Annotated in this window: 68 protein-coding genes, 2 tRNA genes and 2 rRNA genes; 9 read left to right on the top strand and 63 right to left on the bottom strand. The window is 43.1% G+C overall.

Going from position 1 to position 50409, the window contains the following annotated elements:
- Positions 1-45: 45 nt before the first annotated feature.
- The 47 genes from BMZ95_RS06290 to BMZ95_RS11170 all read right to left on the bottom strand — a co-directional run bounded on the left by BMZ95_RS06290 (position 46) and on the right by BMZ95_RS11170 (position 30999).
- A complete protein-coding gene (locus tag BMZ95_RS06290) occupies positions 46-246 on the bottom strand; it encodes a hypothetical protein (protein WP_014073217.1) in 201 nt (66 codons plus the stop codon).
- Between the two features lie 162 nt (positions 247-408).
- Positions 409-654: a phage holin gene (locus tag BMZ95_RS06295; RefSeq protein WP_046922206.1), complete on the bottom strand. Its 246-nt coding sequence runs from the start codon at positions 652-654 to the stop codon at positions 409-411.
- Between the two features lie 89 nt (positions 655-743).
- Positions 744-2729, bottom strand: a complete 1986-nt coding sequence (locus BMZ95_RS06300; protein WP_046922205.1) for a hypothetical protein — start codon at positions 2727-2729, stop codon at positions 744-746.
- Positions 2730-2750: 21 nt separating this feature from the next.
- Entirely contained in the window at positions 2751-2972 is a 222-nt protein-coding gene (locus BMZ95_RS06305) for a hypothetical protein (RefSeq protein WP_225354937.1), read from the bottom strand.
- Positions 2973-3123: 151 nt separating this feature from the next.
- On the bottom strand, positions 3124-3459 hold the full coding sequence (locus BMZ95_RS06310; protein ID WP_046922203.1) for a hypothetical protein: 336 nt from the start codon (positions 3457-3459) through the stop codon (positions 3124-3126).
- Positions 3460-3470: 11 nt separating this feature from the next.
- Positions 3471-5399 (bottom strand): phage tail spike protein, encoded by a 1929-nt coding sequence (locus tag BMZ95_RS06315; RefSeq protein WP_052750352.1) that lies wholly within the window; start codon positions 5397-5399, stop codon positions 3471-3473.
- Complete coding sequence (locus BMZ95_RS06320) at positions 5396-6115, bottom strand: hypothetical protein (protein WP_046922202.1); 720 nt, start codon at positions 6113-6115, stop codon at positions 5396-5398. Before BMZ95_RS06320 ends, BMZ95_RS06315 begins: the two co-directional genes overlap by 4 nt.
- Complete coding sequence (locus BMZ95_RS06325; RefSeq protein WP_052750351.1) at positions 6099-9968, bottom strand: phage tail tape measure protein; 3870 nt, start codon at positions 9966-9968, stop codon at positions 6099-6101. The genes BMZ95_RS06320 and BMZ95_RS06325 overlap by 17 nt, the downstream gene beginning before the upstream one ends.
- A 208-nt stretch (positions 9969-10176) precedes the next feature.
- Positions 10177-10383, bottom strand: coding sequence for a hypothetical protein (locus tag BMZ95_RS06330; protein WP_046922118.1), 207 nt, complete (start codon positions 10381-10383; stop codon positions 10177-10179).
- Between the two features lie 98 nt (positions 10384-10481).
- Positions 10482-11912: a phage tail tape measure protein gene (locus BMZ95_RS06335; protein ID WP_046922201.1), complete on the bottom strand. Its 1431-nt coding sequence runs from the start codon at positions 11910-11912 to the stop codon at positions 10482-10484.
- On the bottom strand, positions 11913-12113 hold the full coding sequence (locus tag BMZ95_RS06340) for a hypothetical protein (protein ID WP_046922200.1): 201 nt from the start codon (positions 12111-12113) through the stop codon (positions 11913-11915).
- Positions 12110-12478 (bottom strand): hypothetical protein, encoded by a 369-nt coding sequence (locus BMZ95_RS06345; protein ID WP_052750350.1) that lies wholly within the window; start codon positions 12476-12478, stop codon positions 12110-12112. Before BMZ95_RS06345 ends, BMZ95_RS06340 begins: the two co-directional genes overlap by 4 nt.
- A 55-nt stretch (positions 12479-12533) precedes the next feature.
- Positions 12534-13184 (bottom strand): major tail protein, encoded by a 651-nt coding sequence (locus BMZ95_RS06350; protein ID WP_046922199.1) that lies wholly within the window; start codon positions 13182-13184, stop codon positions 12534-12536.
- Positions 13185-13186: 2 nt separating this feature from the next.
- Positions 13187-13561, bottom strand: coding sequence for a DUF806 family protein (locus BMZ95_RS06355; protein WP_046922198.1), 375 nt, complete (start codon positions 13559-13561; stop codon positions 13187-13189).
- Positions 13558-14007 carry an HK97 gp10 family phage protein gene (locus BMZ95_RS06360; RefSeq protein WP_046922197.1) on the bottom strand — a complete coding sequence of 150 codons (450 nt, stop codon included), beginning with the start codon at positions 14005-14007 and terminating at the stop codon, positions 13558-13560. Before BMZ95_RS06360 ends, BMZ95_RS06355 begins: the two co-directional genes overlap by 4 nt.
- The gene (locus BMZ95_RS06365; RefSeq protein WP_143454971.1) at positions 14000-14350 is read right to left on the bottom strand and encodes a phage head closure protein; all 351 of its coding nucleotides are present in this window, start codon (positions 14348-14350) and stop codon (positions 14000-14002) included. Before BMZ95_RS06365 ends, BMZ95_RS06360 begins: the two co-directional genes overlap by 8 nt.
- On the bottom strand, positions 14316-14636 hold the full coding sequence (locus tag BMZ95_RS06370) for a head-tail connector protein (RefSeq protein WP_046922195.1): 321 nt from the start codon (positions 14634-14636) through the stop codon (positions 14316-14318). Before BMZ95_RS06370 ends, BMZ95_RS06365 begins: the two co-directional genes overlap by 35 nt.
- A gap of 12 nt (positions 14637-14648) precedes the next feature.
- The gene (locus BMZ95_RS06375; RefSeq protein WP_046922209.1) at positions 14649-15857 is read right to left on the bottom strand and encodes a phage major capsid protein; all 1209 of its coding nucleotides are present in this window, start codon (positions 15855-15857) and stop codon (positions 14649-14651) included.
- A 27-nt stretch (positions 15858-15884) separates the two neighbouring features.
- On the bottom strand, positions 15885-16589 hold the full coding sequence (locus BMZ95_RS06380; protein WP_046922194.1) for a head maturation protease, ClpP-related: 705 nt from the start codon (positions 16587-16589) through the stop codon (positions 15885-15887).
- Positions 16576-17706 carry a phage portal protein gene (locus BMZ95_RS06385; protein WP_046922193.1) on the bottom strand — a complete coding sequence of 377 codons (1131 nt, stop codon included), beginning with the start codon at positions 17704-17706 and terminating at the stop codon, positions 16576-16578. The genes BMZ95_RS06380 and BMZ95_RS06385 overlap by 14 nt, the downstream gene beginning before the upstream one ends.
- Positions 17707-17708: 2 nt before the next feature.
- Positions 17709-17912: a DUF1056 family protein gene (locus BMZ95_RS06390; RefSeq protein ID WP_075529647.1), complete on the bottom strand. Its 204-nt coding sequence runs from the start codon at positions 17910-17912 to the stop codon at positions 17709-17711.
- Positions 17899-19761, bottom strand: a complete 1863-nt coding sequence (locus BMZ95_RS06395; RefSeq protein WP_046922191.1) for a terminase large subunit — start codon at positions 19759-19761, stop codon at positions 17899-17901. The genes BMZ95_RS06390 and BMZ95_RS06395 overlap by 14 nt, the downstream gene beginning before the upstream one ends.
- 14 nt (positions 19762-19775) lie before the next feature.
- Entirely contained in the window at positions 19776-20225 is a 450-nt protein-coding gene (locus tag BMZ95_RS06400) for a phage terminase small subunit P27 family (RefSeq protein WP_046922190.1), read from the bottom strand.
- Positions 20226-20384: 159 nt separating this feature from the next.
- The gene (locus BMZ95_RS06405) at positions 20385-20873 is read right to left on the bottom strand and encodes an HNH endonuclease (protein ID WP_318529228.1); all 489 of its coding nucleotides are present in this window, start codon (positions 20871-20873) and stop codon (positions 20385-20387) included.
- Positions 20874-20907: 34 nt separating this feature from the next.
- On the bottom strand, positions 20908-21102 hold the full coding sequence (locus BMZ95_RS06410; RefSeq protein ID WP_143454972.1) for a hypothetical protein: 195 nt from the start codon (positions 21100-21102) through the stop codon (positions 20908-20910).
- A gap of 58 nt (positions 21103-21160) precedes the next feature.
- Positions 21161-21337, bottom strand: a complete 177-nt coding sequence (locus BMZ95_RS11150; protein ID WP_155400493.1) for a hypothetical protein — start codon at positions 21335-21337, stop codon at positions 21161-21163.
- Positions 21338-21342: 5 nt separating this feature from the next.
- Positions 21343-21669 carry a hypothetical protein gene (locus BMZ95_RS06415; protein ID WP_046922187.1) on the bottom strand — a complete coding sequence of 109 codons (327 nt, stop codon included), beginning with the start codon at positions 21667-21669 and terminating at the stop codon, positions 21343-21345.
- Entirely contained in the window at positions 21653-21838 is a 186-nt protein-coding gene (locus tag BMZ95_RS06420) for a hypothetical protein (protein ID WP_046922186.1), read from the bottom strand. Before BMZ95_RS06420 ends, BMZ95_RS06415 begins: the two co-directional genes overlap by 17 nt.
- Positions 21839-22096: 258 nt before the next feature.
- The gene (locus BMZ95_RS11155; protein ID WP_155400492.1) at positions 22097-22234 is read right to left on the bottom strand and encodes a hypothetical protein; all 138 of its coding nucleotides are present in this window, start codon (positions 22232-22234) and stop codon (positions 22097-22099) included.
- 133 nt (positions 22235-22367) lie between these two features.
- Positions 22368-22805: an ArpU family phage packaging/lysis transcriptional regulator gene (locus tag BMZ95_RS06425; protein WP_046922185.1), complete on the bottom strand. Its 438-nt coding sequence runs from the start codon at positions 22803-22805 to the stop codon at positions 22368-22370.
- A gap of 76 nt (positions 22806-22881) precedes the next feature.
- Positions 22882-23043: a hypothetical protein gene (locus BMZ95_RS11160; protein ID WP_155400491.1), complete on the bottom strand. Its 162-nt coding sequence runs from the start codon at positions 23041-23043 to the stop codon at positions 22882-22884.
- A gap of 21 nt (positions 23044-23064) precedes the next feature.
- Positions 23065-23553 carry a hypothetical protein gene (locus tag BMZ95_RS06430; RefSeq protein WP_046922184.1) on the bottom strand — a complete coding sequence of 163 codons (489 nt, stop codon included), beginning with the start codon at positions 23551-23553 and terminating at the stop codon, positions 23065-23067.
- The gene (locus BMZ95_RS06435; RefSeq protein WP_046922183.1) at positions 23550-24221 is read right to left on the bottom strand and encodes an N-6 DNA methylase; all 672 of its coding nucleotides are present in this window, start codon (positions 24219-24221) and stop codon (positions 23550-23552) included. Before BMZ95_RS06435 ends, BMZ95_RS06430 begins: the two co-directional genes overlap by 4 nt.
- An 8-nt stretch (positions 24222-24229) precedes the next feature.
- Positions 24230-25150 carry a site-specific integrase gene (locus tag BMZ95_RS06440; RefSeq protein WP_046922182.1) on the bottom strand — a complete coding sequence of 307 codons (921 nt, stop codon included), beginning with the start codon at positions 25148-25150 and terminating at the stop codon, positions 24230-24232.
- Positions 25151-25172: 22 nt separating this feature from the next.
- On the bottom strand, positions 25173-25706 hold the full coding sequence (locus BMZ95_RS06445) for a hypothetical protein (RefSeq protein ID WP_046922181.1): 534 nt from the start codon (positions 25704-25706) through the stop codon (positions 25173-25175).
- A gap of 99 nt (positions 25707-25805) precedes the next feature.
- Entirely contained in the window at positions 25806-26030 is a 225-nt protein-coding gene (locus BMZ95_RS06450) for a hypothetical protein (RefSeq protein WP_046922180.1), read from the bottom strand.
- Positions 26031-26361: 331 nt separating this feature from the next.
- Positions 26362-26595, bottom strand: coding sequence for a hypothetical protein (locus BMZ95_RS06455; RefSeq protein WP_003696595.1), 234 nt, complete (start codon positions 26593-26595; stop codon positions 26362-26364).
- Positions 26592-26795 (bottom strand): hypothetical protein, encoded by a 204-nt coding sequence (locus BMZ95_RS10865; RefSeq protein WP_003696597.1) that lies wholly within the window; start codon positions 26793-26795, stop codon positions 26592-26594. The genes BMZ95_RS06455 and BMZ95_RS10865 overlap by 4 nt, the downstream gene beginning before the upstream one ends.
- On the bottom strand, positions 26753-26893 hold the full coding sequence (locus tag BMZ95_RS11165) for a hypothetical protein (protein ID WP_155400490.1): 141 nt from the start codon (positions 26891-26893) through the stop codon (positions 26753-26755). Before BMZ95_RS11165 ends, BMZ95_RS10865 begins: the two co-directional genes overlap by 43 nt.
- Before the next feature lie 343 nt (positions 26894-27236).
- Positions 27237-27309, bottom strand: a tRNA-Ile gene (locus BMZ95_RS06460).
- A gap of 41 nt (positions 27310-27350) precedes the next feature.
- Positions 27351-27806, bottom strand: coding sequence for a DUF1064 domain-containing protein (locus BMZ95_RS06465; RefSeq protein ID WP_046922179.1), 456 nt, complete (start codon positions 27804-27806; stop codon positions 27351-27353).
- A 9-nt stretch (positions 27807-27815) separates the two neighbouring features.
- A complete protein-coding gene (locus tag BMZ95_RS06470) occupies positions 27816-28679 on the bottom strand; it encodes a DnaD domain protein (RefSeq protein ID WP_052750349.1) in 864 nt (287 codons plus the stop codon).
- A 72-nt stretch (positions 28680-28751) separates the two neighbouring features.
- Entirely contained in the window at positions 28752-29561 is an 810-nt protein-coding gene (locus BMZ95_RS06475; RefSeq protein ID WP_046922178.1) for a PD-(D/E)XK nuclease-like domain-containing protein, read from the bottom strand.
- Positions 29562-29564: 3 nt separating this feature from the next.
- The gene (bet, locus tag BMZ95_RS06480) at positions 29565-30338 is read right to left on the bottom strand and encodes a phage recombination protein Bet (protein WP_225354900.1); all 774 of its coding nucleotides are present in this window, start codon (positions 30336-30338) and stop codon (positions 29565-29567) included.
- A gap of 72 nt (positions 30339-30410) precedes the next feature.
- Positions 30411-30635: a hypothetical protein gene (locus BMZ95_RS06485; protein WP_046922177.1), complete on the bottom strand. Its 225-nt coding sequence runs from the start codon at positions 30633-30635 to the stop codon at positions 30411-30413.
- Positions 30636-30839 (bottom strand): hypothetical protein, encoded by a 204-nt coding sequence (locus tag BMZ95_RS06490; protein WP_046922176.1) that lies wholly within the window; start codon positions 30837-30839, stop codon positions 30636-30638. It lies immediately after the preceding gene.
- A 22-nt stretch (positions 30840-30861) separates the two neighbouring features.
- Positions 30862-30999, bottom strand: coding sequence for a hypothetical protein (locus BMZ95_RS11170; protein ID WP_155400489.1), 138 nt, complete (start codon positions 30997-30999; stop codon positions 30862-30864).
- A gap of 62 nt (positions 31000-31061) precedes the next feature.
- On the opposite strand from BMZ95_RS11170, the gene BMZ95_RS11270 reads away from it, so the two are divergent.
- Positions 31062-31223, top strand: coding sequence for a hypothetical protein (locus BMZ95_RS11270; RefSeq protein WP_164477213.1), 162 nt, complete (start codon positions 31062-31064; stop codon positions 31221-31223).
- A gap of 26 nt (positions 31224-31249) precedes the next feature.
- Here the strand turns inward: BMZ95_RS11270 and BMZ95_RS11175 are convergent, their stop codons facing one another.
- From BMZ95_RS11175 to BMZ95_RS11595, 6 genes are all read right to left on the bottom strand, one after another.
- Positions 31250-31414, bottom strand: coding sequence for a hypothetical protein (locus tag BMZ95_RS11175; protein WP_155400488.1), 165 nt, complete (start codon positions 31412-31414; stop codon positions 31250-31252).
- The gene (locus BMZ95_RS06495) at positions 31411-31737 is read right to left on the bottom strand and encodes a hypothetical protein (protein ID WP_143454973.1); all 327 of its coding nucleotides are present in this window, start codon (positions 31735-31737) and stop codon (positions 31411-31413) included. Before BMZ95_RS06495 ends, BMZ95_RS11175 begins: the two co-directional genes overlap by 4 nt.
- An 11-nt stretch (positions 31738-31748) precedes the next feature.
- On the bottom strand, positions 31749-32078 hold the full coding sequence (locus BMZ95_RS06500; protein WP_046922174.1) for a DUF771 domain-containing protein: 330 nt from the start codon (positions 32076-32078) through the stop codon (positions 31749-31751).
- The gene (locus tag BMZ95_RS06505) at positions 32066-32839 is read right to left on the bottom strand and encodes a phage antirepressor (protein ID WP_046922173.1); all 774 of its coding nucleotides are present in this window, start codon (positions 32837-32839) and stop codon (positions 32066-32068) included. The genes BMZ95_RS06500 and BMZ95_RS06505 overlap by 13 nt, the downstream gene beginning before the upstream one ends.
- A gap of 85 nt (positions 32840-32924) precedes the next feature.
- A complete protein-coding gene (locus BMZ95_RS06510; protein ID WP_046922172.1) occupies positions 32925-33152 on the bottom strand; it encodes a helix-turn-helix transcriptional regulator in 228 nt (75 codons plus the stop codon).
- A gap of 177 nt (positions 33153-33329) precedes the next feature.
- Positions 33330-33452 (bottom strand): hypothetical protein, encoded by a 123-nt coding sequence (locus BMZ95_RS11595; protein ID WP_263850152.1) that lies wholly within the window; start codon positions 33450-33452, stop codon positions 33330-33332.
- A 176-nt stretch (positions 33453-33628) separates the two neighbouring features.
- On the opposite strand from BMZ95_RS11595, the gene BMZ95_RS06515 reads away from it, so the two are divergent.
- The 7 genes from BMZ95_RS06515 (at position 33629) to BMZ95_RS06550 (ending at position 39880) form a co-directional block, all read left to right on the top strand.
- Positions 33629-33964 (top strand): helix-turn-helix domain-containing protein, encoded by a 336-nt coding sequence (locus tag BMZ95_RS06515; RefSeq protein WP_046922171.1) that lies wholly within the window; start codon positions 33629-33631, stop codon positions 33962-33964.
- 23 nt (positions 33965-33987) lie between these two features.
- Entirely contained in the window at positions 33988-34479 is a 492-nt protein-coding gene (locus BMZ95_RS06520; RefSeq protein WP_046922170.1) for a DUF6978 family protein, read from the top strand.
- 23 nt (positions 34480-34502) lie between these two features.
- On the top strand, positions 34503-35288 hold the full coding sequence (locus BMZ95_RS06525; RefSeq protein WP_046922169.1) for a DUF1828 domain-containing protein: 786 nt from the start codon (positions 34503-34505) through the stop codon (positions 35286-35288).
- A gap of 69 nt (positions 35289-35357) precedes the next feature.
- Complete coding sequence (locus BMZ95_RS06530) at positions 35358-35756, top strand: ImmA/IrrE family metallo-endopeptidase (protein ID WP_046922168.1); 399 nt, start codon at positions 35358-35360, stop codon at positions 35754-35756.
- Positions 35757-36102: 346 nt separating this feature from the next.
- Positions 36103-37776: an AAA family ATPase gene (locus BMZ95_RS06540; RefSeq protein ID WP_046922167.1), complete on the top strand. Its 1674-nt coding sequence runs from the start codon at positions 36103-36105 to the stop codon at positions 37774-37776.
- 36 nt (positions 37777-37812) lie between these two features.
- A complete protein-coding gene (locus BMZ95_RS06545; protein WP_046922166.1) occupies positions 37813-38685 on the top strand; it encodes a DNA adenine methylase in 873 nt (290 codons plus the stop codon).
- Between the two features lie 79 nt (positions 38686-38764).
- Complete coding sequence (locus BMZ95_RS06550) at positions 38765-39880, top strand: site-specific integrase (RefSeq protein WP_046922165.1); 1116 nt, start codon at positions 38765-38767, stop codon at positions 39878-39880.
- Positions 39881-40310: 430 nt separating this feature from the next.
- Here the strand turns inward: BMZ95_RS06550 and BMZ95_RS06555 are convergent, their stop codons facing one another.
- The 5 genes from BMZ95_RS06555 to BMZ95_RS06575 all read right to left on the bottom strand — a co-directional run bounded on the left by BMZ95_RS06555 (position 40311) and on the right by BMZ95_RS06575 (position 41951).
- Complete coding sequence (locus BMZ95_RS06555; RefSeq protein ID WP_046922164.1) at positions 40311-40538, bottom strand: crAss001_48 related protein; 228 nt, start codon at positions 40536-40538, stop codon at positions 40311-40313.
- A 32-nt stretch (positions 40539-40570) separates the two neighbouring features.
- Complete coding sequence (locus tag BMZ95_RS06560; protein ID WP_046922163.1) at positions 40571-40840, bottom strand: DUF6275 family protein; 270 nt, start codon at positions 40838-40840, stop codon at positions 40571-40573.
- 46 nt (positions 40841-40886) lie between these two features.
- On the bottom strand, positions 40887-41108 hold the full coding sequence (locus tag BMZ95_RS06565; RefSeq protein ID WP_022280858.1) for a PTS glucitol/sorbitol transporter subunit IIA family protein: 222 nt from the start codon (positions 41106-41108) through the stop codon (positions 40887-40889).
- Positions 41086-41586 carry a hypothetical protein gene (locus BMZ95_RS06570; protein WP_046922162.1) on the bottom strand — a complete coding sequence of 167 codons (501 nt, stop codon included), beginning with the start codon at positions 41584-41586 and terminating at the stop codon, positions 41086-41088. Before BMZ95_RS06570 ends, BMZ95_RS06565 begins: the two co-directional genes overlap by 23 nt.
- 152 nt (positions 41587-41738) lie before the next feature.
- Entirely contained in the window at positions 41739-41951 is a 213-nt protein-coding gene (locus BMZ95_RS06575; RefSeq protein ID WP_046922161.1) for a hypothetical protein, read from the bottom strand.
- A gap of 517 nt (positions 41952-42468) precedes the next feature.
- Here BMZ95_RS06575 and BMZ95_RS06580 point away from each other — a divergent pair.
- Positions 42469-42924: a sigma-70 RNA polymerase sigma factor region 4 domain-containing protein gene (locus tag BMZ95_RS06580; protein WP_039121108.1), complete on the top strand. Its 456-nt coding sequence runs from the start codon at positions 42469-42471 to the stop codon at positions 42922-42924.
- 345 nt (positions 42925-43269) lie between these two features.
- Here the strand turns inward: BMZ95_RS06580 and BMZ95_RS06585 are convergent, their stop codons facing one another.
- The 5 genes from BMZ95_RS06585 to rrf (BMZ95_RS06610) all read right to left on the bottom strand — a co-directional run bounded on the left by BMZ95_RS06585 (position 43270) and on the right by rrf (BMZ95_RS06610) (position 50361).
- Entirely contained in the window at positions 43270-44703 is a 1434-nt protein-coding gene (locus tag BMZ95_RS06585; protein WP_046922160.1) for a glutamate synthase subunit beta, read from the bottom strand.
- A gap of 17 nt (positions 44704-44720) precedes the next feature.
- Entirely contained in the window at positions 44721-49175 is a 4455-nt protein-coding gene (gene gltB, locus BMZ95_RS06590; RefSeq protein WP_056990428.1) for a glutamate synthase large subunit, read from the bottom strand.
- Between the two features lie 837 nt (positions 49176-50012).
- Positions 50013-50129 (bottom strand): 5S ribosomal RNA (gene rrf / locus BMZ95_RS06600).
- A 38-nt stretch (positions 50130-50167) separates the two neighbouring features.
- Positions 50168-50239, bottom strand: a tRNA-Gly gene (locus tag BMZ95_RS06605).
- Positions 50240-50244: 5 nt separating this feature from the next.
- Positions 50245-50361, bottom strand: a 5S ribosomal RNA gene (gene rrf, locus BMZ95_RS06610).
- Positions 50362-50409 lie beyond the last annotated feature (48 nt).

Genomic DNA, 50409 nt, shown 5'->3' on the forward strand with positions numbered 1-50409 from the left:
CCTTTGCGAAGATCGGTCTTACCGCAAATGAGATAGATTTTCATATTATTTATATTTGGAAACATTTTGATCACGATACCAAAGATAGTTGTTCAAATTTTTGAGAATCTCTCTCGAAGCTCCGTTGTAGATTCGGATTTCAACATCTTCCGTAATAATTTTCGCAGCCATTTCCCTGACCGGTCGATATGTTTCTTTAGGGCTTAGGTCAACAAGGTTGACTTCCACGACGTCATCCAATTTCATATTTAAACCTCCGATATACTTGATGTTTAAAGCATACCAAGACATCGGAGGTTTATGAAGAACGCTTATTTAACGACCGCTTACTCCTGACCTAATCGATTTGCCTGCACGTTCTGACCGCATAAAAAAAGCCCCGCAACTGCGAGACTTGCAACAACAACCTTATTGATTTTTACCATCAGAAGATTCGCCACCTTTCGGAACAGATACAACGCCAAGAATCGTTAGAATAGTCAGTACTGTATTGATACAGTCCTGTGCTGATGCAATTTTTCCCGTCAAATCCAGTCCCATAATCTGAGCCAGTTGCTGTACTAACAACAAAATCGCAGAAACGAGCGCAACCAACACCGTCTTGTTAAGCGTACCATCTGCGTTGTACAATGCTTTCTTAATTTTATCAACCATTTTTTGATTCCTCCTTAAGATTCTTAATTTCCAAATCGTGCTCCTGCAGTTGCTTCAAACAACATGGATGATAATCAGATAAATCCCTCTTAAGCGAACGTATACTCAAACTCACCAATAATTTCCTTTCCTTTAGTTACCTGTTCATTTTGCATAATATCGAAATATGTCTTTGTTCTTACAGGGTTTTCATTTATGAACACATTGAATTTGCCTTTGTACGTTGAATTTTCTTTACCGACAATATTATCGATGGTAATTGAACCCATTGTAAGGTTTAGCACGGCATGAACGTTCTTAGGACTGTCGTTGTTAATTGTTACGACCGGTGGTTCTGTGCAAATGTAATTATTCATGGAAGCACCGGTTAAAATGTTATTTCTGACAGCCATTAAACCACCATTCGTTGCACGTTCAACTGTAACTGGCGATGAAGAAACACATTTAAACATATTACAAATATGAATTTTATTTTTGGTTATTTCAATAGTAACATATCTATCGAAAACGTGTTCACGCGTTTTTTCGCTTCTACACTCATCAATCATAAAGATTGTTAATCTTGAGAATTTCTTTGCGAGCGAACTATTCAATTCAACAGGCACACCGTCAGCGTATACCTTTATCATAGTAGTAGTGGATGAGCCATGAACACCGCTCAAGAAATCAGCGTCTCCACTAATCTTTATCGGTCCAATAATATCTGTACCTGCCGGAACAACAATTTCACTTCCATAATAAATTTTTCCTATATTCCAATTATGCATATCAGCGCTCTCGGAATCTGAATAAAATAACTTCATATTGTATTTACCAAAATGAATGTCATAGTCAGTATCCGAATGGTACTTTATGGACAAGTCCTTTTTCAAATCAATAGACGACGATGCAGGAAGAATGGTGTACCTGTTTGAGTAGGAGTCTGTTGTAAAATCTGAAATTTCTCCCTCAAATACCTGTAAAAATGGCTGTTTCGTTAATGCTGTCATAATAATCAAATAGGTTGTATCAGCAAGTGTTGTAACAGTTTCATGCTTAACATAAACGTCACCTCGAGTATAATCAAATACAGGTGTCAATGGCTTTTCAACTATATCACTTGGAGTGCAGTATGTTCCATTATAAAAAGCACATTTGAAATATCGGTATCCAGTTGACTCAGCACCCTTATCTTCTATTAGGATAGAATACTTTGTATTTGGCTTTACTCGGATAATTGCCAAAGAATTACAATTTTCATTTATAGAAACGTGTTGTTCATTCCCGTCACCATGTAACTTATAGCCAGTTATATAGTTACCGTTAAACAAGTTTAAGGTAGTTAATTTGTACACATCATTGAAAGCATCATTGAAAGAAGTAATGAAAGCATCATTGAAAATATCATTGAAAGAAGTAGTGAAAGCATCATTGAAAGAAGTAATGAAAGCATCATTGAAAGCAGAATTAAGCAAAAAACCGTCCCACTCCGACCAAGAAGTTGGATTGGTATTTGATTTTGCAAATCTTATCCATGCTTTTTTGTTAGTTCCGTCTAATTTACTATACTCATAAACCATTTGAACAATTCTTGTTTGTATTGCCCCACTTGTCATAACAACAAGAATCCCATTTTCTTTCATGTTTGGAGCATTTTGGAAATTAGTATCTATTTCATAAATACCATTTTTTGTTATTAAATCACAGTTTGTTTCTTCTATCTTACCTTTTTGTATAACGACCTTATTAACTAAATCTTCCTTTAGTTCACTCAACTGTTCCCTGACAGCTTCACCTGCATTGGGATATTCTTTTCCATCAGCACCAATTCTGATGTCTTGAAGTTCTGCATCACCTGTGGTTGAACCTTCTTTCATCTTGGACAGATTGTTGATTCTTCCCCTTTCAACTGCAACTTCAGTCTTGTCTGCCTTGACATTTTCAAGGTTTTCAATTTTTTTCCTTGCAATGAGGTCAGTTGTTCCTGCTTTTCCATCTTCATAGCAATCATGAATGCTATCATGGATTGCTTTTCTGACATCTTTCCCCCATACAGCAGATTCAATTTTCTTCAAATTTTCATTAATGTTTGACATTATCACCACTCCTTTTCTGTTCTAACGATTCAGCGTTCTGTTTGCGTTGTACAATGCATTAGTATCCTCCTTAAGCGCATGGATTTCGGTTTCATGCTCAACCAATTTGAGATCATGACGTCTCAGGCTGTCATTAATCTTGTCGATTTCAACTTCTTGCTTGTGGAAATTGGAATTCAGCGTCTTTAAATTGTCGTTAAGCTCATTTAGCGACATTCTAAGCGGCGATAATACGTCTGACATGCCCTTTTTAAGCAGCTTGCTCAACGCAGTCGTAACAACCCCTATTAGGGTAGCTAAGCTGAGGATTTCTCCCCAGCTCAGTCCCCATAACCCATGAATCAAACTATCACCTCAATCTTATTATCCTACCCGTCCTCCGCATACATAGCAATTAAGCCGTTACCGTATCTTCTGGGAACATCTTGACATAGTCAGACTTGGCATTCAGGACATTCTCAAACTCCTGTGAGAGCTTGTTGGCCAAATTGTGCAGCGCTTGCTCCTCATTATTTGCATGATTCTTATAATTCTGTACAGTCTGCCGGTCATCATACACGTCAGCAGACGTCTGTTCTGCAAGCATGGCCAACGATTCTCTCACGTCAACACCATACATTTTTTGGCGCAACCACTTGGCCAACGTTTTATTTGCCTCAGACACCTTGGATTGGTCAATAGGACTATCCGTGAGCATGATATGCGTTGGATCTCTATAATCGACTGTCATTAAATCACTCCTTAAACAAAAATTTGATTGTAACTGTAGCTGCAGTCCAGGATGGCACCATTGTACTTGTCCGTGTATTGCCATGCATCAGCTATTGCCGGCTTGGACGACGCACCCCAGCTGGCGACCCACTTGTATTTGGCATGACTGTCGAATCTACTGCCGAACCATGAAGCACTGGAATAGTCACAGGTATTCGTATAGCCGGCATCGGTCAGCACCTTGTAAAAGGCATCCACCTCAGCAGTCAACGCGGCCTTATCCTTAGTAAGCGACCCATCTTCGACGTCACACGAAACCACTGCGCTGGTCGGTATTCCCTTAGCTTTTAGTTTGCTCAAGAACCACTGTGCTTCAGCTTGCGCATCAGAAACGGATACGGCCAAGAAATAGTGAAATGCACCGATAAACTTCATTTTAGCCGTAATTCCACGGCTCTTTTGCTCATCGAATAGCGGATTGAGATATGCACTGCCTGTGGCAGACCCTTCCGTCAGCTTGATCATCAGGCCTTTGACACCTGACTGATACAAGTTGTCATACCATGACTGAGCCTGACTGCCGTTGTTCGATGACAAATCAATAAATTTGCTACCAGACGTCCAAGCCGGGGTATTGCCACCGCTGTTTTCAAGCTGTTTGACTCGTTCAGACAGTTTGGCATAATCGCTTGACATCTTGTTGTAATTGTCGGACAATTGTTGATTCTGCTTGGACAGATCAGAAATTTCCTTGTTGATCTTTGATTGACGCATTATCAATCTGTTGATCAGCGCCTTCTGCGCGTCGGTTTCTGACCGTTTCTGCAATCGATACGTATCCAAATCAATCGGATTATCGCTCAGCGTTAACGTTGAATTTGCCACGTCCAACAAATCAAGCGACATAGCAACGATTCTCTCCGTTGCATAAAGTCCCTCTAGTTGATTTACAATGCTGACATAACTCCCGCATTCAATCATACCGATAGTTTCTTTCAGGAAAGACAAATCGATATAACCGGCTTGAATCTGATATTTAATCGCCTTTTGAGCATTAAGAAAAGCCCTGCCTTTTGCAAGCAGAGCCTGTGGCGTTGTTACGTCTTCCCAGGTTTCGGTCTTGACGTGTATGCCAAACTGATCTATCAGTGCCTCATCACGCAGATAGTCACTGCCGTTGTTGACGCTTGCGATTGTTAAGTGCGGACTTGAAACGTCGGTACTGCCGTCATTGTTCTGACGTTCCTGAGTTGCGCCGAGCGGCTTAAGAACAGTAACAATCTCACTTGGATCAACAGTCCGTGAACTTGACACCATGTTATGTGCAAGCTCGATCCTCTGCGAACAATCGGAGGAGATTTCCGGCTCGTAGTCAAGCATTAGCTTGCCGTCCGCATTCCTGATCCTCATTTCTCCACCCAAGCGACTGATGAGCTTGTCTTGTATATTATCATACGTATCTTTGGTGTCATCAGCATATCGATACACGTTATCCGTTGAATTTGTCACCGTGACCGTTCCGAGCGTTATCTGCTTGTAGGACTCGACCTGCTTATTGTGCTCGGTTATGAGAGACTGCAGAAAGTCCTTTGGCGTCGTGTTATGGAACTCCCTCCACGGTTGTACGCTGTCGTGCAGGAACCCTTCCAAGCCCTCACACGTAGCTTGCTTTCCAACCGTACCCGAACTATCCATGCTATCCGTATACGTTAAAACTCGCCCTTCGAAAAGAGTCATATTCTTGTCCGGACGAGTTATTTTTACAAAGCACGTATAGGGCTCAATTTCCGTATACAAAGCATGTGTCGGGTCAATCGTGAAGCTGAACGTGTCATAAGATGAAGTGCTTTTCGATAGCACCGCAGAAACAAGCCTGTAGTTTGGGAAGATGTCCGAGTTGAGCACCTTCTCTTCACCATTCCAACCGTTTCTGATCGTAATGCGAAATCCCTTTGTCATAGCCATTCCTCCGTCCAGTCGAACCTGACGTGACCGGTCCCCTCCAGATTGACCGTGTTCTCACCCGGCATCAGCTCCAGATAAGGGTTGACATTGTCTCCGGCTTTAAGCGCAAAGACATGGTCATTGACTGATGCGGACATGGCAGAAGAACAATTTATTGTAAGTTTGGCACAATTCTGCCCTGTATTTATCAACAGAATGCTTTCATGACCCTTGACGTCAGCCTCGATATTGGAGGCGGCGTCAAGATCGAAGCAGAACGTGTCCCATACATCGTCATAGCAATGCTTGAGACGATAAGCATAACATTGGAATACGATCGTCACCTTGCAAAAGTCCCATCCTTCTTCGATTGTCGGTGCCGTTTGTACTTCTGCGAGAAACGCATAACCCGGCATCGCATCGTCCTTGAGCATAATTTTGCCGGTAGGTTTCATCAGCCAGTTCATCAGCTCGGTTAGCTTTATATTCATCAATGATAAATTATTTTGACCATACGGCAAGCGGCAAGGGAATGTAACCGTCCGCTCATCATAGGTATTGAGTCCATAGAGATTGCTTAGGTCAATGTAGCCAGTGCGATATGGAAGTTGTAACTGATATTTACGTTTAGCGGGTAAAGTAACTGATTTATCGTTCAGAATTACCAATTCAAATTCACTTGAATGCCTGCCGTTAAATTCAAATCCGTACGGTCTAGATTCTTGTGTCAATCGACATCCCCCTTCCTAGCATCGTATCTCTCCTATTCCTTTCAACTGATCCGTACTGTTCATAGCTGCGGGCAAAACTGGAGCCGTCGACTCTCAACTGTTTGTTGGCAATGGCGTCAAGCTTCTGCCCGATATCTGCCAGTTGCCTGTCAGCATTGCCCGAACTGAGAATGCGCAGCACTTCAATCTGTTCTTCGCTGGCACCGAATATCTTAGCCAGCATGGTCAGCATTGCGCTCAAAGTCTGTTCAAGTCTGTTGTTTGACTTCTCAGACTCAACATCGGCTTTGGATACTCCCTGATGATTGTCGGTGCGGGCAAAATAGTCCAATGATTTCTGCATGAGCTGATATGCTCTTGACCGTTTGGACAAATCCAGCGGAATGACCATCTCCGGAAGGTTTTGCTCGGCCATCTCATACACCCCGTGAGTGGAGACCAGGCCACCGTTAGCATATCCATGTCCTTTTCCTAATGCAGAAAGACTTGCGCCATATCGCGTGCGGGCATAGTTCAGTCCGGCAAGCATGTTGTCATATCCATTCCAGATATCCTTGTGTCCGGCAAGAGCGTATGCATTGAACGTGCTTCTCTTTGTCTGCATGAGACCGAGTGCCGGACCCGAACCGTCTCCGTCAGGGTCTGCTCCGGGCTGTTTAGCATGCGGATTGCCGCCGGATTCCGTATTGATTTGTCTGAGCACCTTGCTTACCATGGCGCCGCTTGTGGAGAGCCCCAACTTAGCCAGCGCCTTCTTGACATAGGGTTCCCATCTCTTTACACCAGACCCGCTTGGATTTGTGCCACTGTCATCATAACTCTTCAGCAGCTTCTTGAAGGCCTGTGTTACCGGATTTATCAGTGACTTTTTGGCCATGTTCCTTGTCTGATCCATCAATGTTGTGTGAGTGAAACTGAACGCCTGAACACTTGGCCAGTGACTGAATCCTCTGGCAATCCATTTAACCGGTTTCTTCAAGACGTCAAGCACGCTGTCGGCAATGTCCAGTGCCTTGTCCTTAATGCTTCCGATAAAGCCGGACAGTGAGAACGTACCCGTGGCATAGCCCGGAAGAGTGCCGGAATAACTGCCGGCCATCACTCTTGCTGTGTCACGTGCATTCAGCACCTGTTCGCCTTGATTGAGCGGCGCAACTTCAGCTCCGTGTCTTCCGACGATTCTGGCGGACTTGCTCCAGGGCGTATAGACCAGCTCGGGACCGGCTTCTCCGACCAGGGCAAGGCCGGTACGTGCAACACCACCGTTGGCATAGGAACTGATTCTTGCCGCCGGTCTGTATGAGCCGACATTTCCCTTGTACGACCCACCGAATGCGTGTACAACAGATGACCATGCATCAGACAGGAACTTCAAAGTGTTGTGAACAGCGGCACCCCAGGCATTATATGATTTGATGCCGTTGTTGCCTTCAGCTACAATATTCTGACTTACAGACTTGTTCTGCTTTCTGGCTTCATCTACAACTTGATTGTGCTTGGCCTTGGCGCTTCCGACAATCTTGTTCTTTGCCTCATTGGCAACGCTGACAGTAGTGTCACGCTCCGATTTGGCATTGGCGATATCCTTGTTCATCATATCCTTGGTGTAGCCTGGAATGTCCTTGTTCATTCTCCTGTACTGTTCCACTTTGCCTTTATACGTCTGTTGAGCTTTAGAAATGGTTTCTTTCCGCGTTCTTTCTGCGTGATTAATAATCTTGTTAGCTTCGTTAGCTGATTTATTGATTAACTCCTTAGCTTCTTGATCACTAATTTTTCCTTTGTCTTTGCGTAGTTTATCGAGAATTTCCTTCTGCTGCCTGGAACTTGTACCCATTTCCTTAGCAATCGACTTAGACAATGACTGCAGCTTGCTCAATCGCTCCTTATTGTACTTTTCAGTAATTTTTTCCTTTTCATTGGCCGTATTCCTGGCAATTTCAGCCTGTTCCTTCTTCTCAGAACGGGCAAGCTTCTCCCGTTTTGCCTTGAACTGCTCCTGTACCTTTCTTACGGCTTCCTCACCAGTGTAAGTTCTGCCCTTTATCTGGACATAACCGGATTCTCTGACCCCTTTGATAGTTTCAGCTTCATCCTTTGCCAGTTTCTCGCGTTTCTTGTTATAGGTGTACGTAATCCTGTTTACGTTGCCCTGCCCGTTGGCAGTGGCCTTTTTAAGGTCTTCGTTATACTTGTTTGTTGCCTTTATAAGGATGTCATATGTCTTCTTCTGACTGGACTGTCGTTTCTTGTCGGCATCATCGATTCCCTTGATGTACTCTTCATACTGTTTTTTGCTGATCTGGTGCTGCTTGTACATCTGCTCAACTGCACGTTTTTCAGCATCCGCCCTTTTTTGCGACTGCCTTTCAGCAGTACGAGCGACAGAGGCATAGAAACCTTCAAGCGTAGCCTTAGCTTTGTTCAAACTCTTATCATCAGACTGAACCGACATCTTGATTACCGACAGGTCCGCCTTGTCCATTGACTTCCGGATATCATCAGATACGCTCTTCTGCGCTTTGGTAAGTGAGCTCTTTTCAACCTTGACCTTGCCCACCTTGACCGTGGTCCCGTCATACATAGTGACATAGCCGGTTTCAGCAAACTGTTTCTGCTGCTCCTTTGCAGCTTTCTTAACTGCATTGTTGAGTCCTTTGACGATTTTCTGCGCTATGGACGTGCTGCCAAGCATATTCCCTATGGAAGAGCCTAAAGCTGCCCCCATGGGCCCGCCAGTGGCAAAACCAACACCCGCTCCGATAGCAGTGCCAGCAGCATTTGCAGCAGCTTTTACTTTGGAAGATTCAGAGCCTGTCTTGATGGCTTCGGAGATATCATTTTCTACATTGAATAATGCAATGGCTGCACCGGCAATCCCAATTAATTTAGTCCCAAATCTCGAAACAAATCCAGCAAGCTTGGCGCTCCTTCCGGCAGCAGCAACACTCTTCGTTACACCTTTTTCCACCGCACCAGATGTTGCAATTCCTTCTTCGACTCCTTCAGCTATTTTCGTGCTTTGAACTGGTTTTGACATTTTTTTCTCAGCACCTGCTGCAGAACTTCCAACACCGACATAGGAATTACTTGCGAGCGTCTTCGCCTCGGCAAGAGATTGATACTCAAGCGTGAGCGCCTTTACTTCTGCCTGCTCTTCTGCAACCTTAGACCCGAATCCGCCAAAAACGGTGGCCAGTTCCTTCAGCTTGAGCGTGAAATTTATAATTTTGTCAGCAACCCATATCTTGCCTAGTATAGTGGCTACATCGAGAATTACATCACGATACTTGAGTGCAATTTCAGCAACAGTCAACAGTTTTCTAGCAACGGACCCCACACCATCAGCCATGACCTTGACATCTTTCTGAAAATCCTTCTGCCCGAATAACTCTCCTAATTCCTTGGTTGCCTCAGTCATGTACGGAAGCAATTCAGCACCGAATTTGATTTCAAGATCTTCCCATGCCTTCTTAAATTTTTCATTGTTGGCCTGAGCAGTTTCCGAGTTCTTTTCCGACAGTGTCTGTACGTACTTGCCCTTGTCTGCTGCTTCCTGTGTCCTTTGAGTAAGTTCACCTAACCTTTGAGAATTCTCGGCAAGAATCATTCCCGCCTGTTGTCCAGTTGTTCCGAACAGACTGTTGAAAACGGCGTTCTTTTGAGTCTTGTCCATTGACTCGGTGTGCTTCTGCAACACTCCCATTATGTCCGTCATGGATTTGAGATTTCCGTTAGCGTCAACCATCTCTTCCTTTTTAATTCCAAGATTGTCAAGCACTGAGTTCTTCTTGCCGATTGCCTTAACGGCAGACACCAGTGAGTTGATAACTTGGCGCAGACCTGTACCCATTTGTTACCGCAGAGGCTCTTTATCCCCTGCTTCTGCATGTTTCCATGCAGTTCAGACTATATCTTCATCCCTTGCGGGAGCTTTGCCTTCGTGGAAATTTCCGCATGAAAAAAGCGAGCCTTCAGAGACTCGCTTGATTTTTAGCTTACTTTTTCTAGTCGTTACACCTTCCCGACGTTTCTGACGGGCTTGGCTCGGGATCAACATGTCACTTGAATAACCCACCGATAAACGAAATTACGCCGGAGACAGCAAGAAAAATGAATATTAATGCAAATTCAGCAGCTCTTTTAAAAATATCATCAATCGACGGTAAATCGCATATGCCCCAAATAAAGCCTGCGACTGAACCAATTACGCAGGCGACTACAAGAGCCGCCATTGTCTTACCATCGCCCTTCTTCCACTTGTACATGCTATCACCTCCGTAAAAACGTTTATCTATTTGAGATTATTATATCATGATTTAGCCTTCCCCGAATTAACAAAGTTGTTTTTCAAAGCAATTTCTCGCTAAGCGGCCAGTTTTACCAAAGCCTTGTCTGCTTCCAAACCATTATTACTCAAAACACCCATGGCACTTGCCGTTTCAGACAAACTGAATCCCGCCTGATGAGCTGTAGCCGATACATAAGACATCCCGATGCCTAGAGACTGGAACGATGTTGACGTAACGTCAGCAGAATAGGCCAAGGTGTTGACGGCCTTCTTGGTCTGCACCGTCATCTCCTTTGTAGAACTTAGTTGTTTACCGTTCTTGTCAACGGTCATTCCAAATCCTTCAAGAGTCTGCGACGCAACTTCGACGACATCGGAGAAATCATCCCCCGAAGCAATGGAACCTTGAAGTTCGGTGTTCATTGCACCAATTGCCTGTTTGCTTGTATAGCCGCGCTTGACAAGTTCCAGATAAGCGTCAGCGATATCTTTTTGAGACTTCCCGTATTTCAGTGAGTATTTCTCTCCGTCAGACTGCATGATTGCAACTGCTTTGGTTGCCTCGACGACGCTTTCCCCGCCCGTCACCAGGTTGTTTTTGATAACATTATATTGGCTGTTAAGTTCAGATGCTTTTTCTGCACCTTTGCTTAGAGAACTTGCAACTGCGGCAAATGCGGTCGTTCCAACCATTGCTGCGGTTTTAATTTCGTCAAATGACCTTTTAACTGACTCTTTTAATCGAGTACAACCATCGCTAAACCGATTTAATGATTGTGGCCACATTTTTGTAACCTGTATCTGTTTTCTGATTTCAGCCTCATTCTGCCTGTAGCTAAGGCTAAGATCTTCTACTTTAGCTTTCTGATTCTGATATTCACGAGATGTTTCACCGGAAGCCCTTGCCGTTTCCTGAAGAAGCAGTTTTTCCTGTTTCAACTGAATTTCAAGTGATTTCCGAACGCTTTCCAACCCTTTCAGCTTTGCCCTGGCGGCTTCATTTGTCCGTCCCTCGGTTTCAAGAGCATGAGCATATGAGGTGGTAATGTCCGTCACTCTCGACGTTGCGTTGCGGGCTTCGTCAGTCCTCTTAGTCAGCGTTTCAAGATTTCGTATTGCCTGAAGGCGAAGCTGATTCTCCTGAGAACTAATCTGGCGTGCCTTTTCCTGCTGGGCAGTCAAACTGTTAATTGCCCTTTTGGCAGCATTGATCTGGTTTTCGTATCTAAGCCACGCCTTCTGACCTTTATCGGTGTCAGTATTAAGCCCCGACTGTTCTTTTCTTAAACGTTCAATAAGCACATTCTGTGCCTTAATCGCATTCTCGGCATCCGTAACCTTATTGGCATATGCTGCCATTACGCCCTCGCCTGCTCGAATCTCTTCAAAGTTGGTGCGCATTGCATTCTTCAGTGCATAAGCTTCCTGCTTGATTGTTTGTAACTTACGGCCAACACCGCGGTCATCAAGGTCGATTGAAAATGTATAACCTTCGATTTTAGGCATTTAGCTCCCCCCTTTCATCAAAGATCTTGCAAACTCGCCGGCATCAACCACACGCTCTTCACGTGGCCGTGAAACCAGTGCCGTCTGCATGTCAGAATAAGAAGAATTATAGTAATCTTCCGGTAAAACACCGTTTTCAGTAAGCAGCTGCTTAGCCATGTAGTCAATATCATCGCTTAGCTGCCTTAACTGAAGATTCATTCTTCTTCTTGCTTTTTTGGGTCTTCAGTCACCTCATCACCGTCATCATTGAGCGACCCCATGTCAATGCCCAGAAACTGACGTGCCATCTCACGAAATACATCGTACTGGTCGGAGAACGAAGCCTCATCAAGCTTCTTTCGCTCCGTTTTGCTGAGCTCCAGCATGTCTTCCAGAATGTCCGGAACCTTATCGACAATGAAGTTCATCAAGGAGATTGGATTTTCATCCAGCTCAAGTAAATTGTCATTCCATTCGGTAAAATTCCTGATAAACTTCTTCACGTTTGCGTTTGAGTCAATCAGTTTCCAGTTCTTTTCAGGGAAGCCGAGAACGGTGCCATCAATCTTTACTACCTTTGCCATTTATTAAACATCCTTTCTGTAATTCGTCTCACATCTCTCGTCTCTGTCTGATCAACTAGTGTGATTCTGGAACTTGCGGTTGCTGAGTATCATCTTTGATGAATGTCTGTGCAGAGCCGAAAACCTCGTCAAACATCTTCTTCATGCTGAAATCCTTTGCGCCTTCATAGTAAATCTTGTATGTCTTGTTGCCAAGCGCGGGAGAAGCAAGCGCAGTAAATGTCATCTGCTCAGTTTCTCTAGTCTGAGCCGTGTCAGTGTTGGACTGAACATTCTGCTGAGTTTCGTTGAAAACACCACGAGGAAAGGCGAAATAGATTGCCTTGTTTTCGATTTCGTCGTGAGACGCAACGATAAGAGCACTCTCTACGGTATCATCAGTATCGACATAACCGCCATTCGAAAGCTTGCGACCAAGCAGTGCCTGCTTGACCGCAACGTTAATCTGGTTGTATGTCAGTGCTACGGACGGTGCAGACGGTGGATTACTTACATCCACAAGAGCGTCATTGCCGTAAACCTTTGTAACCGTGCCCGAAAGACCCGTGATGTTGGCGGTCGTTGCACCAAGGTTACCGTTCTTCTTCGATGTATCAATTTCGTAGACGCCGGTTTCAGAAATTCCGCCCTTGTCCACGCCGACGATGACGTTCCCGTCTTCGCCCTTGATTCCTACATAAGTTGTATATAAACCTACTACAGCCATTTTCAGACCTCCATTTTAATGTTGAACTTAAGTGTGTTAGTAATGTTCCTGCTATCCAGGCTCAAGACATGTCCAGCATCGGAGTAACAGTACACTCCGTTGTCTCTAAGTACCTTCTTCAAGCTCTGTTCCAGTGCGTTCATGTCTTTTTCATAATCTTTAGGATAGTAGAAATCAATCTGTATCCGTTTATTAGCATATAGAATATTGTCGTTGCCATAATCATCACCCATTCCCGGTTCTTCTGTAATCAGCACAATCACATCGGAACCTGCAGAATCGTCTACGTAGAACGTGCAGATATCATCTGACTTAAGACCCGGAATTGAATCAATGTTATCAGCAAGAATTCCATAAACATATGCGGCAGGTGTCATTTGTCACTCACCTTCCTTGCAAAGGCATCTTCCAGAGATTGCCTGATAGCTTCCTGTATTCTGTCCTTTGAGGCAGCCTCGGCCTCCTCCCAGAAATGCTTACCCGGAACGTGTTTGTGACTGTATCCGTTGCGGTCAGTCGCTATCCAGCCATCATTCTGGAAACGTGCAATATATCCACGCTTGGACTCATCCGAGTAGCCGACGTCAACACGTCCACTCGGCTCTGTAATGACGAGCACCGCATCTTGAATATGGGGTGTCCCGTCATGGTATATCCTGTCAGAGCGAGGTGTCTTCGCCTTAAGTTCTGCGGCAAAGATGTCAGCACCGGCCTTATTGGCACGTTTTCTGTCCTCCAGTGTCAGCCCTTCGGCCAATCTGGTAAGCACTCCTTCAAATGACTCTTCGTGACCGATTGAGTTAACACCGTTTGAGTTACCCATTCTTATCCACCTTCTTCAGCGTAATCAAGTCAAATCCGACCGGCGGAATACCGTCATCTTCCTTGATGTTCACAATGTCATAAACTTCTCCTTTGATCTGTACCTTGAACTTGTCGCTCAAGATATGGTTGTGACGAACGAAGATGACCATCGCTATGCTTTGGTCAATGCCGTGGTATGCAATGCTATCGGCCATTGACAGGGAATACTCTCCGTACCATACGGAGAAGTCGGGAACAAACCCCTGAATCGGACGTCCTGTGTTGGGATTTTTCCTGTCGGTTGCTCCCATATGCCCAAATGCGGCCTTACCCCTCATCCGGCTTGTATTGAGATTCTTCAAGTGCCGCCACCTCCCCGCGCATCTGTCCTATAAGCGAATTCATAGTTGCGTTGATTGTAGTAACCGAGCCTGTAAATGCTGTCATGCGATACATATAGTACGTTGACGCAAGCGCAAGAACGGCCGTGTCAAACCGCCCGTTGTTATCGTAATAGCTTGCGTCATCGGCCCCAACAGCATTCATGATGAATGACGAAGCGGCATCAAGATAGCCGGTCAGCAGTTCATCATCAACAGTATCATCAACTCGCAGTGAATCCTTCAATGTCTCTAAGCTAACCGCCATCTAAATCACCTTCTAATTGCCTGCAGAAGCAGCAAAGTTGGCGCTTTGGTCAGCAATTGCCTTGAATGACCCCGGAACAAACGCTTCGGCATCAGTTGAGGCGACATCAAAGCGGTCAATGACACGAATCTTGGTCGTATCCGTTTCGAACGCTCCACCACCGATATTAGTTGTCATAAGAGACATAGCCTGACGGTCAAAGAGTGTGACCGCCTGCTTGAGGTCACCGAAGTAGAGCGGGTGTGATCCAGTATTATCGGCAAGCCAACGGTCTGAAATCTCAATCACACGGTAGCCGTCAATTGTGTATTTGCCCGGTTCAGTGACGTCACGCTGCATAAGATAGTCACCCATTGCATTCTTGACCTTGCGCAGAGCGTTCATGCCGGAAGAGTTGGTCATGAAGACCGATGTTGCCTTGATGGCAGGGTCAACAGAGTTTTCAAGGTCAATGATGTCATCCCACTTGGCCAGTGTCGGCTTCTTCTCGAAAGCAGCAATCTTGGTGAGGATAGCCTGATTACGTGTTACGACAACCTTCTTGGCAATCCAGCCGGTCAGCCAGGCGAGAATGTTCTCTGCCGTGTCTGCAAGCAGCGTATTTGTGGCCGTAGTAATGCCGGCATAGCGCTTAATGACATACTTGACCGTTGTGAGCTTTGGATCGTCATTGTCTCCAATCTTCGCATCTTCCGTATCAATAGAGGCAAGCGGTGTAACGTCAGACCACTTTTCGTAGACACGGGAACCTGTGGCCGTACCGACATTCTCAACGTTGACGTAGTTCTGGAGTGCATCATACTGGCGGACCAGAGCGTGGATAGTCGTCTGCACGTCCTCCGGAATCGTCAATCCTGCAGCTGAACCGGACGTATCAACAGTGGAATCAACCTTATTGAACACCTTTGCGCCTGTAACCATATCCTTGAAATCTGATACGAACTTGTTCTTGAGTGTTTTCTCATCGGCAGTCAGCGGCTCCCTGTCCTCTGCCTTCATGTTTGCGACCTGTTCCGCTCGGGCGTCGGCATATGCCTCTTCTGCCGCGTCCCGAACTACAACAGCCTTTGACAACTCATCCTTGACGGCCTTGAGTTCGTCTGCAGAATGCGAATCTGCATCCTTCTTCAAGTCAAGAATGAGGTCGGCGCGCTTATCTTCGAGCTCCTGTACCTTTGCGCCGGCTTCATCGAAGGCCAGCTTCAATTCGTTAACGTTCATTACGTGCATTGCTTTACTTCCTTTCTACTAAAAAAGCAGGTCAATCTTGGCCTGCAGCTTCTTCTTTCCAACAATTTCCGCGTCTCTATTTTCAGCAGTTTTTTTCTGCTTTTCATAGGCTTCTGCGCTTGCCATGGCCTTCTTCCATCTGTCCACAACGGCTCGGCTGACCTGTGGATAACCGATAGAGTTAAGTACGGGCTCTCTTGACCTGCCAAAATCCATGACGTCATCAGCAAAACCGTAGTCGACCGCCTGATTTGCAGTAAGCCACGTCTCCTTGGCCATCATGTTTGACAATTCCGACTTGTCGAGCCCTGTTTTGGCAACATATGCATTCATGATTGAATCATCAATTCCTTCAAGAAATTCTGACGTATGAGCCATATCATCAGCGTTGCCGTCAGCAATCGTCCACGCTTTGTGAATCATGACCTGCGCCGTAGGACTGATATGCACTACATCACCGGCCATTGCGATGACTGACGCAGCTGACGCAGCAAGACCCTGAATGTTAACCGTAACCTTGCCCGAATGCTGTGACAGCAGCGTGTAAATCTCTGACGCGGCAAACACGTCACCACCGTTCGAATTGATGTTGACCTCAACTTCATCGGCACCGTCAAGCAGAGTAGAGACCTTGCCAGGATATACCGCATCCCATCCTATCCAGTCATAGAACTTACCTGTATCGTTATCAACAATATCCGCCTTGACTTCAATTACTGTCATTGTCTTCACCTCCCTTCGAGATTCCCGAGTATTCAGGCATGTCTTCCGGGAAGTAGCCGGATTTCTGCAGAATGTATCGTGCCTGGTTGCCGTCAATGGCGTTGGTCTTGACCATCTCGGAAATCTTTGTTGCATAGCCATCACCCAGCGGATCAACAGCAGGGCGCAAATCAGCAGTGAACCGACAGTTCAGCTTGTTGTTCAACTCTCCGAGAATCGTCCCCATGTAGCGGTTAAGAGCGTTCGTGTACATTCCCTTGATTTGGTCAAGTGATGACTGCTGATCGCCCTGTCCGTTCAGATAACTGTCCGGTATCCCGTATACCTTGGCAATCTGATTAGCCGTCCAGTCAGTCTGATTGAGCAGTGCCGACACATCGGACTTGATTTCAAGCGGCTTGTAGTCTTCAAGGTCATCAAGCACCACGGGGCCATAATTAGATGACTCCTGCTGTGCCATAAAACGCCTTGACCGAGCGGCTTTCTGTTTCTCATTAAGCAGGCCGCCCTTCTTGATGGTCAGAATGCCTGGCGATACTATTGCCTGTTTAAGCGCAGTCAATGTCAGATTCGTGTTGGCCTTCTTGATTGCCATCTCCGAAGACAGCGATGCAAGCGGAGAAATGCCAGTCTTGCCGCCGTTTCTGCTGATAAGCCGGAAGTGCAGCATGTCAGACTGGGGAATCGAGTTGACAATTCCGATTCCCGGCTCGTCAAACGTGACGTTATAGACAAGCGAAGAGCCGTCATCCAGTTCGAAAACGTCAACCTGTGACGGTCTGAGATACTCCCACCTCAAGTCAACCCCGTTTCTGTTGCGCCATCGGTATACATAGGCTTCTCCGCCTAGTAGTAGCTGCAGGAAAACAGACTTCCAGAACAGATGGCCATTGGACATTGTAGTTGGATTGTCAATCATACCCTGCATTCTAGATGCTGACGCACGTATTCTAGATGTTGCTAGGTCTCCCGAAATGAGGTTGACGATTGCGAAGACATCGGAATTATGCAGTGCTTCACGTGCTGAAACGTATACGCTCTCTGTTTTGCATCTCAAGAAATCCGTTACTGTATACTCATCTGAATCGGGAACGGACATCAGATTGAAAATCGGCATTGTTAATCACCCCCTTTGCCGGCAACAGCCTCACTCAAAAGTCCTAGAATAATGCATGCAAAACCTGTGGCAAAGATTCCCGCAGTTGCGTTCAGCCGAAAAAAGCCCCATACGAAAAAGACGATTGCCGCCACGTAGAAAATGACGTCAATCGCCTTCCAGATAAGCTTAAGAATGATGATTACCACCCCCTTAGATAGTGTCACTGTCCTCACTGTTGAACCAGTCGAGAACGTCCTGCTCCGTCATCAAGTCAACTTGATTGCTCTTGTCGTTTGCTATACCGAAATCTTCGAAGTGATACATCGCCTGGTACATTGCGTCTATGATTGCGTCAACAACGTCAATCTTGAGCGTTGCCTTCGCCTTGTCGACCTGTATTCCGACCTTGTCTTCGTACAACTGTGCATTTATCAGTGCTTTCTCCATGATTTTGTCATCAAAACGGGTCAATGATCCTTCAACAAACAGTTTCTGCAGAAACTTCGTCGGGTCCTTCAGTTCGCCTGTTCTCTGACGTACTGCCTGTAGTGGATAACTGGTGTTATACTCCAGACGTTTGATAAATTCATTGACACCCATCGCATCATAGCCGAAGAACACGACCTTCAACCGGTGCTCGGAAACAAAATCAACGAGCCAGTTAAAGACCTGCTCAGTGCTGATAAGCCCCTGTTCATGAGCCGTGATTGTACAGTAGCCCTTCTTAGCCAGTTCTCTGTAGGCGATACCGTCCTGTTTCTCCTTTGCTTCGATAGATCCTGCCCTTTGCCATGGTATGAACGAGTGCTGAATGACATGCCACTTTCGCCCTGTCTTGTCAGCGTAAGGAATGACGAAGGCCAAAGCGGTGTTGTCGGACGACATGGAGTAGTCAAATCCTAAGTACGCGTCCATTCCGTCATAGTCGAATTTGTCAATGACTGCACTTTCGATGTCACTGAGTTTTAAAAAACTGTTTGCTGCTTCTTGAAGCCACAGATTAAGGTTTTTGTTCTGAAAATCCGAGATGGTGCCGGACAGCATGTCACTGTCGCGTTTGTCTCTCAAGCCGGACAACAGCACATCATGTTGATCAGGAAGATACAGAAGCGGGTTAGACTTGACCCATGTTTCTTCCTTGAACGTCTCATCCAAATCATCCTGTGCCCAAATCAGGCCAAGATAACTGTCGGCTTCACGGTTCCAGTCCTGTTCCATTGCCTGCTGCAGCATTTTCTGATCATCATGAAACGGAACGGACGGGTCCGGATATGAAGTGGAAATCTGAATGAATTGCTTGTTCTTGATTTTGACTTGGCCTGAAATGATTTTTGAGACCTTTTCACGCGACTTTATTTCGCCAATTTCGTCAACGATAGCTGTAGTAAAGTGGTATGAGTCAAACTGTCCCGATTCAAACGATATTGCGCGCAGAACATTATTTGTCTTTTTCTGCACGGTCTGGTCTGACTGAGTGGACAGCTCAGTTTCTTCAGCCAGCGATTTAAATGGCTCTTTTGCGGTTATCTTCCTCAGCATGGATTTGATATAACCGTACAACTTATTTGTCTGCTTGAAGTTGATCGACGCCACCAGATAGTCCTGATTGAACAGCCCGATGCTCTCAATCAGGTATGAGTAACACATCAGAATCGCCATCAAATACGTCTTGCCCTGGCCACGTGCCACGGAAACAATTGCCCGCGTGAACCTCTTGCCCCCTTCCTTGTTACGCCATCCGAACAGCATTGAAAAGATGAATTCCTGCCAGTGCATCAACTTTGTCGGCTCTTCTGTATCAACATTAGGACAGATTGACGCAAACTTCAGCAGTTTAGACGCATGGCTTGGACTGTATTCATAAGGGAAATCAGCTTGTCCCTGACGCTGAAGGTCTCGCAGATGGCGGAATGCAGCAAGCTTAATCAGATATCCGGTTACAATCTTCCCGTCAAGAACGTCAAATGCGTACTTAGTGCCTTCATCAGTGTACTTGCGACGCTCAGCGTCAAAATTGTTTTTCCTGTATTCGCCAATGACGTCATGAGACTGTGTCATATCGATTTTGTTCATTTCACCACCCCCTATTACAGGAATTCCTTGAGTGCATCCGTTGCTGATTTAGCGTCACTCTTTGTCGCAATGGACATTAGTTCCTGTCTGGCCTTAGGCGACAGTCCCAGTTGTCCACCGACCATTGTAAGCTGATTATTGGCGTCCTTGAGCGTCATAACCGCCGGATTCTTCTTGTACCCGGTGAAATCCTTACCGATAATTTCGCCCATCTGGTCCTGTAACGTCTTGTACATTGGTGTTTGAATGCCATTTTCCTTGATATCCTCATAGGCAACCCTGTAAATCTCGTACTGTGTGCAATACTGCTCAACCAAACTGGTATCTACTCTTTCAACACGTCCGGTTGCTTCGAGGAACGGCACAATTTTGCGCCAGCATTCCTTGGCCAGAACCCCCAGATAACTAGGCGGAGTTCTGGAAACTTTGCCGTCATTCTGCAGATAATATGGCTTAGTTGCCACAACTTTCACCTCTCTTTCTCCGGGATAGCCCCCCTTTTAAAAATTTCAAAAAATTCGCGCGACGTAAGACGTGGGCACTGTGTGTAGCTCTTCTCACGGCGCATGAGGGCGGGGGGATTAACAAATAAAACAGATTAAGTGTAATCATACTCACAATGATTAGGAATGCTTAGGAAGCCTCTCACGGCTTTTCAGCAACTCCCGTAATAACTTCAAATCCGTTACCTTGCCGACCTGCTTCAATTCATTCTGCGAACCAGTCCCGTAATAGTCCCGTTCCCATCTGCTCTTGATCATATGACAGTTTCTGCAGCATGCTGTAAGGTTGTCTGCATCAGTCATCATGCTCTTGTCATACTCAATCGGCACAATATGATCAACGATTCCTGCATTGAATGCTCCACAGTATCCACATACATAATGATCTCGTTCAAGTACATAGTGTCTCAATGAACGCCATTGTCTTGTATGATAGAATTTATTCTGCTCTGCCTTGACATCATCCCTCACACGCGTTGTCCGGTTGTACTCCCGGTTATGTCTTTTGGCATGCATCTCATTTCTGACGCCCCACTGTTTCCTCCTGGCTAGATATTCTGCTTCATACTGACTATGCTCGTTACAGTAATGATCAGGGTATGCTACCATCGCATGGCAACCAGTATAACGACAACGTCTATATCTACCCATCGTCAATCACACTTTCAAGATATACAAGCATTGTTTTGGAATCAACCTCATACCGTTGCTTTAATGATCTAAGCCCTTCTGCAACGAGTTCAAACACCTCATCGCCTGTCATTCCATCTGTGGCGCCGACAACAACTTTATTATCTTCGCGGTTGATTACCACACGTCTAAATACAGTGTCTTTCAAAATTTTCTTCCTTTCTCTGCTGCAAAAAAGGCCAGCCGTTAAGACTGACCTCCTGAATTCATTCATCAAGTTTCCTTAGTTGTTCTCTCATTCTGCTGTTGTCAACAACAAGCTCGTTAATCTTGATTGTTATGTCCAACAAATCCCTGTCAACGTATAAGTTGTGATTTACATCCCTGTTATATTTGATGAGCTTGTTCAATGCTTCCAGAGCTCTTGATTCAGTAGCTTCCAATCTAATCACCTCGTATGATTTCTTTCGCAAACCCAACCGTAATCACTTGGAATCATATGTTTCAAAATTCCGTCAACTTCAAAACAATAACTACAATACGGAACGTGTTCCCCTTCTACCCAGTACATTCTTCCATCATCACTGATATGGCCGCGTTCTCTGAGATTCAATTTTTCATTGAGTCTGTTTTCAAGTTCAATATTCTCAACAACAAGTTCGTTGATTACCTTGGCCATTTCGGTTGCCTTCGCAATGAGTTCAGCGTCCCTGAACTTTCTGACAAGCTCCGTAACATCTCTTACCAGTTGAGATATATCACTGTAATTTACCATCAAGCTTATCCTCTATCATCTGTTTAAGTTCAAGCAGGTCCTTTTCGTCAGCATAGTTTCTGACATACGACTTTGCCATGGATCTGTACTGATACTTTCTTGACTTCTCCTTGTTCTTTTCGTTCCACTTTTTGTTTGCTTTCTTCTTTGCATCTGACAATTCTGACATAACGGTCACTCCTGTCCCGACTGCCGAACCTTCGATACTATCATCATACTACCTAAGATATCTGCAAAGTGTATGATGTTAGTCTCGCATTTGTCCGGTAATCGTCTAATTTTCAATTACGATTGTCTTAAACACCCATAGTATCACTGCTAACACAATTGCCACAGCAGCTGAGATATAATATTTCTTTTCCTGCTTATTCATGATATTATGATATGGGGAAACAGGTAAGGCTGATAACCAACCTTACCTGCCAAACTATTTATTTATAAGAGCGTCAACAATGTCTTTGATGATTTCAAGCAATACCGTAATCGGTGCGGCCCATGCGCCAATTGCAACGTACCTTGAAATCTTAACCTTGTTGAGCTCTTTTTGTTTGGCTTTCCTTCCCAAATCTTTCACCTCCTTACAATTATATAATACACCTTTTAAGGTGTATTGTCAATGATTTTCAAGCATTTTTTTGTTAAAAATATAAAAAAACAAGGCTTGTCGCCTTGCTTATTAATAACATTCTATAATCGTTCTATTTGTACACGTGCAGATCAGGGCACCCTTTCTGCATCTCAAAACAGTCGGCGAACTCGTTGAATGCCTTGTCCCTAAGCTTGTAGTACGTTGCACGCTCGCAATACATTGTATCAATGACTTGCCAGTTCTGAAGGCCTTGCACGTATCGTGCCTTGAAGATGTAGTATGACGTCTGAGAGCAGTGACTGAACGCCTGAGATACCCCGGTGATTATGTCCCGCGCTGCAATGTATCTAATCATCTTCCTTTCGGTGTTGTTCACGCTGTCATCACGCACAATGGGCATGTTGCTAATGACTGGCGACGCAAGGCTGGCCGGACTTGCATTCGCGATTCTGAGAATGCGTGGCAGCTTCTTGTCCAGGAACTCCTTCACATTCCTTGCGGTTGCTTTGTAGTCAATGTTGTCAATTTCAATCAATAAATCGTCCACAACGCCACTCCCTTTTTGATATAATTAGATTGCCATATCATTTTAGAGAGTCGGCTTTAAGGACCGGCTTTTTTTATTAGATTCTGATTCGTGCCATCTGGTCAAGACCCCGAGAATTAATCTCTTCAAACGTCCACGTACCAGACTTATCGTGAGGGATGCCATTCTCAATCCTGGTCATCAACTGTCCGTTCTCGCCTCTGACATACCACATTCGCCTGGTATCAGTAACTCTCACGGCATACCGTCGCTCGCTGCCTTAACTTTTTCGCCTTATTTCCCAGTCGCCATGCACAAAAGTTCTCCCGTTTCTTGTCCATTCTGACAAAGCACAGTGGGGCAATCCAAAAGCACGCTCGGCGGCTGACAGGGTTTTGAATTCCACTTGCTCGCCTGTTGAGCGATTGACGCATAACACTTTGACATCGAGTCTTCGGACATTGGGATGCATTTTGTAATAGAACTCCCTTAAACCGTACTTTCCACTGATTTTCCCAACCGCGGCCGAAGATAGCCCTGTTACCATCGCTATTTCTACGTAAGTGTACCCGTTTTCTATCATGTTTCTGAGCGTTGCAGCTCCTGGGTTCTTTCCTCTTTTACTCTTCTTGTTGGCTTTTGAACTTGATCGTTTTCGCTCTTCCAAAAGAATCTGCACTGCTTCGTCATCGGCGTAATCTTCTATATGATCGAACGCTTGCGCACCGTATTTTTCCTCGACCCAGTTTACCGCTTCTACAAATTTCATCCGAGATCACCCTCCCACTCCACGTTTAAGAATTTTGCGAAGTCATCAGTTTTAGGAATCTCCAAAATGTTGGAAAATGCCAGAAAATTGTAGTTGTCACTCTTTACGTAAAATGCCCGTTTGGCTTTCCTGCTTAAGGAATCGCATTGGATAACCACCGCATTTATGCCTCTGATGGATGCATTGAATAGCAGAAATGGAATTGCTCTATCTGACAGTTCTTCAAGATGATACCAATACGCTTGTGGATCATATGTGAAAATACTAGACGTTAGAATGTCATTGGCCATAGTGTCTTTTCTTTTGTGTGCAAACGCCGGATCTTCTTTAGCATTATAGACCCAACGGGCTATCATCATTCCTCCGGTACCTGCTGCCATCTCATAATAATCAGTCTGCCCTGGTTCAGAAACAATCGAATTTGCCAGTTTAGCAACTGAATTAGGTGTAAAATCTTGCTTCTTCGCCTTCCGCTCGGCTTGTTCAGTTTCAAAGTATTCGTGGAACCAGTCATAATCAAGATTAGTATCAATTTTTAGAAAATTTCCAAACAGCTCTTCGCGTTCTTCTTTCTTAAGCAGAATTTCCATCAGCCTTTCAGGTGCCTTGAATGCATCGTCAATCCCTAGTAAATCGTTTACGGTTTTGACATCAAATTTAACCATCATCTCACCCCTCATAAACTCGCAATTTTCTGTGCTATTTCTTTGCTATCTCGTGCTCTTTCCGTTTCCAGTCGGTGAATATACACCGCTCTTGTGACAGAATCATCTGCATGCCCTAGCCGCTCTGCTACCGCCATACTACTAATCCCTTGCGACACCAAATAAGTTGCGTGCTCGTGCCTCAGCCCGTGTAGCGTTACCTCGGGCACCCCAGCTTTTTGACACGATCTTTTTAGCCAATTGTTAAGTGTAGAGTTATACTGAAACCCCTTTATTTTATAGAAAATACTCTCGTCCTGATCAGCACCCTTTGCATTTTTCCACAGCATATACAGCACGGCGTCATCTACAACGATCGTTCTAACCGAGTACTTGTTTTTGGTTGGTACAAAAGACCTCGTTCCTTCCCGATGTTTTTTATAGTCAAGGGTTTTGTTGATAGTGACTGTCTTTTTGTCAAAGTCGACATCGTTAAGCGTGATGCCTAGTGCCTCAGCAAATCTCAGCCCAGTTTTCAACAATATCAGAAAAAAGTTCGCCTCAGATGTATTCTCGTGTTTAAGCTCTTTGACCAATTTTTGCATGTCTTCGATTTCCATAAATTTTGGCTTTTTGACGCCCGGAGGCTTTCCCCTTGGGATTTTTGCGTCAAAGGTAACGTCACGCTTTAATAGCCCGTCTGCGTTGTATGCTCGTTTAAGCGCCCACGACAATTGATGATGGAAGTCAATAACCGTTGCTTTTTCTCTCGTTTCCGCGTACTTGTTCAAGATTTGCTGGTAGTCGTCTGCCGTCATTTTCTCCAAAGACAAGCCCGGCCAATTATCGGCCACAAATCGGCAGTTGGACAGATATTTGCCATATGTCTGTTCGCGGACCTGGTCCTTTTTGTACGTTTCGATTTCCTTTAAAAAGTAATCCACAAGCAGCATTCAATCACCCCCCTCCTACTTATTATCTGAACCTCCCGGTTGCGATAATATGCTTCCTACGCCCTAGATTCCATTCCTTAATCCAGTATTTGACTCGACTGACGGTCATTCCTAATTCCGCACCTATGGTGGCATCGGTGGCTCCGTGATTAATCAAGGATTTCAGCTCAGCTTTCTTCTGCTCAACTAACTTGCGATAGGGATCTGATTTGATGAGATTGTACATGCCATGCGCAAGCCAGTATCTTTCTGACAAACCATACTTCCTGACGATCTTGCTTGCCGCTTCGGGAGTGGAGACGATTGCCTCTCCAATCTCGGCATAAGTCATTCCCTTATCAACCATTTTCTCGATTTTTTCGCGTGGCGGACGTGCACAGCGCAAATCTGCACCAGTTTTATTCGCATGTATATCGTCCTTTTTCTTCCTGACCTTCCGAACCATTTCAACAGCCTTGCAAAGATCCGGATCATTAATTGCATTCAAGTTGTCAAATGCACTCCAGCCATATCTTTCCACAATCATCGTAACCGCTTTTCCAAACTTCAATCCCATCGTCTCACCTCACAAGCCAGTTGCATATCAGAAACATCAGCATGCACCAGACAAGAAACACCAAAGACAACAGACACCCGTACTTATTCATGTCATTCATTACTGTTCCTCCAGTTCGTCCAGGAATTCCTGCATGCGCTTGATGTTGGTGTTGATCCAGAGCCTTGTATCGGCGGTTATCTGCCCCGAATTCTCGTATTCCTTCACTGCCTGTTCAACCCAGCTTTCCAGATGGCCAAGGCAGCTGGCCTCACGTGCAACTGGATTGTCAAATCCGTATTTTGTCTTGTGATTTCTGCAATAATCCTTCAATGTTTTTTTCAAAATTACATCTCCTTTGTAATTTCCCGCCTTGAAACAGGCTCAAATTTCAATTTTTCATATTTTTCCAAAACTCAATGGCCCGTGCTTCATCCCTCCCAAGGGGCGCGCGCCAATGCGTTAGCTTTGACGCGCGCCCTTCAGGCTAGCCCTACTTGCTATTTATCAGCAAATAGATTAAAATGAGAATCAAAATGATTTGTTCCAAGGTTGTCACCTCCTTTAGCATCGCAAAATCACAGCTTGCTGTGATAAGATGCGTTAAAAGGAGGTGGCAACCTTTTTTGGTTCTCAGCAAAAGGGGCTAGCCTGAAAAAGTTATTGGGGGATGCTTCTATTCATCTTCCATTTCCTGTACGTAACCAATCCGCTTAGCATTGACATACCCTTTGCATTCAATCGTGTGCCCACTAACCGGTTTGATTTCATCAAACGGGATGAACGCTGCATTCTCAAAATCCTTCTGATCGTTTGAATACAGGTACAGGAAATCAGCTTCGTCATCATAACCGCTTCTGTCGTCGTGAATCATCAGCGGGTCGTCCAGGTAAATTCTCCACTTTGTCATTCATTCAAACCTCTCTTCCACAAATGCGTGTATTTTCTTCTTTGAGCCGTTTTGTTCCTTCCGCGTCTGTTTACTCGTCCATCGTCTGGACTCTTCTCCATGGCTTTCCTGTGAGCCACAATGATATCTCTGTTCAAACGTGCAAGCAAGTCATGCTCTAATTTGGAGCTTGTAAGTCCGTAGTCTCTTGTGATGCGCATCTAAGCGCCTCCTTCTCTGCTTCTTCAGCAGTTTCAGCTTTGACCAACTTGTTTGTGATGACCTTGCCGATTTTAATGGTCACTAAGTAGTTTTTCATCTTCTTTCCTCCTTCCAATGCGCCGGCGGAGGACTCGAACCTCCTCATCATGAGATGGACCGTTTCCGGCACACTTGAGCCTGATTATCCGTACGTTACAACTAATTTCTTAAAGGAGTTATGCCTAGCAACGGCTAGCCAACCAATTATCGACTCAAGAACAATCAGTCGGCTATGCACGCGTTACGCTTTGAGCGCTGACCATGATGCCCGCGTGCTATCTATGACCCGATTTGCGCTACACTTCAGGTTTTCAATTGTGAGTATCCAAACCCGTCAATGCTTGCGTTCTCAAAGTCAAAGACTAATATCTTTTTTTTCGCCCCGGAGCATATAGGGGCGATGGACCCTGCAGGGCTCGAACCTGCGACCGGACGGTTATGAGCCGTCTGCTCTGCCGACTGAGCTAAGGGTCCGTGCCCATGGCAAATGCAGTGTTTGGTTTGCCATGGTGTGATTATCTGATAATGTCCTGCCAGTCATAATCGATGTTGACCATCGGCACTGGCTTGACTTTTTTCGTAGTGCCCAGAATGGCGACATTGAAGTAGTTCTTACGCATGACAACCACTTCAACCGGAACACCGTACTTTCTCGCAAACAACGAGAACTTGAGCTTGGACTTAGGGTCTATGGCATACTCGGTATATCCGTTCTTGACGTCATATACATGCTTGATTGAGCCGTTCTTGTCATACACCACGAAATCGCTCTTATATACCGTCTGACGAAGCTTGACTAATTCCAGAGGGAATGTCTCAAGCAACGTAAATCGTTCCTGTGTGGTAAACTGGTAGCCGCTCGGCTTAAGATAAAGCTGATAGAAGCTTGCTTCCTTCATCGAATCAAATTTAAGACCGTCGATGACAACCTTTTTTCCAAAGTGTGAAGCCGCATGCGTTCTTCTGTACATAACAATCTCCTATCCGTAAAGTTGATTCTTGAGAGCTTCGATATCTGACAAGGTTTCGCTCATGTTAATGCCTGCGTTCTGCTTGTTCGCCAAGTCATCGAAGTTCTCCATCGTTTTCTGATTTCCTGGTTTAGCGTGTTTTGATTTAGATGTTCTGTTGTTTTTGTGCTCTGCCTCCAGTGCTTCCGCATCAGCAAGTGTGCGTGCTTTTCCTTCCCACTGCCGAAGTACCCCACAGACGAACTTCCAATTTCTAACGTTTTTCGCAAGCGCAATCTGCATAGCCTTGATTATGATTCCACCAGGCTCTTCAGACTGGCTGCTCCACTCGTCGTACGTATGTCTCAATTCTTCCGCCATGTAGCTGTTAAGCAGGCCGAAGTTGGTCTTATAAAAGTCGACTACTTTGGCGAAGCCGCCGCAGCCGGTTGTCTGTTTCTGCTGATCCTCTATGTTAACTAAACTAGTATCAACGACTGCGTTTTCGTTTAAGTTAGTATTGTTTTGGTTAGTACTTGTTAGTGTTCGATTATCCAATGTAGGATAATCCAATGTAGGTTTATCCAACTTTGGAAAATCGAACATAGGCTGTTCAGACAAAATCCACTTGCTTTCACGAAGAATTCCTTTATCATCCCTGTTTCGATATCGTTTAAGATATCCGTGCTCTTCTAACTCCTTTAGCCCCGCTCTGAGCGAAGCCCTTCCGTCAGTAGAATGCTTCAGAACCTCAACTTCGTAGAAATCCCATGAATCACTTTGGGACCACAAATAAGCAAACAAACCCTTTGCCTTCCAACTCAGTTGGGTGTTATTAAGCACGCCGTTATTGATGATTGTGAATCCGCTGCGCTTCATCTTCTCCACTCTCATGACTATCTCTCCTTCCTTTCCGATTCGGGCATCCCACCCGTCCGGTGTCATACGGCCACTGCCCAAGCTTCCTTACTCAACTTCAATATCCGCAGCACTTGTGAACGCCGTGATTTGCTTCGTCGCCCTGCAGTACTCGCAATGACCGCACCGCTCCGGTTCAGCCCTGCCGGCAATCAGGTCAGCTATATGATCCTGATGTTCCTTGACGTCTTCCAAAGCCTCCTTGAGATACTCCTGATCCTGTTCGGAATTGAAACTGAAAGCGTCATGGTCGCATGGTGTCTGCTTTGACACCGCGAAGATGAACGGCTGGCACTCAACGCCAAACGTCTGCTTGATGAGCTCGGTGTATACCGCCATCTGAATGTAATATCCGTATGCCTTGATGAACGGCACCTTGCGACGCTCATCCTTGTCCCAGAACCCCTTGTGAATGTCTGCCGTGGTCTTGATGTCGCAGAAGTACTGCTTGTCAAGATTGAGACTGTCGATTTTACCCTTCCACTGATGGCCGAAGATATCTCCAGTCACAATCACTTCCTTTTCGCCGACACTGTACAGGTTATTGAACACCTGATCAGCCTCCAGACACTTAATCATGTTGTCGCCGACCTTGTACGGAGCACGAAGCGCACCGCTTTTGGTCATCATTGCGTCCTTGTTTTTCTCGATAAATGCAGAGTGACTGGTCTCGCTCTCAAAGTAGCTGTGCACGTAGTTCCCTACGAGCAGAGCGGTAGGATCCATGACGGGCATGTATTCCCCGTTCAGCTTGGCCAGCGCAAACGCCTCGCACCGCCTGAAGTCCTTGTAGAGCGACGTACTCATGTAGTCAAAGCTTGTCGCGTTATCGTAGTAGTTTTCCGCTGTAAGTTCCATTTTTCATTCTCCTTTTGAGTATTCTTCTGCCGGATTGAACAAATCTACCGGGCGCGGTTCGCGTTGGAATTCTTCCGTTTCCTGTTGCTGAACGTGTTCCGGATCCATCGCCTGTGCAATCAGGGCGTCAGCCTTGTTCTTGGCCTTGCTGTTTTCGGTCGCCTGCACCTGCTTCTTTGTCTGCTGCATCTGCATTTGTCCGTCGTCATCTTCCGTGTAGAGCGCCCCGAGAGTTTCCGGGAACGCTTCACGCAGGGCATTCACGATGGCCGTCTTCCGGATCATCGTTGCCGGCATGGTCTTCCAGGTTGACTGACCTTTGGAAAATTCACTAAGCGAAATCTCAACCCTGACGGGAATATCCCTGTCTTTGCGGTACACCTCACACCAGCCGCCGACAAGCTGATCAAAGTCCGGTACTGTAAAGGCACCGTTGCGGAACTCAACCCCGTTGTTATTCACAACAATTACGCCCGCTTTAAGGCCGTTGTACTGAGGATGAGACTCAGCACGTTTCATGAAGGCCTCTTTCGACGTGATAAGCTGTGCGGGCTTATCTCCGAATTTGACAATGAAGGCCTCATTCAGGAACGGATTAAGATGCTGAAACTTACACAGGTTAAGGAACATCGCAATTTCCTGTCCGGTAACTTCTTTGGAATTGCCGCGGACAAGATAGTCCCTCACGATGCTTGGAGAAAGTGTCACGTCATCGCCGTTTGCCTTGAATGTAATGCTTCTTTGTGTTTGTTGCTTCTGCAATTGATTCATTTCCATTTTTATTTCCTCCCAAAGTGTGCTATACTTAGCACGTGTTAATTCTGTACCGCCCTTATATCGGGCGGTTTTTTAGTATCCTAACTTGTCCAGTTCTTCGAGCATGTCCCACAGGTCCTGCCTTACCGGTTCCCATTTCCGCCAGTCTTTATAAGTCAGCTCATCCAAGGCACAAAGCAAGCTATACGGTTTCTTGGCTTGCTTCACGAAGGCCTTAACAATTTCCTCCGGTTCTTTAGGCTGTTCGACTCCCGTCCTAGGGTCAATCATCAGACAGGCATCTTTCTTGTATTCCATTTACTCACCTCCCTTCAGTGCAGCTTCAAACAGATGCAAAGAGCGTCTGTCCAGTCTTTCAAGGCTGTCCATCAACTCGGACCTGTTCCACGCCGTATCAAGTGACTGTTCAAGTGACCAGTCATCATCTGGCACAATATCGCCCACGGTGTACTGCTTGAGGATTCTGTTCCTCGTCTGTTTAACTCCTGCTAAAACGTTCATTTTTTGTTCCTCCTTTTAAATACTAGATAAGGCGTTCATAGGCCTTACATAAATCACCCAACGCCGCTATAATCCGCGCTTCTTCCAACGGTTCGTGCGGTGCTTTCAATTCATCAACTAACACGCTGATTAAGTTCAGCGTTTCTACTTTCAAACTCATAATAATTCCTCCTGCTGGTGTTATAATTGACCCATCTCCTTGTAGAAAGGAGGTGAGATCATATGTCTCAAATTTCTAACGAGCAATTAGCCCATGATTTAGCCGTTGCGGTTGTCTCTGCACAACTTTCCAAGGAAGATAACGTATCTGCAGGCATTTCAGTTATCAGTAAGTACGAAGAAGCCTACGATACTCTCCTCGGTTTACTCAATAGGACTAGATAAGCCGTTTATATGAAAGTGATTGAGAATTAGTTTTTCAACCACTTGTAGAGCCTGATTAGAATTGCCTTTTTAATCAGGCTTTTTGTCCCTTCAGTTTCCTGAAGAAGCAAAACCTTTGTTTTTGCTTCTTCATCTCGAAGTCGCATTTCGTTGTCGGTATGTTCAAATCCAAATGGGTCCTTTGCATTCATTTCTTGTTTCTCCTTTTCCTTATAGTTTCAATTACTTCGATTTTCTTAAACACCTTTTCAAGCATTTCGTCTCCGTACGTTTTTTTTGTGATGTCTACCAGCTTTTTGGCATCCTCACCGCGAGCTTGCGTTTCTAGGATACAAAACGCTGCAATGTAAGCTAGCAACTCTTTTACTGCATCGGGATCATTGACATGTGAAGTTACAGCGGCAATGAGCCATGCACTATTTTCTGTTTTCCATTTCGTATTACTAGCCATGGCAAGCAACAAACCCATGGTACTGGCAGGCACCATGACGGCCTTTTCCCCTTTTATTTCCATTTTTATTACTCCTATTCGCAAATTTTTTCTTCCCAGTCAATTTTCGGGAAGAATTCCTTATACCACTTCTTAGCCCCGGTAGACAGGATTACAGTTCCTGTTCTCCCGCCACTTCCCTCCTTTAAGGTGCACCAGCTTTTGATTTCGCTGATGTTGGGCTTGAGGAGGCATTCTTTAATCCATGTGACATTCTTTGGGATATCCAACTCCCGTTTGAAATCAGCGACGGACCACGTTTTGACCTCTTCAGCCTGCCGCTTCAGGTCTTCATAATCGACCCGATTGACCAAAACCATGTCCTTTGGAATAGTTATGGTCACTTCAGCTTTCAGATTCTGCATGCCAATCCCTCCTCTCCGACAAACTTGTTTACGAAATATACTTGCCCTTTGCCTGTAACCTTAGGCGTCTTGGTAATCGTTACATGGCCATCGCTATGAGTAATGGCGTTTTCCTTGATCTTGAACAGTCCCAGTTCCATCGCCCGCTGAGTCGGCATGTTATAGCTGGTACCTTTTTTGCTGATGAGATAACCGTTATCTCTCAGCCATCTGAACATTCTGTTCTGCCCCATCGATACTCCATTCTGATGCAGAATCTTGGCCAGCTCGCCAACAAGAATCGGTGTGTCGCTCGTTGACACTGCATCAGCAAACAGCGCCTTAGGCTTCATCTGCTCAATTTGAATATCCTTCCGCTTGAGTTGTTCAGCGGCTTGTTGAAGTAAATCAGCAAGCGACCCTTTATCAGTCACGATTGAAGCCGCTTTCGCATCCGTCATGTATGCTCCGTGCTTACGAATTGCAGGAAGCACCTCCGACGTGACCCAGTGTTTGAATTTCTTGGCATCCGGTAATTTGCTTGATAAAATCAAGCTGTAAAGACCCGACTCATTGATAATTGTGGTTTGTTGTGTTCCTCCAAGGGTGTAACATTTCGTTACCCCCTTATCTTCACTGTCTACATGATCAGCAATAGCCTTGCGACTGTTTGAGTACCCTAGCACTTCTGCTACATCTTTTCCGACAAAATAAGGTTCCCCTTCGATTGTCAAGGCTCTGATTTGTCGGCCTTCAAAACTAAAATTCTTTAATTCATTCATTTAAAACATCCTTTCTAGGAAAGCTTAAAATCAGAGATGATTTTTAATATCACCCTATTCACTTTCGGCAAATCCGTGTTTCAATTCATTCAATACGGTTAAACCGTGTTATGTTTAAAAAATTAATATCGGCATAGCCGATATTATAAAGCCTCTGAATTCTATCGATTTCAACAACATTTGGAAAAGACAATCCTCTTTCCCATTTGCTCAAGGTTCCAGGATTAACCCCAAGCTCTTTTGCAGCGTCTTTTTGGGTCATTCCCTTGGCAACGCGAAGAACCCGCAATGTAGGCCGATTATCAATTGTCACTTGCTATTCTCCTTCCTAGAATAATTTAAGTGCCAAATCAATTAGATTCAGCAATGCTATACCTATCAGCAATCCTAAGGTAATTTTATCTTTTGTCTCTCTTTTCATGTTGAATAAGGGGTCCTGTCAAGGTATACTAAAGCCTGGGGGATTTCTCCCCTGACTTTAGTATTTGTTTTAGAAGAACCAAGAATGAATCTTGTCAATCACTTCCAGAATGAATGTTCCGACCGTTATTCGAAACACCCATTCTTTTTGACATTTTTCTTTCTCCTGGTTCTTTTTTTCTGTCCTTTTCAAGAACCGTATCCTCCTTTCTAAGTTATTAAGGTCTCAATCAACCTTACAAATATAGTTTAACACGGTTTAACCGTGTTGTAAATACTAAAACCGTGTTTTTTTTACTTTTTCCGTGTTTTTTTGCCTAAAACACGCTTATAATGGTATTGAGAAATACAATAAGGTGGCGAAGAAACATGAGTGCAAGTAAAGAAGTGATGGCTGCTAATATCCAATCTGAACTGGACAAGCGGGGGCTTAATGCTAAAGATTTTGCCGCTACTTTAGGGTTCAAATACTCAACAGTTTTAGACTGGTTACATGCTAAGACATATCCAAGAATCGACAAAATAGACAAGATGGCTGAATACTTTGGGATTGATAAATCAGATCTAGTAGAGTCTAGAAAAAATAAGGATAAAAAGCCCTCCAATGTCGAGTTGTCCGATGATGACGTAATTATGACATGGCGAGGTAAGCCGTTGTCTGATGAAGACAGAGAGCTAATTAGACGGATCATGAACGGGAAATAGTGAAGTGTTGAGGTGATTAAATTTTGGATACAAATGAAGTACACACATTGATTAACGCACTGAAAAGTATTGTTGATGAGAATAATGGTATTATCACTATTCCTGATTATGGGACATACGGAATTCTGAATTTAAAAGGCACGAATTATAACTTTTACTTTGACTTAAACAGGCAGGGACACCGATCACCTAAGTGTACGTTTCAGCTCAGGGAGACAAAGCACAAATCTGATGTTTTGCTAAGAGTGGATTTATTCGGCCGCCCTCATATAAATCCTATTGGCAACTATAAATATTCAGGTCAAGAAATTCCTTGCCCTCATATCCATTTAGCTGATTATAAAGATTTCGGAATTTCTGTTGCAATACCATTGTCAGACCCTTTAGCAAGTATTAAACTTGGGAAAAGTGGAACGGATGATCTCGTCGATTGCTTAAAAAAAGTTTTACACAGAATAAATGCTGCTAATTATAAGTATTTTAGATATAACGAAAATAAAAACTTAGAAATTTAAAAAAGAAAAGGAGGTAACCAAGCATGGAATCAGAAATATTAACAATACAAAAACTAAAAGATGAATACTTCAAGTGGGCTACAGAAAAAATCCAATTCTCCGAACTAGATGGCTGCATTGAAATTAGCACGCCGTTTGTTGATATGTATAATGACCGGATAACAATTTACATTGTAAAAATCAAAAATGGGTATTGCCTGACAGACGATGGTTACACCCTTGACGAGTTAAGCATGCTTGGTATTAAGTTTTCAGGTAAGTATTCTAAAAGGAGAAAAACTTTCGATAGAATCTTAAGAAACTTCGGCGTTAAGCAATCAAACAACGAATTAACAATAGATATTTCTTCCTTGGAACAATATCCAGGCGCACAATTAAGACTCGTTCAATGCATAATCAAAGTGTGTGATCTTCTTCAAACATCAAGAGAAAAAGTTGCCGATTTATTTTATGATGATGTAGCAAACTTTTTCCTGGATAACGGAGTGCAATTCAGTTCCGATGCTAGTTTTATTGGGAAAACTGGAAATCCAAACAGTTTTAACTTCTTAGTGGGAAAAAGTAAAAAGAAAAAAGAACAGGCCATTCAAATGGTAAACAACCCCTCTACCACAGCATACACTTCTCCGCTTCTCAGTATTATTGATGTTCGTGAATTAAGGCCAGATACAGAATTCTATGTCTTGGCTAATAATGAAACAAACACTATATCGGATAAGTTTTTAGCGGCATTTTCGAACTACAATATCGTTGTTCTCCTTTGGTCGGAAAAAATGGAATGGTTGTCTAAATTTCAAGTAGTTGCTTAGGTAAAGATGCAATCGAAAGAAATATATCCCCTGGGCCTACTTAAGTTTAAAACGAAACGAGATGGTACTGTGAATGAATTGACTCAATGGCTACTTAATTTTGCATTCAGCCATGGAATAGGATATACGCTGACTGGAGAGCTGCCACCTGATGTTCCTTCATGCGCAATTCCCGCCAGACAGGCAATAATTATCAATACCAACTACGAAAAAAAGGAACACATCCCTTTCATCATTGCGCATGAGATAGGTCATGTTCTCAATGGTGATTCTGGCACGTGCTACTACTCAACATATGCTGCCAGGAGCAAGTATGAAGCAGCAGCCAACAGGTTTGCAATCGGCTTGATCAGACGCTATGCAGAATCTAAAGGCGACAGCTCTTGCAGCTACATAAAGTTTGCCGAGACTTGGTGCATCCCTTCTGACCTATACGAGAACGTCAAGGAAGAATTCAACAGATATTGAGAAAAAACAAGGAGATGCCTACAAGCTTGAAAATGAGCTTCACAGATATTTCGACAAGTATAAAACAAGGTCAACAATCATAAAGAATTCTATAAGGTATCTATTTCTGAAATTAAGAAGAAACTTGCAGAATACAAAGAATTAACCGTTGACTTCAACGAGGAAGCTGATGCCGAAGAATATAGACGCAGCTTGGAATTAGCTGCTGAAGAGTTAGTAATAATATAAAATTTTATCGGATATTATATTTGTCAGACTTAGATAATATCTTAGATTTAAATGATTATGACCAATGATTCTATGTTATTAAAAGATAATCTCAAAATAGTTTTAGGAGTTATTTTATATGTGGATAAATAAATTAACTTTACATGATTATAGAGCCTTCAAAGAAGAATGTACTATAGAATTAGGTAAGAATATCACTGTTATAGCTGGTATGAACGGGATAGGCAAGTCTACTATTTTAGCTGTCTTGACTAATGTCGGCGAGTTAACAGGACAAAAGACTATAAATGGTTCAATTTTTCGTGGCGATTTTGCTGATATTATCATGTATGATGAAAAATTTGATACAGCCGGCGATAAAGCTAGCGTTTATTTTAGTGATTTACCTGCAAACCTAGAAAAATATAAAGCGGCAAAGAAAATTAATTTTAGAGCTAGTAGGCATAAAGCTTCGAAAAAAGAAGTTAAGTACAAAAAAATAAGTGATTCTAACTATTATTCTAAAATAAGTAAAGAAATCAATTATGTAAGATATAGACTTATTCCTAAAAGATCAAATAGTAGTACTGCCAAAGTAATATGGCCATCATTATATTTAGGTTTATCTAGACTAGCGCCCATTGGAGAATATGATTCAGCAAATACTAAAAATATTCCTAAAAGTATCTCTGATGAAATCTTAGCAGTACATTCAGAAATCTTATCTGAAGAGCTTGAATTAGATACTACTACTATGTTAAACGTCGACGTTGGAACTAAACATGCGAAAGCAACTATCAATTCTCAAAATTATGGATATGCTTCAAATTCAAATGGTCAAGATAATACTGGTCAAATCATAGAAAGTGTCCTATCATTTCAAATTTTAAAAGACAAGCTAGGAGATGACTATATTGGTGGTATTTTGGCAATAGATGAGTTAGATGCAAGCCTACATCCAGCTGCTCAAAATAGGCTTTTTGATTGGTTACTAAAAAAATCATTGTCTTTAAATCTACAAATAGTTTTTACAACTCATAGCCTTACTTTACTTGAACATATAAGCGATTCACGCTTTAAAAACGAAGATGTTATTGTTAATTATTTACGTTGTTTTACTCCCGGTAGCATAAAAGTCACCAAAAATCCAATTAAACAATTCTATAGGTATGATCTCCAAGAAACTTATTCAAAAATCCTTTCCGAGTCTCAACACGTTTCGGTCTATACTGAAGATGAAGTATCTAGAATGTTTTTAAAGAAAATTATATCAATGATGAAAATGGAAAAGGATTTTTCTAATATGAAGTTTTTTGATTTTAATATCAGTTGTAACTCTTTAATAGCATTAGCTGATGAAGATTATAGAACTTTCGAAACACATTTATTTATACTTGATCCTGATTTAAGTTTAGAAAATGATGATTCAAGTTTAAAAGAATATATTAGTAAGAGAAGTATTGTCAATTTTAAAGTTAATCAACTAATATCAAATGTTTTTGTCTTACCAGGAAATACTTCCATAGAAAAGATGATATGGGAATATGTAAACAACCTAGATAGTAATCATAAACTATTTGACGACATTTATCTTAGCAATTCAGGTATTAATCCAAAGACCATTAAAAATATGAATAACGGACAGGATACTGACAAGAACTTTTATAAACATTGGTTTACAGATAACAGTATCTACATTGACTATTTTATGAAATATTGGATTAATGATCATGAGGCCGAAGTAAAGAAATTCTGTAGCATCTTAAAGAAGTCATATGATAGAATTATTAATAGTTTAGGAGATAATAGTTAATTGTGATTTCTGTTATTTCTCTGAGAGGTGATGAATATGCCAGTAACGAAGTCCCCATTGCGTTATCCAGGAGGGAAAACACAGTTAGCAAGTTACGTAAAGCACTTATTGGATATTAATAATACACATAAAACATATATCGAGCCCTTTGCTGGTGGCTTTGGTGTAGCACTTGAATTACTGTTTGATGGTTCCGTTGAAGAAGTAGTTCTTAACGATTATGATTCTTCAATTTTTGCTATTTGGAATTCAATTCTCAATAATTATGATGATTTTAAGAACTTGCTTATTAATACTCCCATAACCATCAACGAATGGCATAGGCAACAACAAATACATTTAAAATTTAAAAATAATCCCACCTCTGTAGAAAACGGCTTTGCAACCTTCTATCTAAACAGAACTAACCGAAGCGGCATTATTAAGGCCGGTCCTATTGGTGGTTTAAATCAAGCAGGCAAATATAAATTAGACTGTCGTTTTAACAAAGAAAGCTTGCTTAAAAAAATTGAAAACATTCATGATTTCAAAGAAAAAATCCATATTTATAATTTAGATGCCAATGAGTTTATTGCTAATAATTTGAAACAGTATGACCATCATAGTACATTTATCTTTTATGATCCCCCATACTTTAAACAAGGTCAAAATTTGTATCTGTCTTTTGTAGACCGAAATGACCATTCAATATTAGCTAATAACATTCTAAAGTTCAGTAATAATTACAAATGGATAACAACCTATGATTTAGAGGAGGATATAAGGCATTTATATTCACCTTATGTTAAAGCTTATAAGTATAGTCTAAATTACTCGGCCGGAAAAAAACGTAAATCAGAAGAGTATCTTTTTGCCAATAATAATACATTAGTCGATTCATTTGATAAGGTTAACCTCTTGCAAATCTAGTATTAAACCCGTCGATTTTGACGGGTTTAAAAATACGTCTAAGGGAACATAAGTTTTTATTTATGAAGGAGGAATTATCATGGCATCTATAACTAAATTAAACGATAAATGGAGAGTTCGTGTGTCTTGGTATGATTCCACTGGAACAAGACGATTCAAATCTAAAGCTGGATTTTCCACGAAAGCTGAAGCTAGCCGATGGGCCAGATCCATGGAGATAAAAAAAGACGATTCGACAATCACCGATAAATCTGTATCGTTCGCGCAGTATTTTGACGAATGGTTCCGAACATACAAAGAAAACAAAATATCTTACATCACGGCCGGTAAATATAGGGTAATTCAATCTAAACTCGCCGAGTTTTATGGTTCTAGGAAAATTGATGAAATTACACGCAGAGATTACCAGAGGTTTATCAATGAGTACGGAGCTTACCACGCCCCTGAATCTGTCAAGAAGACCAACTCCATCATCAGATCGTGTGTCAAGTCCGCTATTCTTGACGACCTGATCACTAAGGATTTTACACAGAACGTTGAACTGGTATGGAATTCTGACAGAGAACACAAAGTCGATTATCTTAATGTTGATGAAATAAACAAGTTGGCTGCATACCTTGAAAGTAAGTTAGACCCAAGATATACCAGCTACTATATGATTTATACAGCTATCATGACCGGAATGAGGTTACAGGAAATAGCAGCGCTGACATGGGACGATATCAATTTCAACTGGAAGACGATTGACATCAATAAAGCCTGGGATTTTGTGATGAAGAAGTATATCCCAACCAAGACCGAATCATCAGCCAGAATCATCAGGGTTAACAGCAAGCTGCTTGATATCATCGCTCAGCTAAAATTCAATCACTCCGAAATGGTATTCTGTAATGCTTCTGGAACTATACCTACATCGGCAGGGTGCAACAAAACGCTTCGGAAGTCTTTGCAGCAGTTAGGCATAAATAAGCCAAGCTATCACTTCCATGCTCTTAGACATAGCCACGTTGCCCTGCTCTTATACAAAGGTGTGGATATATACGCCATCAGCAAGAGACTAGGCCATTCTGATTTGACAACAACTACTCGCAGATATGCGTACTTAATCGATGAACTGAGACAAAAAGCGGATGACGACATCGAAAATATCCTTAATAATGTTGGAATCGAGACAAGCCATCGGATAGCAGAATAGTATCAAATTTTGAACCTTGGTGACACTTTGGTGACATTTTTCCTTATAAACGTTGATATATCAATATATATCAAGCCGGTAAGTGGCTTTCTTATAACATTTTATAATGATTTATGATTTTAAAACACCGTTAAGTCGGTGTTTTATTTTTTTATGATTATCTGTGATTGTTTAAAGTGTTGTCTTGTTGTCCGTAACCTTGGGGATGGATTTTTCTTAAGAATTTTTATGCAACATTATGAATACAAGACTCTGTCAAAATGCAGAGCCTTTATTTTTTGCACAAAAAAATACCCCCGAAAAACGGGGGTGCTCTGGTTCTGGCGCAGTTGCCAAACTGGTCAGCTGCTGTCAGGACCTGCCTGGGTATTTTCACACAACGTTATAATGCATCAATAACTAAGCCGGTGTCCAACAAAAAGAGCCTCATCTAAAGCTCTTCTTTCATTAATTCAATTTCTTGAATAATAGCTCTAGTTTCTAATACCAAAGCATATTTTTCCATAGCCTCTAATTGTTCTTCTAACAATTCATCCTTACAACTTAGCTTAAATTCTAGCTTATCTGCTTTAGCTAATACAATCATTCGACGTAACTTACTAATTCTAGTTGTTAATTCTAAATATTCTTGTTTCATTCTTGATTTGTAATCATTCATTTTAATTCTCCTTATAAAAAAGACGGCTATTGCTAGTCGTCTAATACTAATCCTTTATTTTCAAACTTTTTGTACACATCAATGTACAATTCGTTTTTATCTCCGTTATATGTTAATTCATAATACATACCATCAAACAATGTAGTTGATAATAAAGCTTTATTACTTTGTAAAACCTTAGTTAACCAAACTACATAAACATCATCTGAACTAATCTGTTTACCATCTGTTTTATCTAAATGATCATTAGTATATTTAACCACTTCATTTTTACATATATCTATAAATTTTCCATTATCCATAATTTCCTCCAAAAATAAAAAGCACCCACATTATTTATGTGAATGCTTAAGCTTTGTAAAAGTTAACAATTTGACCTACATTTATTTTATCAGTTTTGTCTACTACAAATGTATTTCTATCTGAAATAGGTACACCTGTAATAGTATATGTTTCACCATTAATTTTTGCTTTATCGCCAATCCATATTTCTTCAGGCAATTCTTCGTTAGTGATTAAAACTGTGCTTTTAGGAGCTGAAAACTTATTAATAATTTCTATTTTTTTCATTTTTCAATCTCTCCTTCCAGTATTGCAAATTAGCCTTAGTTTCTAAAATTTCTTCTTTAGGTATATTATATAAATTTTTTACTGATAATAAATAATTTTGGGCTTCAATTTCAGCCTTATATCTAGAAACATTTGTTAAATCTATCTTGCCATCTCTAAATTGCTTAACATGATAAAGTTCTTCTAAAACTTCACTTATAGTTGGCTTGTTTTTTAATGCTATAAGATCTTCACTTAGTACAATGGCATTTGCCCCTTTCTTTTTTAAATAAGCTTCTGCTTCAGCGTCCTGCCAAACCTTGCCACCGTTCTTTCTGAATTCAGCTATTAGTTTACGTTGTTTTTCTTTATTAATGGTAACTCGCTTTTCAGTATTTTTCTTTCTCTTTAATCTAGCTACTTCAACATTACTCTTTTCATCTTTCCAGTATGCAGACAGTGCGCACCGGCAGTTCGGATGCGCAGGCAGTGTAGGCACGTCCTTGACGCGATATACACACCATCGTTATGCCTGGCATACTCTGCACACGTCGGACACGCCTTTGGCTCTGCAGTCCACTGACACCGCTCAACGCCGTAGTGGTTAAAGGGCATAAAAAAAGACGGTTGGCCCGTCTTGAATACTATTTGCTACTTGTCATCTTCGTTATCTTTGTCATTCGTTTTTGCAGGTCTCAGTTCTTCCGGCAAGTCTTCATCTTTTAATTCCTTACCGTATAGCTCGCTCAAAAACTTTTTTGCCATCTTCTTATACTCTTCTGAGTGCTTAAGGGGTTTAAGGTTCATTACAGTTTCAAAATCAGCGTCATGCCATCTTCTGTCAGAATGAGGTTTCTTATTCATTTTCTACCACCTCTATAATCGGAACTGATTTATTATTTGAACGTTCCTCTAAGTAGTATTTTAGACTTTATAATGATGATTTTCTGGCAAATAAAACTTCCTTTTCTCCGGTTTCATCATACTTTCCTAATACATCCCCCCTATTGCAATTTTTTGATTTCGTATTATCTTTTTAAAGTTCCTTACACAATCTCTGTACTCACGAAACAAAATAAGTCTCAATAGACTTATTAATCAATTTGGAGCTCCAATTCTCTAAGATCGAGTGATTAAGAACTCTCTTCAAACTTACTACACCAGAAACCGATAAGACTATTCACCACCGTTTCATGATAAAATTGTCAAATTAATTTTTTACAAAAAAACAGACTTAGTTGTTACTTTATTTCTTTAATATTACGTAATTATTAAAAATGGGATTTTAAGATGAAAAAACACTGACAAAATACTTAAAATGAATTATATTATATTCGTGACATTCAAGTCACGACAGGAATATTTATAAGGGGGCATTATCATGACTCAAAACGAAGATGAAGCAACGAAAGAATTGCTTCGACGATTTAAGGAGTACCATTGCGAGGACTCATTGGCAGAGCTGTTTGCAAAATACAAGCCGTTGGTTATTAGGGCGATCAATTCGTTTCATTTCAGAACTTTGGATCGGGACGATTTGCTTCAAGAGGCTTATATTATCTGTTGCTCTACGGCTCTCAGCTACAATCAGACAACGACGAAAGCAACTTACGGCTGCTATTTCAAGGCTAGCCTGTATAATCGGCTGACGACGTTGAAGCGTGAAGAAACGGCTAATAAACGCATGGGAAACGTGCTGGCAGTTCCGCTCGATTCAATCTGCGGCGATGACGATTCATTTATCTCTGAAAATACTTTCAGCGAACTTGAAGCCAAAATTGCGCTTGAGCAGGTAATGGCCAAAATGCCCAGGCAAATTAACGTCTTTGGAAAGTAGCGTTTTGGTTGATTGGCTGAATACGATCTCAGTTAAAGAAACAGCAAGAAATTTAGGGATTTCCGATCAAAAGACGTATAATGCCTTGAACCGCTGCCGTAAGAAACTGTCCTCGCTTGTGGACTGGTAGCTTTTAGCTTCCTGCATCGAATAATGCTAAAGGAGTCTTGAAGAAATTTAAGGCTCTTTTTGTTTGCTGAAAAATTCAGAGTTGATTGAGCCTTTTAATTTTTGATTTCACTTTGCATCACATCCCAAAATTTTCGTAACAAAAAAGCAATCAGGACCAAACCTCTTAAGTCCTGATTGCCAAATGATGTTAATGTCTTATGCCGAACATGTCGCTTATTCGGCATGGGCAGCCGCTTTGCAAGCCTCATTGACTTTTTCAGCTGCCATGCGCCCTTCGTGGATGCCCCAAATTACAAGGCTCGGTCCACGGCGAGCATCGCCTGCGACGTAAACTTTTTCGTCATTTGTCGTATAATCGTCGTTAACCTCAGTTACGCCGAATTCATCCAAGAATTGCTTTTGTGCTCCCGTAAAGCCCATTGCCAAAAGCACAAGATCAACCGGATGCTTTTCTTCAGTTCCCGGAACGGGCTTGAAGAGTTGCGCATGACATGTCGTCACGCTTGAAACGTGCCCATCGACGCCTTCAAACCCAACTGCCGTGGTTTCATACTGAGTCAAGACGCCTTCAAATAATTCGTTGGCTTCTTCTTGACCGTATCCCGTCTTGGCAACGCGTGGCCATTGAGGCCACGGATTATCAGCCGGACGTTTTGAAGGCGGACGCCGAGTAATTTCAAGCTGCTTGACATCTGCCGCACCTTGTCTGATGGCCGTTGCAATGCAGTCGTTGCCCGTATCTCCACCGCCGATGACCATGACTTTTTTGCCTTCAAGTTCTTTGCTTGCCTTGGTCCCGTTTTTCAGAACGCTCTTTGTCGCATCGGTCAAATAGTCGACTGCAAGACGGACGCCTTCCAATTCGCGTCCAGGAACGTTCAAATCACGCGCTTGACGGGCACCAATCGCAAGAACGATTCGTTGATACTTGCGTTTCAATTCGTCTCCGGAAACGTCGATACCGACCTCGGTGTTCAAAACGAATTTTACTCCGACTTCTTCCATGATTTTGACACGACGAGCAACGATTTCTTTAGGCAATTTCATATTCGGGATGCCATACATCGTCAATCCTCCCGGATGATCGTCGCGCTCATAAACGGTCACGTCATAGCCAAGCTGATTCAATCGCCATGCGCAGGCCAATCCTGCCGGACCGCTTCCGACGACTGCAACCTTGATTCCGTTGCGATGCAAAGGAATCCCACTTTCCTTGACCCAACCGTTCGCATAAGCCGTTTCAATGATATAGCGTTCGTTGTTTCTGATTGTAATGCCCTTGCCGTTCAAAGCCTCATTGCAAGCAACTTCGCAAGGCGCAGGACAAACGAGTCCGGTAAATTCCGGGAGCGGATTTGTCAAAGTCAATCTTTCAAAAGCATGCTTGTCTTCTTCACGATAGATCAGATCGTTCCACTCAGGAATCAGATTATCATTCGGGCAGCCGCTGACTGCGCGCCCACCGGAATAAAATTGGCCAGCATGACAGTGAGGAACACCGCAATTCATACAACGTGCTGCTTGTTTTCTGCGTTCTTCGACTGAAAGAACGTTTTCCATTTCTTCAAAATCTTTGATACGTTCAGCAACCGGTCGAATCGGATTGTTGACACGCGGATATTTCATAAAACCAAATGGATCTGCCATAATTCAATTCTCCTTTTCTACCTGGATGCCGTAATAATATCGAAAGCCTTTTGTTCAAGTTGATCCTTAGGCGTGCCCTTCTTGGCGCATTCTGCCATGATCTCATTGATATGACGATATTCCTTAGGATAGACCTTGACAAAGTTTTCTTGTTCTTTCTTCCAGTTGTTCAACAGGCTCTTGGCCTTTTCGGAACCGGTAAACTTCACATGTTTTTCCAAAATTTCCTTTAAGACGGAATCATTGCCTTTTTCATTAAGCTTGAACAACTCAATCATATCCATGTTGCAGTTTTCCTCAAGCTTCTTTTCCGGATCGTAAACATAGGCAACCCCGCCGGACATTCCAGCACCAAAGTTGCAGCCGGTTGAGCCAAGAACGACTGCAATGCCACCGGTCATGTATTCGCAGCCATGGTCACCGATGCCTTCGGCAACAACCGTTGCACCGGAATTGCGAACGCAGAAACGTTCACCGGTTCGTCCGTTGAAGTATGCTTCACCACCAGTAGCTCCAAAGCAGGCAACGTTTCCGACAATCGGAGCGTTGCTGTAAATCTTCTTCGCCTTGGCGGGAGCCTGAACGATTAAACGTCCGCCGCTCAATCCCTTGCCGACATAGTCATTTGCTTCACCGATGAGTTTAAGCTCCAAGCCTTGCGGCATGAACGCACCGAAACTTTGACCGGCAACGCCTGTATATTCAAATTTAAGATGCCCGGCAGGAAGACCATTGTTACCGAAACGCTTGGCGATCCAGCCACCGATTCTCGTCCCGGCAGCACGATGAATATTGTTGATTGAAGACTTGAGAACAACCGCCTTCTTTTCTTGAATTGCGCTTTCCGCAAAGGCATTGAGGTCTGGCCACTCTGATTTTGGAGCAAACGGATCTTTTGATTTGCGTGAAATTCCGATCGACGTTCCGAGCAAGCGATCGAAATCAAGCGATTTTGCCTTGCCCTTGGCAACAAAACGCGGTTTCAAATGTTCCGTATGTCCAACAAGTTCATCGACCGTGCGATATCCAAGTTCAGCCATTTCTTCGCGAAGATTTTCGGCCAGGAAACGCATGCAATTTTTGATATCTTCCGGCTTGCCATTAAAGAATTTGCGCAAACGGGGATCTTGCGTAGCAACACCGGTAGGACAAGTATTTTTGCTGCAGACGCGCATCATGATGCAGCCGATTGAAACCAACACAAGCGAACCAAAACTGAATTCTTCGGCACCGAGCATGATTGCAACGGCAATGTCGCGACCCGTCATAAGCTTGCCATCAGTTTCAATCGTCGTACGCTGACGCAGATTGTTCAACGCAAGCGTCTGATGAGCTTCTGAAATTCCCATTTCCCATGGAAGTCCGGCATCGCGCACGGAAATTAGAGGAGCGGCACCCGTGCCGCCGTCATACCCTGAAATAACGACTTTGTCCGCACCGCATTTGACAACGCCCGTCGCAATCGTACCAACGCCTGTGCTTGATACAAGCTTGACAGAAACGGCAGCACTAGGATTGATCTGTTTCAAATCATAAATAAGTTGCTTCAAATCTTCAATTGAATAAATATCATGATGAGGCGGAGGAGAAATCAACCGAACGCCGGGAACCGATCCACGAACCTCAGCAACCCAAGGGAAGTTTTTAGCACCAGGAAGCTGTCCGCCTTCACCAGGCTTGGCGCCTTGAGCAACTTTGATCTGTATTTCCTCAGCACTCATCAAATATTCAGCATTAACGCCAAAACGTGCTGATGCGACCTGCTTGATGCGACTGTTGATGTCGCGTCCGTCAGGCTGTTTCTTGAAACGATAACGATTTTCGCCGCCTTCACCGCAGTTGCTCTTTGCGCCGAGTTCGTTCATCGCTTGAGCGATGCATTCATGTGCTTCTTTCGAGAGCGCACCGAAACTCATGGCCCCAGCCTTGAAACGCTTGACGATTTGGCTGACTGGTTCAACTTCGCTCAAAGGAACGGGATCTCGATCTGATTCGATATTCCACATCGATCTGAGGGTGGAAGGATGCGCCAATTCCTCATCGTGCATCAATTTTGCGTATTCTTTGTAAAGCTTGTAGTCGCCCGTCTTGACCGCTTGTTGGAATTTATACATCGTCATCGGATTGAACATGTGATGTTCGCCTTCAAAACGATACTTGAAACTGCCATCAGTCGGAAGAGCATCATTTGCCTTTTCGCCAAATGCAGCTTTGTAGCGTTCAAGATACTCCTCTTCAATTTGATCAAGAGTCAACCCGCCGATACGTGAAACCGTACCGGTAAAGTATTCGTCAACGACTTCTTTTGAAATGCCGACAGCTTCGAACAATTGGGCACCCTGATAGCCAACAATCGTCGAAATACCCATACGGCTCATAATTTTAATGATTCCTTTTTCAGCAGCCGAACGATAAGCTTCTTTCTTGTCGGAGAGGTCATAATAATCAAGCGTTGCGTATACGCCGTAAGGATGAATCGCAGAAGCCCCATATCCCAACAACGTTGCATAATGATGCACTTCGCATGCTTCACAAGTATCAGCAACAATTGACACCAAACCGCGTTTGCCTTTTCGAACAAGGTAATTATTCAAGCCTGAAACCGCTAGAAGAACCGGAATAACCAAATCATCACGCGTTGCACCGCGATCCGTGACAATCAAAACGTTGCATCCGACATCAACTCTGCTTTCGGCATCACGGAACAAATCTTCAAGAGCCTGTTGCAGTCTGTGCGGGCGTTCGACATTGCTGTAGCATAATGAGACCTCTCCAGTCTTGAAGCCGCTCTTGCCGTTTAAATGACGCAATCTTTCAAATTCTCCGTTAACGAGCATCGGAGAATCAATCTTGATTTTTTTGGCATTTTCCGGAACATCTTTGCAAATATCTCCGTCAGCACCCAAGTACATTTCAGTACCAATCATCTGTTTTTCACGAATTGCATCGATCGGTGGATTCGTGACTTGCGCAAATTGTTGCTTGAAGTAAGTAAACAATGACTGCGGCTTTTCACTCAAAACAGCCAACGGTGAGTCAAATCCCATTGAAATAACAGGAACTTCGCCATTTTGCGCCATCGGAATGATGGAATCACGAATAATGTCCTCCGTATATCCATGACGACGCCAAAGAGTCTTCAATGCATGCTTGGAAAGGTGTTCAACGATATCTGCTTCTGGCAATTCATTGAGTTTGACCTGCTCGTTTTCGAGCCATTCGCCATAAGGATGCTGAGTTGAATAGTATTCCTTGATTTCTTTGGTGTTGTAAAAACGTCCTTTGGAAGTATCGACCAAGATCATTTCTCCTGGACCCAAGATTCCTTTTTCAATAATATCTTCAGGTGCAACATCGTAAACGCCTGATTCAGAAGCAGTAATCAAAAAGTTCCCTTTTACCAGACTGTATCGAGAAGGACGCAACCCGTTTCGATCCAAAATGGCACCAACTTGCGTGCCATCGGTGAAACAAAGAGCTGCAGGACCGTCCCAAGGAGCAATGAATGACGAATTGTATTCATCGAAGTCTCTTTCTTCCTTTGGAAGATTCATCTTATCGCTCCAGGATTCAGGCATCATCATCAAAAGCGCTTGCGGAATATCACGACCATTGCGATACAAATATTCCATGCAGTTTTCCAATTTGGCAGAATCAGAGTCTTCTTCATTGTAGACTTCAATATTATGACTCTTCATCCAATTTTCGGCACGCTTCAAAGTGTTGATTTCACCGTTGTGCGCAATAAAACGGAAAGGTTGCGCACGACTCCAGCTAGGAAAAGTATTGGTTGAAAAACGAGAATGAGTCAGCGCAATCGCAGAACACATGTCAGGATCATGTAAATCAGGATAGAATTGACCGACTTGATAAGCATGAAGCATTCCCTTGTAGCAAAGAGTCTTGCTTGAAAGGCTGACAATTGCAAATTCATTTGAAGAATATGTCTTTTCAAGGTGACGTCTCAAATGATACAGACGATCTTCAAAAGGACGCCCTGCTTCGGTATCGGCCGGACGCTGAATAATGACTTGTTCAAATCCAGGCATGGCCTTTTGCGCGGTAGGTCCGCAATTTTCATAAATGTACGGAACGTTTCGCGTCGCCAAGACTTTAAATCCTGATGCCGTAATTTCTGCCGTGACTGAGCCAAGCATGGCATTTTTTTCTTGTTCTTTTTGCGGCAAGAAAAACATGCCAACAGCATAATCTCCTAGGCTCGGAAGCGTAAACTCTTGTTCTTCAGCATATTTTTGAAAAAACTTGTCAGGCATAGCAAATAAAATACCAGCACCATCTCCAGTATCAGGTTCTGAGCCAGTACCGCCGCGATGATTCATTCGACTAAGCATGACAAGTGCTCGTTCAATGAGTTCATGGCTCGGCTTACCGTCAATCTGGGTAATAAAACCCATGCCGCAAGCATCATGTTCATAGCCATGACAGTACATTGTTTTGCTTTCTTCTGTCATTTCAATCCCCCACCTCGTACAAATTCAAAGAAAAATCTTCTCAAATTAAATCTTTCTAACTTATATCTAATTTAAGCGAATAAGCCCTAAAAATCAAGGCTTTTTCTTTAATCGTTCGCATATGGCCTAATATAAAGCCATTCAAAGTCAATGTAAACGCTTTTAAGCGAACTAAAAAAAGAATCTAATTGAGATTTTCTCTCAATTAGATCACGTTAACCAAACTCATCTTAAATTCTTTAAGTTTTAACAACTAATTGCTTTTATATAAAAAGAAATACGTGAAAATATCATCGGATAATTAAGCAAAATCAATATACAATATTCTTTTAAATGGAAAATATTCATGCTGTTTAACGCTACGCGCCAAGCTGGCAAATATTTATGAATAAGACATATTCAACTGATGTCGCCTGCATTTTGCGCAAAGCCTAAAAAAGTCCCGTTTCTTACTTTAATTAAATGAAATACCAAACGAAAAGGCGGTCTATTTTCGATTGAATTCGTAAAGCGTTGCTTTGATTTTTTGCATGCAAAAAACTATCTTATTAAAATAACGTTGCACAACCATTTCAGCTAAAATTTTATTCGGATTTACGGCAAATGCTCTATTTTTTCGATGTGTCCGTAAACGGCAGTAGTTTTGCCAAAAGCATCGCCCGATAAATCAGCGCGCCAAGCTCTCAGTCAAATTTACTGCCAAACTATTTTCGACTATTTCCATCATAGAAGACGACCGTCATATATAAGAAAAAAACCGGATTAGATTTGCAATTGATTACAAATCACCCGGCTTTTTCGATTTGAGGCCTCGTTTTCCCCAACCTCTTGCTTTTCGTATAGCAACGTCTTACCCTCGCAGGGGGCGATCCCCCAACTACTCTCAGCGTTACGAAGCTTGACTTCTGTGTTCGAAATGGGAACAGGTATATCCTTCGCACCATAATCACTATACTATAAATTCTTCATACCATATATCAAGGTACAAAAAAAGCGGAAGACGGGATTCGAACCCGCGACCCCCACCATGGCAAGGTGATGTTCTACCACTGAACTACTTCCGCATAATGCATGGCAACGTCCTACCCTCACAGGGGGCGATCCCCCAACTACTCTCGGCGCTATGGAGCTTGACTTCTGTGTTCGGAATGGGAACAGGTATATCCTCCATGCCATCATCACCACACTATTTTCCTTGAGAAAACCTTGTTCTCTCAAAACTAGACAATATTCA

This window comes from Ligilactobacillus ruminis DSM 20403 = NBRC 102161 (assembly GCF_900113455.1).
Taxonomy (GTDB): Bacteria; Bacillota; Bacilli; order Lactobacillales; family Lactobacillaceae; genus Ligilactobacillus; species Ligilactobacillus ruminis.

Coding starts and splice junctions, on each gene's coding strand:
- BMZ95_RS06290 (WP_014073217.1), bottom strand. CDS start 246: ATGAAATTGGATGACGTCGTGGAAGTCAACCTTGTTGACCTAAGCCCT.
- BMZ95_RS06295 (WP_046922206.1), bottom strand. CDS start 654: ATGGTTGATAAAATTAAGAAAGCATTGTACAACGCAGATGGTACGCTT.
- BMZ95_RS06300 (WP_046922205.1), bottom strand. CDS start 2,729: ATGTCAAACATTAATGAAAATTTGAAGAAAATTGAATCTGCTGTATGG.
- BMZ95_RS06305 (WP_225354937.1), bottom strand. CDS start 2,972: ATGTCAGACGTATTATCGCCGCTTAGAATGTCGCTAAATGAGCTTAAC.
- BMZ95_RS06310 (WP_046922203.1), bottom strand. CDS start 3,459: ATGACAGTCGATTATAGAGATCCAACGCATATCATGCTCACGGATAGT.
- BMZ95_RS06315 (WP_052750352.1), bottom strand. CDS start 5,399: ATGACAAAGGGATTTCGCATTACGATCAGAAACGGTTGGAATGGTGAA.
- BMZ95_RS06325 (WP_052750351.1), bottom strand. CDS start 9,968: ATGGGTACAGGTCTGCGCCAAGTTATCAACTCACTGGTGTCTGCCGTT.
- BMZ95_RS06330 (WP_046922118.1), bottom strand. CDS start 10,383: ATGTACAAGTGGAAGAAGGGCGATGGTAAGACAATGGCGGCTCTTGTA.
- BMZ95_RS06335 (WP_046922201.1), bottom strand. CDS start 11,912: ATGCCTAAAATCGAAGGTTATACATTTTCAATCGACCTTGATGACCGC.
- BMZ95_RS06340 (WP_046922200.1), bottom strand. CDS start 12,113: ATGAATCTTCAGTTAAGGCAGCTAAGCGATGATATTGACTACATGGCT.
- BMZ95_RS06345 (WP_052750350.1), bottom strand. CDS start 12,478: ATGGCAAAGGTAGTAAAGATTGATGGCACCGTTCTCGGCTTCCCTGAA.
- BMZ95_RS06350 (WP_046922199.1), bottom strand. CDS start 13,184: ATGGCTGTAGTAGGTTTATATACAACTTATGTAGGAATCAAGGGCGAA.
- BMZ95_RS06355 (WP_046922198.1), bottom strand. CDS start 13,561: ATGACACCTGCCGCATATGTTTATGGAATTCTTGCTGATAACATTGAT.
- BMZ95_RS06360 (WP_046922197.1), bottom strand. CDS start 14,007: ATGGGTAACTCAAACGGTGTTAACTCAATCGGTCACGAAGAGTCATTT.
- BMZ95_RS06370 (WP_046922195.1), bottom strand. CDS start 14,636: ATGGCGGTTAGCTTAGAGACATTGAAGGATTCACTGCGAGTTGATGAT.
- BMZ95_RS06375 (WP_046922209.1), bottom strand. CDS start 15,857: ATGAACGTTAACGAATTGAAGCTGGCCTTCGATGAAGCCGGCGCAAAG.
- BMZ95_RS06380 (WP_046922194.1), bottom strand. CDS start 16,589: ATGACAGTAATTGAAGTCAAGGCGGATATTGTTGATAACGATACAGGT.
- BMZ95_RS06385 (WP_046922193.1), bottom strand. CDS start 17,706: ATGCCGATTTTCAATCTGATGTCCGTTCCCGATTCAGATGAGTATACA.
- BMZ95_RS06395 (WP_046922191.1), bottom strand. CDS start 19,761: ATGAACAAAATCGATATGACACAGTCTCATGACGTCATTGGCGAATAC.
- BMZ95_RS06405 (WP_318529228.1), bottom strand. CDS start 20,873: ATGGTAGCATACCCTGATCATTACTGTAACGAGCATAGTCAGTATGAA.
- BMZ95_RS06415 (WP_046922187.1), bottom strand. CDS start 21,669: ATGGTAAATTACAGTGATATATCTCAACTGGTAAGAGATGTTACGGAG.
- BMZ95_RS06420 (WP_046922186.1), bottom strand. CDS start 21,838: ATGTCAGAATTGTCAGATGCAAAGAAGAAAGCAAACAAAAAGTGGAAC.
- BMZ95_RS06430 (WP_046922184.1), bottom strand. CDS start 23,553: ATGAAATTTGTAGAAGCGGTAAACTGGGTCGAGGAAAAATACGGTGCG.
- BMZ95_RS06435 (WP_046922183.1), bottom strand. CDS start 24,221: ATGATGGTTAAATTTGATGTCAAAACCGTAAACGATTTACTAGGGATT.
- BMZ95_RS06440 (WP_046922182.1), bottom strand. CDS start 25,150: ATGCTGCTTGTGGATTACTTTTTAAAGGAAATCGAAACGTACAAAAAG.
- BMZ95_RS06445 (WP_046922181.1), bottom strand. CDS start 25,706: ATGGGATTGAAGTTTGGAAAAGCGGTTACGATGATTGTGGAAAGATAT.
- BMZ95_RS06455 (WP_003696595.1), bottom strand. CDS start 26,595: ATGACAAAGTGGAGAATTTACCTGGACGACCCGCTGATGATTCACGAC.
- BMZ95_RS10865 (WP_003696597.1), bottom strand. CDS start 26,795: ATGCGCATCACAAGAGACTACGGACTTACAAGCTCCAAATTAGAGCAT.
- BMZ95_RS11165 (WP_155400490.1), bottom strand. CDS start 26,893: ATGAAAAACTACTTAGTGACCATTAAAATCGGCAAGGTCATCACAAAC.
- BMZ95_RS06465 (WP_046922179.1), bottom strand. CDS start 27,806: ATGTACAGAAGAACGCATGCGGCTTCACACTTTGGAAAAAAGGTTGTC.
- BMZ95_RS06470 (WP_052750349.1), bottom strand. CDS start 28,679: ATGAGAGTGGAGAAGATGAAGCGCAGCGGATTCACAATCATCAATAAC.
- BMZ95_RS06475 (WP_046922178.1), bottom strand. CDS start 29,561: ATGGAACTTACAGCGGAAAACTACTACGATAACGCGACAAGCTTTGAC.
- bet (WP_225354900.1), bottom strand. CDS start 30,338: ATGGAAATGAATCAATTGCAGAAGCAACAAACACAAAGAAGCATTACA.
- BMZ95_RS06485 (WP_046922177.1), bottom strand. CDS start 30,635: ATGGAATACAAGAAAGATGCCTGTCTGATGATTGACCCTAGGACGGGA.
- BMZ95_RS06490 (WP_046922176.1), bottom strand. CDS start 30,839: ATGAACGTTTTAGCAGGAGTTAAACAGACGAGGAACAGAATCCTCAAG.
- BMZ95_RS11170 (WP_155400489.1), bottom strand. CDS start 30,999: ATGAGTTTGAAAGTAGAAACGCTGAACTTAATCAGCGTGTTAGTTGAT.
- BMZ95_RS11270 (WP_164477213.1), top strand. CDS start 31,062: ATGTCTCAAATTTCTAACGAGCAATTAGCCCATGATTTAGCCGTTGCG.
- BMZ95_RS11175 (WP_155400488.1), bottom strand. CDS start 31,414: ATGAATGCAAAGGACCCATTTGGATTTGAACATACCGACAACGAAATG.
- BMZ95_RS06495 (WP_143454973.1), bottom strand. CDS start 31,737: ATGGAAATAAAAGGGGAAAAGGCCGTCATGGTGCCTGCCAGTACCATG.
- BMZ95_RS06500 (WP_046922174.1), bottom strand. CDS start 32,078: ATGCAGAATCTGAAAGCTGAAGTGACCATAACTATTCCAAAGGACATG.
- BMZ95_RS06505 (WP_046922173.1), bottom strand. CDS start 32,839: ATGAATGAATTAAAGAATTTTAGTTTTGAAGGCCGACAAATCAGAGCC.
- BMZ95_RS06515 (WP_046922171.1), top strand. CDS start 33,629: ATGAGTGCAAGTAAAGAAGTGATGGCTGCTAATATCCAATCTGAACTG.
- BMZ95_RS06525 (WP_046922169.1), top strand. CDS start 34,503: ATGGAATCAGAAATATTAACAATACAAAAACTAAAAGATGAATACTTC.
- BMZ95_RS06540 (WP_046922167.1), top strand. CDS start 36,103: ATGTGGATAAATAAATTAACTTTACATGATTATAGAGCCTTCAAAGAA.
- BMZ95_RS06545 (WP_046922166.1), top strand. CDS start 37,813: ATGCCAGTAACGAAGTCCCCATTGCGTTATCCAGGAGGGAAAACACAG.
- BMZ95_RS06550 (WP_046922165.1), top strand. CDS start 38,765: ATGGCATCTATAACTAAATTAAACGATAAATGGAGAGTTCGTGTGTCT.
- BMZ95_RS06555 (WP_046922164.1), bottom strand. CDS start 40,538: ATGAATGATTACAAATCAAGAATGAAACAAGAATATTTAGAATTAACA.
- BMZ95_RS06560 (WP_046922163.1), bottom strand. CDS start 40,840: ATGGATAATGGAAAATTTATAGATATATGTAAAAATGAAGTGGTTAAA.
- BMZ95_RS06565 (WP_022280858.1), bottom strand. CDS start 41,108: ATGAAAAAAATAGAAATTATTAATAAGTTTTCAGCTCCTAAAAGCACA.
- BMZ95_RS06575 (WP_046922161.1), bottom strand. CDS start 41,951: ATGAATAAGAAACCTCATTCTGACAGAAGATGGCATGACGCTGATTTT.
- BMZ95_RS06580 (WP_039121108.1), top strand. CDS start 42,469: ATGACTCAAAACGAAGATGAAGCAACGAAAGAATTGCTTCGACGATTT.
- BMZ95_RS06585 (WP_046922160.1), bottom strand. CDS start 44,703: ATGGCAGATCCATTTGGTTTTATGAAATATCCGCGTGTCAACAATCCG.
- gltB (WP_056990428.1), bottom strand. CDS start 49,175: ATGACAGAAGAAAGCAAAACAATGTACTGTCATGGCTATGAACATGAT.